This window comes from Exiguobacterium sp. BMC-KP (genome assembly GCF_001275385.1).
Classification (GTDB): domain Bacteria; phylum Bacillota; class Bacilli; order Exiguobacteriales; family Exiguobacteriaceae; genus Exiguobacterium_A.
Map to the genome: position 1 here is coordinate 1 of NZ_LGIW01000013.1, position 57,671 is coordinate 57,671.

General features: G+C 45.8%; 55 protein-coding genes and 1 pseudogene (1 of these 56 running past the window's edge). 29 read left to right on the forward strand and 27 right to left on the reverse strand.

Annotated features, from left to right (window positions below; translation table 11 throughout):
• Positions 1–284: 284 nt before the first annotated feature.
• Positions 285–1,154, reverse strand: coding sequence for a nucleotidyltransferase-like protein (locus ADM98_RS02865; RefSeq protein WP_053452177.1), 870 nt, complete (start codon positions 1,152–1,154; stop codon positions 285–287).
• Between the two features lie 114 nt (positions 1,155–1,268).
• Here ADM98_RS02865 and ADM98_RS02870 point away from each other — a divergent pair, with 114 nt between their 5' ends.
• Positions 1,269–1,631: a DUF2614 family zinc ribbon-containing protein gene (locus tag ADM98_RS02870; RefSeq protein ID WP_029340912.1), complete on the forward strand. Its 363-nt coding sequence runs from the start codon at positions 1,269–1,271 to the stop codon at positions 1,629–1,631.
• 14 nt (positions 1,632–1,645) lie between these two features.
• Here the strand turns inward: ADM98_RS02870 and perR are convergent, their stop codons facing one another.
• Positions 1,646–2,068 carry a peroxide-responsive transcriptional repressor PerR gene (perR, locus tag ADM98_RS02875; RefSeq protein ID WP_369792039.1) on the reverse strand — a complete coding sequence of 141 codons (423 nt, stop codon included), beginning with the start codon at positions 2,066–2,068 and terminating at the stop codon, positions 1,646–1,648.
• 175 nt (positions 2,069–2,243) lie between these two features.
• Here perR and ADM98_RS02880 point away from each other — a divergent pair, with 175 nt between their 5' ends.
• On the forward strand, positions 2,244–3,542 hold the full coding sequence (locus ADM98_RS02880) for a glutamate-1-semialdehyde 2,1-aminomutase (RefSeq protein WP_053452178.1): 1,299 nt from the start codon (positions 2,244–2,246) through the stop codon (positions 3,540–3,542).
• A 47-nt stretch (positions 3,543–3,589) separates the two neighbouring features.
• Here the strand turns inward: ADM98_RS02880 and ADM98_RS02885 are convergent, their stop codons facing one another.
• From ADM98_RS02885 to mutY, 4 genes are all read right to left on the reverse strand, one after another.
• Complete coding sequence (locus tag ADM98_RS02885; protein WP_053452349.1) at positions 3,590–5,323, reverse strand: ABC transporter ATP-binding protein; 1,734 nt, start codon at positions 5,321–5,323, stop codon at positions 3,590–3,592.
• 90 nt (positions 5,324–5,413) lie between these two features.
• Entirely contained in the window at positions 5,414–5,956 is a 543-nt protein-coding gene (gene ntdP / locus ADM98_RS02890; RefSeq protein WP_023467311.1) for a nucleoside tri-diphosphate phosphatase, read from the reverse strand.
• Positions 5,957–6,072: 116 nt separating this feature from the next.
• Positions 6,073–6,498: a hypothetical protein gene (locus tag ADM98_RS02895; RefSeq protein WP_053452179.1), complete on the reverse strand. Its 426-nt coding sequence runs from the start codon at positions 6,496–6,498 to the stop codon at positions 6,073–6,075.
• The gene (mutY, locus tag ADM98_RS02900) at positions 6,498–7,514 is read right to left on the reverse strand and encodes an A/G-specific adenine glycosylase (RefSeq protein ID WP_053452180.1); all 1,017 of its coding nucleotides are present in this window, start codon (positions 7,512–7,514) and stop codon (positions 6,498–6,500) included. The genes ADM98_RS02895 and mutY overlap by 1 nt, the downstream gene beginning before the upstream one ends.
• Before the next feature lie 103 nt (positions 7,515–7,617).
• Here mutY and ADM98_RS02905 point away from each other — a divergent pair, with 103 nt between their 5' ends.
• Positions 7,618–8,601, forward strand: coding sequence for a metal-dependent hydrolase (locus tag ADM98_RS02905; RefSeq protein WP_053452181.1), 984 nt, complete (start codon positions 7,618–7,620; stop codon positions 8,599–8,601).
• Between the two features lie 45 nt (positions 8,602–8,646).
• On the opposite strand, the gene ADM98_RS02910 is transcribed toward ADM98_RS02905, so the two are convergent.
• From ADM98_RS02910 to ADM98_RS02930, 5 genes are all read right to left on the reverse strand, one after another.
• Positions 8,647–8,919 (reverse strand): YfhJ family protein, encoded by a 273-nt coding sequence (locus ADM98_RS02910; RefSeq protein WP_053452182.1) that lies wholly within the window; start codon positions 8,917–8,919, stop codon positions 8,647–8,649.
• Positions 8,916–9,236, reverse strand: a complete 321-nt coding sequence (locus tag ADM98_RS02915; protein ID WP_053452183.1) for a DUF1811 family protein — start codon at positions 9,234–9,236, stop codon at positions 8,916–8,918. Before ADM98_RS02915 ends, ADM98_RS02910 begins: the two co-directional genes overlap by 4 nt.
• Before the next feature lie 60 nt (positions 9,237–9,296).
• Entirely contained in the window at positions 9,297–11,357 is a 2,061-nt protein-coding gene (locus tag ADM98_RS02920) for an ABC transporter ATP-binding protein (protein ID WP_053452184.1), read from the reverse strand.
• Between the two features lie 14 nt (positions 11,358–11,371).
• Positions 11,372–13,099, reverse strand: coding sequence for an ABC transporter ATP-binding protein (locus ADM98_RS02925; RefSeq protein WP_053452185.1), 1,728 nt, complete (start codon positions 13,097–13,099; stop codon positions 11,372–11,374).
• A gap of 321 nt (positions 13,100–13,420) precedes the next feature.
• Positions 13,421–14,236, reverse strand: coding sequence for a RecX family transcriptional regulator (locus ADM98_RS02930; protein ID WP_053452186.1), 816 nt, complete (start codon positions 14,234–14,236; stop codon positions 13,421–13,423).
• 134 nt (positions 14,237–14,370) lie between these two features.
• Here ADM98_RS02930 and ADM98_RS02935 point away from each other — a divergent pair, with 134 nt between their 5' ends.
• The 7 genes from ADM98_RS02935 (at position 14,371) to ADM98_RS02965 (ending at position 20,903) form a co-directional block, all read left to right on the forward strand.
• Complete coding sequence (locus ADM98_RS02935; protein WP_053452187.1) at positions 14,371–15,279, forward strand: TIGR01777 family oxidoreductase; 909 nt, start codon at positions 14,371–14,373, stop codon at positions 15,277–15,279.
• Positions 15,280–15,297: 18 nt separating this feature from the next.
• Positions 15,298–16,437: an amidohydrolase gene (locus ADM98_RS02940; RefSeq protein WP_053452188.1), complete on the forward strand. Its 1,140-nt coding sequence runs from the start codon at positions 15,298–15,300 to the stop codon at positions 16,435–16,437.
• Between the two features lie 231 nt (positions 16,438–16,668).
• A complete protein-coding gene (locus ADM98_RS02945) occupies positions 16,669–17,229 on the forward strand; it encodes a GNAT family N-acetyltransferase (RefSeq protein WP_053452189.1) in 561 nt (186 codons plus the stop codon).
• Between the two features lie 127 nt (positions 17,230–17,356).
• The gene (locus ADM98_RS02950) at positions 17,357–18,040 is read left to right on the forward strand and encodes a response regulator transcription factor (protein WP_023467299.1); all 684 of its coding nucleotides are present in this window, start codon (positions 17,357–17,359) and stop codon (positions 18,038–18,040) included.
• Positions 18,037–19,431: a sensor histidine kinase gene (locus tag ADM98_RS02955; RefSeq protein WP_053452190.1), complete on the forward strand. Its 1,395-nt coding sequence runs from the start codon at positions 18,037–18,039 to the stop codon at positions 19,429–19,431. Before ADM98_RS02950 ends, ADM98_RS02955 begins: the two co-directional genes overlap by 4 nt.
• Positions 19,428–19,994: a TVP38/TMEM64 family protein gene (locus ADM98_RS02960; RefSeq protein WP_053452191.1), complete on the forward strand. Its 567-nt coding sequence runs from the start codon at positions 19,428–19,430 to the stop codon at positions 19,992–19,994. Before ADM98_RS02955 ends, ADM98_RS02960 begins: the two co-directional genes overlap by 4 nt.
• A gap of 30 nt (positions 19,995–20,024) precedes the next feature.
• Complete coding sequence (locus ADM98_RS02965; RefSeq protein WP_053452192.1) at positions 20,025–20,903, forward strand: aldo/keto reductase; 879 nt, start codon at positions 20,025–20,027, stop codon at positions 20,901–20,903.
• A 70-nt stretch (positions 20,904–20,973) separates the two neighbouring features.
• Here the strand turns inward: ADM98_RS02965 and rlmD are convergent, their stop codons facing one another.
• Together rlmD and ADM98_RS02975 are read right to left on the reverse strand one after the other, a co-directional pair.
• Positions 20,974–22,359: a 23S rRNA (uracil(1939)-C(5))-methyltransferase RlmD gene (rlmD, locus tag ADM98_RS02970; protein WP_053452193.1), complete on the reverse strand. Its 1,386-nt coding sequence runs from the start codon at positions 22,357–22,359 to the stop codon at positions 20,974–20,976.
• Between the two features lie 40 nt (positions 22,360–22,399).
• Positions 22,400–22,612, reverse strand: a complete 213-nt coding sequence (locus ADM98_RS02975; RefSeq protein ID WP_023467294.1) for an SE1561 family protein — start codon at positions 22,610–22,612, stop codon at positions 22,400–22,402.
• Between the two features lie 84 nt (positions 22,613–22,696).
• On the opposite strand from ADM98_RS02975, the gene yfkAB reads away from it, so the two are divergent.
• The 3 genes and pseudogenes from yfkAB to ADM98_RS02990 all read left to right on the forward strand — a co-directional run.
• Positions 22,697–23,809 carry a radical SAM/CxCxxxxC motif protein YfkAB gene (gene yfkAB / locus ADM98_RS02980; protein ID WP_053452194.1) on the forward strand — a complete coding sequence of 371 codons (1,113 nt, stop codon included), beginning with the start codon at positions 22,697–22,699 and terminating at the stop codon, positions 23,807–23,809.
• An 87-nt stretch (positions 23,810–23,896) separates the two neighbouring features.
• Positions 23,897–24,079 carry a hypothetical protein gene (locus ADM98_RS02985; protein ID WP_023467292.1) on the forward strand — a complete coding sequence of 61 codons (183 nt, stop codon included), beginning with the start codon at positions 23,897–23,899 and terminating at the stop codon, positions 24,077–24,079.
• A 71-nt stretch (positions 24,080–24,150) separates the two neighbouring features.
• Positions 24,151–25,302, forward strand: a pseudogene (locus tag ADM98_RS02990) (MFS transporter); the annotation flags it as partial.
• 38 nt (positions 25,303–25,340) lie between these two features.
• On the opposite strand, the gene ADM98_RS02995 reads toward ADM98_RS02990, so the two are convergent.
• Together ADM98_RS02995 and ADM98_RS03000 are read right to left on the reverse strand one after the other, a co-directional pair.
• Positions 25,341–25,628: a hypothetical protein gene (locus ADM98_RS02995; protein WP_023467290.1), complete on the reverse strand. Its 288-nt coding sequence runs from the start codon at positions 25,626–25,628 to the stop codon at positions 25,341–25,343.
• 163 nt (positions 25,629–25,791) lie between these two features.
• Positions 25,792–26,721, reverse strand: a complete 930-nt coding sequence (locus tag ADM98_RS03000; protein ID WP_053452196.1) for a DMT family transporter — start codon at positions 26,719–26,721, stop codon at positions 25,792–25,794.
• A 185-nt stretch (positions 26,722–26,906) separates the two neighbouring features.
• Between ADM98_RS03000 and ADM98_RS03005 the strand changes: the two genes are divergently transcribed.
• Positions 26,907–28,856, forward strand: a complete 1,950-nt coding sequence (locus ADM98_RS03005) for a heavy metal translocating P-type ATPase (RefSeq protein ID WP_053452197.1) — start codon at positions 26,907–26,909, stop codon at positions 28,854–28,856.
• A gap of 49 nt (positions 28,857–28,905) precedes the next feature.
• On the opposite strand, the gene ADM98_RS03010 is transcribed toward ADM98_RS03005, so the two are convergent.
• From ADM98_RS03010 to ADM98_RS03025, 4 genes are all read right to left on the reverse strand, one after another.
• The gene (locus ADM98_RS03010; RefSeq protein WP_053452198.1) at positions 28,906–29,814 is read right to left on the reverse strand and encodes a YihY/virulence factor BrkB family protein; all 909 of its coding nucleotides are present in this window, start codon (positions 29,812–29,814) and stop codon (positions 28,906–28,908) included.
• Positions 29,815–29,900: 86 nt separating this feature from the next.
• The gene (locus ADM98_RS03015; protein WP_053452199.1) at positions 29,901–30,329 is read right to left on the reverse strand and encodes an NUDIX hydrolase; all 429 of its coding nucleotides are present in this window, start codon (positions 30,327–30,329) and stop codon (positions 29,901–29,903) included.
• A 26-nt stretch (positions 30,330–30,355) separates the two neighbouring features.
• A complete protein-coding gene (locus ADM98_RS03020; RefSeq protein ID WP_053452200.1) occupies positions 30,356–31,267 on the reverse strand; it encodes a PfkB family carbohydrate kinase in 912 nt (303 codons plus the stop codon).
• Positions 31,268–31,446: 179 nt separating this feature from the next.
• Positions 31,447–32,340, reverse strand: a complete 894-nt coding sequence (locus ADM98_RS03025) for a 1,4-dihydroxy-2-naphthoate polyprenyltransferase (protein WP_053452201.1) — start codon at positions 32,338–32,340, stop codon at positions 31,447–31,449.
• A gap of 159 nt (positions 32,341–32,499) precedes the next feature.
• Here ADM98_RS03025 and ADM98_RS03030 point away from each other — a divergent pair, with 159 nt between their 5' ends.
• The 6 genes from ADM98_RS03030 (at position 32,500) to menC (ending at position 39,646) form a co-directional block, all read left to right on the forward strand.
• The gene (locus tag ADM98_RS03030; protein WP_053452202.1) at positions 32,500–33,885 is read left to right on the forward strand and encodes an isochorismate synthase; all 1,386 of its coding nucleotides are present in this window, start codon (positions 32,500–32,502) and stop codon (positions 33,883–33,885) included.
• Positions 33,875–35,518, forward strand: a complete 1,644-nt coding sequence (gene menD, locus ADM98_RS03035; protein ID WP_053452203.1) for a 2-succinyl-5-enolpyruvyl-6-hydroxy-3-cyclohexene-1-carboxylic-acid synthase — start codon at positions 33,875–33,877, stop codon at positions 35,516–35,518. The genes ADM98_RS03030 and menD overlap by 11 nt, the downstream gene beginning before the upstream one ends.
• Positions 35,515–36,291: a 2-succinyl-6-hydroxy-2,4-cyclohexadiene-1-carboxylate synthase gene (gene menH, locus ADM98_RS03040; RefSeq protein ID WP_053452204.1), complete on the forward strand. Its 777-nt coding sequence runs from the start codon at positions 35,515–35,517 to the stop codon at positions 36,289–36,291. The genes menD and menH overlap by 4 nt, the downstream gene beginning before the upstream one ends.
• 18 nt (positions 36,292–36,309) lie before the next feature.
• The gene (menB, locus tag ADM98_RS03045) at positions 36,310–37,134 is read left to right on the forward strand and encodes a 1,4-dihydroxy-2-naphthoyl-CoA synthase (protein ID WP_053452205.1); all 825 of its coding nucleotides are present in this window, start codon (positions 36,310–36,312) and stop codon (positions 37,132–37,134) included.
• Positions 37,135–37,196: 62 nt separating this feature from the next.
• Complete coding sequence (gene menE, locus ADM98_RS03050; protein WP_235504820.1) at positions 37,197–38,579, forward strand: o-succinylbenzoate--CoA ligase; 1,383 nt, start codon at positions 37,197–37,199, stop codon at positions 38,577–38,579.
• The gene (gene menC, locus ADM98_RS03055) at positions 38,576–39,646 is read left to right on the forward strand and encodes an o-succinylbenzoate synthase (protein WP_053452207.1); all 1,071 of its coding nucleotides are present in this window, start codon (positions 38,576–38,578) and stop codon (positions 39,644–39,646) included. Before menE ends, menC begins: the two co-directional genes overlap by 4 nt.
• Positions 39,647–39,726: 80 nt before the next feature.
• Here menC and map read toward each other — a convergent pair whose 3' ends face one another.
• The 5 genes from map to ADM98_RS03080 all read right to left on the reverse strand — a co-directional run bounded on the left by map (position 39,727) and on the right by ADM98_RS03080 (position 44,894).
• Entirely contained in the window at positions 39,727–40,488 is a 762-nt protein-coding gene (map, locus tag ADM98_RS03060) for a type I methionyl aminopeptidase (protein WP_425293145.1), read from the reverse strand.
• Positions 40,489–40,501: 13 nt separating this feature from the next.
• Positions 40,502–41,692 carry an EAL-associated domain-containing protein gene (locus tag ADM98_RS03065; protein ID WP_053452209.1) on the reverse strand — a complete coding sequence of 397 codons (1,191 nt, stop codon included), beginning with the start codon at positions 41,690–41,692 and terminating at the stop codon, positions 40,502–40,504.
• A 72-nt stretch (positions 41,693–41,764) separates the two neighbouring features.
• Positions 41,765–42,031 carry a hypothetical protein gene (locus ADM98_RS03070; protein ID WP_023467277.1) on the reverse strand — a complete coding sequence of 89 codons (267 nt, stop codon included), beginning with the start codon at positions 42,029–42,031 and terminating at the stop codon, positions 41,765–41,767.
• A gap of 106 nt (positions 42,032–42,137) precedes the next feature.
• The gene (locus ADM98_RS03075) at positions 42,138–43,706 is read right to left on the reverse strand and encodes a DEAD/DEAH box helicase (protein ID WP_053452210.1); all 1,569 of its coding nucleotides are present in this window, start codon (positions 43,704–43,706) and stop codon (positions 42,138–42,140) included.
• 333 nt (positions 43,707–44,039) lie between these two features.
• Positions 44,040–44,894, reverse strand: coding sequence for a CvfB family protein (locus ADM98_RS03080; protein WP_053452211.1), 855 nt, complete (start codon positions 44,892–44,894; stop codon positions 44,040–44,042).
• Positions 44,895–45,127: 233 nt separating this feature from the next.
• Between ADM98_RS03080 and ADM98_RS17435 the strand changes: the two genes are divergently transcribed.
• From ADM98_RS17435 to ADM98_RS03110, 7 genes are all read left to right on the forward strand, one after another.
• Positions 45,128–45,295: a hypothetical protein gene (locus ADM98_RS17435; RefSeq protein WP_200904879.1), complete on the forward strand. Its 168-nt coding sequence runs from the start codon at positions 45,128–45,130 to the stop codon at positions 45,293–45,295.
• Between the two features lie 126 nt (positions 45,296–45,421).
• Entirely contained in the window at positions 45,422–45,727 is a 306-nt protein-coding gene (locus ADM98_RS03085) for a hypothetical protein (RefSeq protein WP_053452212.1), read from the forward strand.
• A gap of 38 nt (positions 45,728–45,765) precedes the next feature.
• The gene (locus ADM98_RS03090) at positions 45,766–46,023 is read left to right on the forward strand and encodes a hypothetical protein (RefSeq protein ID WP_023467272.1); all 258 of its coding nucleotides are present in this window, start codon (positions 45,766–45,768) and stop codon (positions 46,021–46,023) included.
• Positions 46,024–46,102: 79 nt separating this feature from the next.
• The gene (locus ADM98_RS03095; protein WP_053452213.1) at positions 46,103–46,801 is read left to right on the forward strand and encodes a lysophospholipid acyltransferase family protein; all 699 of its coding nucleotides are present in this window, start codon (positions 46,103–46,105) and stop codon (positions 46,799–46,801) included.
• 1 nt (position 46,802) lies between these two features.
• Positions 46,803–48,701 carry an ABC-F family ATP-binding cassette domain-containing protein gene (locus ADM98_RS03100; RefSeq protein WP_053452214.1) on the forward strand — a complete coding sequence of 633 codons (1,899 nt, stop codon included), beginning with the start codon at positions 46,803–46,805 and terminating at the stop codon, positions 48,699–48,701.
• A 179-nt stretch (positions 48,702–48,880) separates the two neighbouring features.
• Positions 48,881–50,713, forward strand: a complete 1,833-nt coding sequence (locus tag ADM98_RS03105; protein WP_235504827.1) for a GGDEF domain-containing protein — start codon at positions 48,881–48,883, stop codon at positions 50,711–50,713.
• Between the two features lie 10 nt (positions 50,714–50,723).
• Positions 50,724–52,511, forward strand: coding sequence for a GGDEF domain-containing protein (locus ADM98_RS03110; protein WP_053452216.1), 1,788 nt, complete (start codon positions 50,724–50,726; stop codon positions 52,509–52,511).
• Between the two features lie 56 nt (positions 52,512–52,567).
• Here ADM98_RS03110 and ADM98_RS03115 read toward each other — a convergent pair whose 3' ends face one another.
• Genes ADM98_RS03115 through ADM98_RS03125 form a run of 3 tightly spaced genes read right to left on the reverse strand, consistent with a single transcriptional unit; the run spans position 52,568 to position 54,838 of the window.
• The gene (locus tag ADM98_RS03115; protein WP_053452217.1) at positions 52,568–53,212 is read right to left on the reverse strand and encodes a hypothetical protein; all 645 of its coding nucleotides are present in this window, start codon (positions 53,210–53,212) and stop codon (positions 52,568–52,570) included.
• Positions 53,209–54,381, reverse strand: a complete 1,173-nt coding sequence (locus ADM98_RS03120; protein ID WP_035412637.1) for a DEAD/DEAH box helicase — start codon at positions 54,379–54,381, stop codon at positions 53,209–53,211. Before ADM98_RS03120 ends, ADM98_RS03115 begins: the two co-directional genes overlap by 4 nt.
• Before the next feature lie 28 nt (positions 54,382–54,409).
• Complete coding sequence (locus tag ADM98_RS03125; protein WP_053452218.1) at positions 54,410–54,838, reverse strand: hypothetical protein; 429 nt, start codon at positions 54,836–54,838, stop codon at positions 54,410–54,412.
• A 339-nt stretch (positions 54,839–55,177) separates the two neighbouring features.
• Between ADM98_RS03125 and pflB the strand changes: the two genes are divergently transcribed.
• Complete coding sequence (gene pflB, locus ADM98_RS03130; protein ID WP_053452219.1) at positions 55,178–57,427, forward strand: formate C-acetyltransferase; 2,250 nt, start codon at positions 55,178–55,180, stop codon at positions 57,425–57,427.
• A gap of 31 nt (positions 57,428–57,458) precedes the next feature.
• Positions 57,459–57,671 carry the 5' portion of a pyruvate formate-lyase-activating protein gene (pflA, locus tag ADM98_RS03135; protein ID WP_053452220.1) on the forward strand. Its footprint extends 507 nt past the window's final position, so the window shows 213 of its 720 coding nt (coding positions 1–213); the start codon lies at positions 57,459–57,461; its stop codon lies beyond the right edge, outside the window.

Sequence of the window (57,671 nt, forward strand, 5' to 3'; positions counted from 1 at the left end):
GTTTGTATTCCGTAGAATACGTTTTTTGCCTCATCGTTCAGTTTTCAAAGTTCGTCGTGTCGTTTTCAGCGACTTTAATAAGATATCACGGAATAACTTAAGCGTCAATCCCTTTTTGAAATCTTTTTTCTTTCTCGTCGCCGTCCAGCGCGTGTTGCCCTGTCGACATGTATTAATATACTATCTCGATATAATACCGTCAATAGTTTTACTAAAAAAACTTTAAAATTCTTTTTCCTTCTATATATAGCAAAACAATCAAATACATAAAATGAAGCCGATCGTCATAAGACCGGCTCATATGTCACGAGTTCGACGCCTGCTCCTTTAGTCGTTTGATACGAAATCCGGATCAAACCTTTTCGCATGAAGAAATCAATCAGGCTACTCAAATCTACCTTGACTTCTTGTAGTCGCTCTTCTTCCATCAATTCGTACATCGTCCAAGGCACGGTACGTTCCCGCATGATTTCGAATAAATAGCGACCTCCCGATAAGACTTTAGACTGTAGTAGATGTTCAAGCCCAATCAAAGCGAGGTGAATACGCTGATCTAACGTTTCTTCACTCATCAACAATTGTTCATATAATTTATAGACATCCGGATCATCCAGTCTCGCCTGTTCCCAAACTACTGTCTCAGGATGTTTTCCTTTTTCGAGAACAGATAATCGCGCAAGATGATGCAACGCATGATGGACATGTGTATAGGCATCATAGTGATGCCCGCGACTGAACAAGTTTCTTCCATCTTGGAAACGACGCAAGAGTTTAGCAAACGAAATCGTCATCTGTAGATGTCGCTCTTCATCTGGAAAGTTCAATAGTTGACGTTTTAAATCAACTAAGTAATCGTTTCGCTCGAAAACGATCGTTCCTTCTGCAATCCAGTGAATTGCACGTCGATTGGCATTCAACAAAATCCAGCGCGATAATACATCTTCGTGTACAAGATGTAAGGATACCCTTAGTGTGTTCAGTCGATAATGTTTGATCGTCCACTCGACTTCCGGATCTCTCGTAATGACGACAAGAAGTGTATCAAATTGATCCGTCAAGGAATCCCGCGGTTGTCGCTTCTCTACAGCAATAATCCCTTGTGTTTCACGGTAAGCCGCGTATTCTGAATAAATCGTTCGTGTTGCTTGTTCCATTTACTTCTCACCCTTCTATACGAACTCGTCGTTACCATTTTCGACAAAAAAACAAGCTTTCCTTCTTCAGACAGTCGTACTTCTTATGCTAGACTGACAACAGGGGGAATTCACTTGAAAAAACAACGTAAAAATAAAATAAACCGTGCGCGAAACCTTGCTATGTTTCTTGTATTCGGTGGTATGCTCGTCATGTACGGTGGTCTACTACTTAAACAATTCGAAATCATCATGGTCTTACTCATGCTTCTCGGCTTTGTCATGGTCCTCGCTAGTACGGCACTCTACTTCTTGATTGGTCTTACATCAACAAAAGCAGCTGTCGTTACTTGTCCGAACTGCGGAAAAGAAACAAAAGTACTCGGACGTGTCGACTTATGTATGCATTGTGATGAACCGCTCACGATGGATCCGTCTCTTGAAGGAAAAGAATTCGATGAAAAATATAATAAACACAATAAACGAGCTCCCCGCTAAGGCAGCTCGTTTTTTTATTGGACATTCGATTGACAGTCCGGACAAGTACCGTACACTTCTAATCGGTGACGATCGACTTTGAAGCCCGTTAAGTGAGCCGCAACCGTTTCGACATCATCGAGCACAGGATAGTTGAAATCAACGATCTTTCCGCAGTTTTCACAGATCATGTGGTAATGGCGCGTCGTAACGAAATCGAAGCGACTTGAAGCGTCTCCGTAATTCATTTCTTCAACGATTCCCTTTTCTCGAAAAACGCGTAAGTTATTATATACAGTCGCCACACTCATATTCGGAAATCGATGTTCAAGAGCACGATAAATCTCATCCGCTGTCGGATGCGTGTGTCCAGTCGTTAGATATTCCAAAATCGCGTGACGTTGTGGTGTCATTCGAACGCCTGATTCCCGAAGTGACTTCACGGCGTCATCCAGCATTTCGTTAGCCACGTCCATCCCCTCATTTCTATCTTTCATTGATTATCAGATTGTAATCTTTATAATTAGTCTACCTACAATTATCCATTCCGTCAACGGCTCTGCACCGGATTTGACGTCCATGATACAATCATATCGTGATATTTTTCACGAATCATCGATTGGAGGAATCCTCATGTCTACCCACACTACACGTCCTACTTCAGAGGCGTTATATGAAATCGCACAAGAGTGTATCGTTGGTGGCGTTAACAGCCCATCCCGTTCATTCAAAGCCGTCGGCGGCGGCGCACCTGTCTACATGGAACGCGGAGAAGGTGCTTATTTTTATGATGTCGATGGCAATCGCTATATCGATTACTTAGCAGCTTATGGTCCGATCATCACGGGACACGGTCACCCCCACATTACGGAAGCGATCACACATGCTGCCCAAAATGGTCTTCTCTACGGAACACCCCACCGTCTAGAAATCGACTTTGCACATAAACTACAAAAGGCGATTCCCTCGCTTGAAAAGGTTCGTTTCACGAACTCAGGAACAGAAGCCGTCATGACGACGATTCGTGTCGCTCGTGCTTATACAGGTCGGGAACTTGTTGTTAAATTCAGTGGTTGCTACCACGGTCATTCAGATCTGATGCTGATTGCAGCAGGCAGTGGACCAGCGACACTTGGTTCTCCTGATTCAGCCGGTGTCACGAAAGCGACAGCAAAAGAAGTCATTACGACACCTTTCAATGACATCGAGTCGTACCGTCAAATCATGGAACAATGGGGCGACCAAATCGCTTGTGTACTCGTTGAACCAATCGTCGGAAACTTCGGTATCGTCGAACCACAACCTGGTTTCCTCGCTGCAGTCAACGAAATCACACATGCTCACGGCGCACTCGTCATCTATGATGAAGTCATCACAGCATTCCGCTTCACATACGGTAGTGCACAAGAGTTACTCGACATCCGTCCCGATATGACAGCACTTGGTAAAATCATCGGCGGTGGTTTACCGATTGGTGCTTATGGTGGTCGTAAAGAAATCATGGAACATGTCGCGCCACTCGGTCCTGCTTATCAAGCGGGAACAATGGCGGGTAACCCGGCATCGATGGCTGCAGGGATCGCTTGTCTTGAATTACTTGAGCAGCCTGGCGTCTATGAACAACTCGATCATCTTGGCGCTTTACTCGAACAAGGTGTGCTTGAAGCAGCGAAGCGTCATGATGTCACGATTACGATCAACCGTCTAAAAGGTGCCATGACTGTCTACTTCACGGATGAAACAGTCATCGACTACGATGGTGCAGAACGTGCGGACAGTGAAATGTTTGGTCGCTTCTTTAAATTAATGCTTGAAGAAGGTATCAACCTCGCACCGTCGAAATATGAAGCGTGGTTCTTGACGACAGAACATACAGAAGCCGACATCACAGAAACGATTGCAGCAGTCGATCGTGCCTTTGCTCGACTATAATCAAATAAAAAGCAGCGATCCTCGTGTGAGGTTCGCTGCTTTTTTTGTTATTCGACAAGCTCCAAATTTTGAATCGCGTACAGTTCAAAATAAGCGCCCCGTTTTTGCATGAGGACTTCATGTGTCCCCATTTCCGTAATTTGACCATTTTCAATGACGACGATTTTATCGGCATCAGTGATCGTCGATAATCGGTGTGCGACAGTGAACGTCGTCCGTCCTTTCGCAAGACGAGCGAGCGAATCTTGAATCATCGCTTCGCTTTCTAAATCAAGCGCACTCGTTGCTTCATCCAAAATCAGAATCGGTGGATTCTTCAAGAAGACCCGTGCAATCGCAAGACGTTGCTTTTGCCCCCCCGACAACTTGACGCCGCGTTCTCCGACCGGCGTATGATAGCCGTTTGCCAATCGTTCGATGAATTCGTGGGCATTCGCTGCCTTAGCTGCCGCGATGACTTCTTCATCCGTCGCCTCTGGATTCCCCATCTTGATATTCATCTGAACCGATTCACTGAAGAGAATCGATTCCTGCATGACCATCCCAATCTGATCACGAAGACCACGTAACTTCAGGTCACGGATATCGACACCATCGAGCGTGATCCGTCCGGCAGAAACATCATAGAAGCGTGGAATCAAACTGACAAGCGTTGATTTCCCGCCACCTGACATCCCGACAAAAGCGATTCGCTCTCCTGCTTGGACGTCAAGCGTCAAACGATCAATCGCCAGCTCGCCGCCTTCTTCATAAGCAAAGCTGATGTTTTCGAACTGAACATTTCCGCGAACATCTTTTGGATCGCGTGCATTCGGTTTTTCCGTGATATCATACGGCTCATCTAAAAACTCGAACATTCGGTCCATCGAAGCAATTGATTGTGTCAATGTCGTCGAAGAGTTGACGAGACGACCGAGCGGTGCATACAGACGATCAATATAACCAATGAACGCGACCATCGTTCCGAGCGACACTTGATTGTTCAAGACGAAGAAGGCTGCTGTCCCGAAAATCAGAATCGGTGCGAAGTCCGTAATCGTTGAGACGACGACGTACGTCCGTGCATTCCAGTTCGTTTGGCGAAGTGCCGCTTTTAAGAAGCCATCATTTTGATGTTTGAACGCTTTGTTTTCATGTGGTTCGAGTGCAAAACTACGAATGACTGCCATTCCGTTGACGCGTTCCGTCAAATGACCTTGTAGTTCCGCAAGTGCTGCCGAGCGTTCCCGTGTCAAGCCACGTAAGCGACCGTAAAAGAATTTGACCGCAAGTGCATAGAACGGCAACGGAATGATCGCGACAAGCGTCAATTTCGGATCAATCGTCCACATGATCGCAATCGCAATGAAAATCGTGATCATATCAAGCCACAGATTCATTAATCCCGTGACGACGAAATCTTTCGTCTGCTCGACATCATTGATGATCCGCGAGATGACTTCACCGGTTTTCGTATTTGAATAAAAACGAAGTGATAATTTCTGAACATGATCAAACAATCGATTTCGAACATCAAATAGAATCTTCGACGCCGACCATTGCGCGAGGTATTGACGGACGTATTCAAGCGGTGGCTTGACGATCAAGAAGATGAAGACACCTGCTCCAATCAAATACGCCAACTGCTTACTTTTTTCCGCCATCGGCATCGTATTCCCAGTCAAGATGTTATCGATGATGTACTTATACAACAACGGAAGTCCGAGCGGGATCGAGAACTTGATGATCCCGACGAAGACCGTCAGGAGAATCTGTTTTTGATACGGCTTGACGAACGCCATGTAGCGGCGGATCGAGCCTTGTTTCTTACGTTTTGCTTGTGTTGCCACGTGTTTCACTTCCTTCAATTAAAAAAAGACGATGGCGAACCATCATCTCCGATATCTTGTTTCATATTCACGATACCACATATCCACGAAAGCCGGGTTAAACGGACCCTTCCGACTACGAATCCACTGAATCAGGATTTGGACATTGTCTTTCAAAATACGATCAATCGCCTTTGGATAATTCATCTCACGGCGATGTTTCTCATATTCGTCCTCATCGAGGATCATGTAAGACATGTCCGGATATACTTTGATATCTAAATCATAATCAATGTACTTGACTGCTCGATCTTTCTCATCGAACGTAGAAGGCGATCCGAGGTTGCAATAATAATAAATGCCGTCCTCCCGAATCATACAAATGACATTGAACCAGAGTTCTGTTGAAAAATAACAGATTGCAGGCTCTCGCGTTCGCCACTGACGACCATCCGATTCGCTGACCATGATGCGGTCATTGAACCCAATCAATTCTTCTTCCGTCGATTTCAGCACGAGCGTTTCTTCCCAAACTCTGTGTAAGCTCCCGTTATGTTTGAAACTTTGAATCTCAATCTTGCTACTTTCTTTTGGGAATCGACTCATGTGCTACTCCTTTCTAAAGCGTTTTTCTTCCATTCTGCTATACTCTCGTGCTTATTATACCCATTTTCAGAACGCATGAAAAACGAAAGGGTATTTTTTCAGAAAAATGACGGAATTCAGCCTTGAAAGTGATTCAAAATCGCATTTTTTCGTTGTTTGAACATCGGTTTTAAGATGAACGCTTCAATGGAGAGGGCAGGAAGGAATGATGCATAGGTCACTTCATCCACGAAATAGACTCCAGATTCACGTTCTTCAACCCGGTGCACGTGGCACCACGCTCGAAACGGATACGGGACTTTCGTACCAACATCAACGAAGACATATTCTTCTACGAAAGGAATCCAAGACGTCCAGGAGACAAACAGTGGCGAAACTCCGACGCGCAGACGAATTGTATTTCCTGCTCGCGTTCGTGTATCTCCCGACGTTTTCACTTGCGGAAATACGGTCAATCGACTCAATGCCTTGGCATCACTTAAGAATTCCCACGCTTGCTCTTTTGATGTATCGACACGTGTCTCAAAACGAAAAGTATGCATTAGATCTCCCCCTTTAATAGTCGATCAATCTTCATTTGCGCGACAGAAATCGGATGCGTCATATATGTTTCCTGATCGACTAGCACTGTCTGGTCCGGCTGTTCCGTCACGCGATAGACAGCAATTTCCCAAATCCGGTGCGAAAAGATATGCCGGACGTGTCCAACAAGCGTTCCGTTTCGATCTTCTTCCGCTTCCCGTAGTGGATATTGCCACATGCCAGCGAGTAAACCTGTCTCAGCTCGTTGTTCGATTGCGATTTTTCCATCTGTTTCATAGACAAGAGCATCATAAGGAATAATTTGCGTCTTCCCTTTCTTCGTCTTCACAGGCAATTCTTCCTGTGCGTTTCGATCATATGCGAAACAAACGTCTTGAACAGGACAAAGTCCACACATCGGTGACTTTGGGGTACAGACCATTGCCCCGAGTTCCATCAGCCCTTGATTAAAACTCGATGGATCAGCCGGATCAATCAATTGGTAAACTGCTGCTTCAAATAACTTCCGCGTCTTCGGAGCTGCGATATCCTCATAAATTCCAAGAACACGCGAAAGGACGCGCATCACGTTCCCATCTACTGCAGGTTCCGCTTGTCCATAAGCAATCGACAGAACCGCTCCTGTCGTGTACGGACCGACTCCCTTCAATTGACTGAATAATTCTTTCTCATCCGGGACAATTCCATCATATTTTTCAACAACTTCCTGAACTGCGATTTGAAGATTCTTTACACGGGAATAGTACCCTAAGCCTTCCCAATGCTTCAGGACCTCACTTTGTTCCGCTTGCGCTAAATCATGCGGTGTCGGAAAACGTTTCGTGAAGCGCTCGTAATACGGAATCACGGTATCGACGCGTGTTTGCTGAAGCATGATTTCACTAATCCAAATATGATACGGATTTTTTGTTCTCCGCCAAGGCAAATCTCGCTGTTCACGTAAGAACCAAGCAATCAGTTCTGTGGTAAATTGTGTTTTATTAAAGTTTGTGAAATATTCTTGAACGACAGTCAAAAGGTTACCTCTTTTCTCTTAGATACGATATATTAATTAAAAATTACACGAAAGAACCTCGATGGATCTACCATCACGATTTTATAGAAGGAGCGAATTCGCATTGGATACTGGGACGCATATCGGCATGGGACTTTGTCTCGCCGCCATCTCAACGCTACACCCTGACGTCGCAGCGAGCACGACGATGTTTGCTGCCGTGACGACGACAGCGCTCGTCGGCTCACATGCACCGGACTTCGACACCGTCTTCAAATTTAAAGGAAATAGCGCCTACTTGCGCCAACATCGCGGAAAGTCGCATGGCTTGATTGCCTTGATTGCTTGGCCCTTGCTACTATCAATTGTTATCGGTACGTTATTCGGTATACCTCCGACTTCATTATGGCTGATGGCACAGATTGCTGTCGCCCTTCATGTCTTCGTCGATCTGTTTAACGCGTACGGAACACAAGCCTTACACCCATTCAAACAATCCTGGATCGGTTGGGGTGTCATTAACACATTTGATCCGTATCTGTTCACGATGTATTATGCTGCGTTCGGGATTTGGTTGTTGACGAAAGCAACAATTGTCATCTTCCCAATATTGATCGCTATCGTCATTATCTACTACGCCGTTCAGTTTAAATTGCGGAATGATGCCTTAGCAACTGCAGCCCGTTATTATCGCGGGGCGCATAAGCTCTTCATCTCGCCAGGCATGAAATGGGACGAGTGGCATGTCGCGGCACGTTTACGTGACGAGTACTCTGTCGTTAAGATCAATAGTGGAAATGTCGTTGAGTGTGGAAATTTCCGCATCAAGGACGAACCGCATGGGGACGATTTATATGAAATCGTTAAACAAAATGCTGACTTGCAAGCGTTTCTTGAATTCTCGAAGATCCATACGTATACGGTCTCACGTAAGGACGGTATTGTCGAATACCGCTTTACGAACCTACGTTACTTCACGAAGGAAGTCTATCCGTTCGTTGCCGTCGTCAGAATCGACGCAGCGACAAAGGAAATCGTCAGTTCGTACACCGGCTGGGTGTTCAGCGAACGGACCTTGCAAAAAAAGTTGTTCATCCCTGCATTATAAAGAAAAAGCTCCGCGCAACGGTAATCCCGATGTGCGGAGCTTTTTTCATTCGACGTTTCGACCTGTCATCAAATGCTTGAACTTTTCATTCGTCGTGTTAAACCGGTGTAACATCGCCCCGTGCTGTTTAATCTGTTGTTCGACGAAATGAACAGCAACGGCTTCACCTTGATATTTTTCACCAGCACGCGCGAGTGTCGCTTCGAAATCTTCCCATAGGACTTCGACCCATGTTAATGCCTCGTCGGGCGTCAGTACGTCGTTTACTTGTAATAACTCTTCGGCTAGTTGCTGGAGTGCTTGTTCTCGATTTGTCATGCCTGTTCTCCCTCTCCTGTAAATAGTGCGAGTGGAATCGCGACTTCTTGAGCTGTTCCTTCAAAATGTCCCCAACCCATGACCCCATTGACGAAGTGTAATTCAAATCGTGCCTCTTCTCCTTCAATCCGGTAATAGGCACCCCGTTCAAATCGTTCCGGGTCGACTAAATAACTTTTCGCAATGGCGATTTTTCGCGTCACGACTTCTACTTCGCTGACGTTACCATGTTGCTCAGCTTTTCGTTTCTGTTCACTTAATTTCGTGATCAGCATTTCAAGCTCATATTTTGATAATTGACTCATCCGTGTCTCCATTAAAAAAATTCCCCCTCTTCGTTTTTCAGTATAAACGAAAAGGAGGAGAAACTGGATGGATTAGCTTGATTTCAATTCAAGATTACGCTTGCTTTGCAACGCGTACATTTTCGCATAAATACCGGACGCTGAAAGAAGCACATCATGTGGTCCCCGCTCTACGATCCGACCATGATCAAGAACAAGAATCTCGTCCGCATCCTTGATCGTCGACAAGCGGTGCGCAATGATGAACGTCGTCCGTCCTTTTGTTAACGTCAGCAAAGCCTCTTGAATGACTGCTTCGGTTTCTGAGTCGACACTTGCTGTTGCTTCATCAAGAACAAGGATTGCTGGATCGAATGCCAGCGCACGAGCAAAGCTTATTAATTGGCGCTCCCCAGCGGATAACGTAGCACCTTTTTCAATGACCGGTTCATCGAGTCCATTCGGGAGACGGTCGATGAATCGATCGGCTCCGACGGCTTCAATCGCCTGGCGAACGCGAGCTTCCGTTATATCAGGATTGCCGAGCGTGATGTTCGACCGGATCGTTCCCGTGAAGAGGAACGGATCCTGTAAGACGATCCCCATATGCTCACGGACTGCTTGTTTCGGTAAGTTTGTCACGTCTTGTCCGTCAATCAACAATTGCCCTTTTGACGGATCATAGAACCGCATCAGCAAGTTCATGATTGAGCTTTTCCCACTGCCGGTATGACCAACGAGAGCAATCGTTGCGCCTGGTGCTGCGTCGATTTGAATTTCACGCAATACAGAATTACCTGCCTCGTAACTGAATTCGACGTCTTTGAAGGAAACTGCTCCTTTAAAGCGCGGAACACGACCTTGTTCGACCGGCTCGCCTTTTTCGTCGAGCAACTGGAACATCCGGTCCGCTGAGACGAGCGCTTGTTGCAGTGGTGATAGCTGATTCATAATTTGAGTGACCGGTTCGAACAAACGGGACACATAATCGATATAGGCATATAAAATACCGAGCGATAAAAACGATCCGTTTGTCAGGCTTTTTCCACCGACGACCCAAATCAATAGGGCAAGCGTCAGGTTTTTCAAAAAGTAGGATAAGTTGTGTGACATCAAGGCATCGAGTCGTAACAACTTTGCCCGTGTCTGATAGTTCTCTTCATTTTTTTCTTCGAATTCGGCAAGGACTTCCTTCTCGCGCGCATAGGCTTGAATGATCGGCATCGTCTGAATGTTTTCATTCAATTGTCCATTCATGTCAGCAACGAGCGAACGAACCTTGAAGTTATTTTTCGTCGCAAGTTTCTGGAACAGTTGAATCCAGAAATAGACGATCGGAATGATGATCAGCGAGACAAGTCCTAGTCGGTAATCAAGGAAGAACATCGCGACAAGAATTCCTGCCATCGTGATGATTCCTGAAAAGACCCGTGCGAGCACACCGAGATAGAGATCACGAATCGTCTCCGTATCATTCGTGACCCGACTGACGATTTTCCCGATTGGCGTCTGATCGAAATAACGGACCGGTAACCGTTGCAGGTGCGTAAAGACATCAAGTCGCATCCGTTTGATGATTTTATGGGCCGACCGCTGGAGTAAAATTTGCTGTACCCAGTTCAATCCAGCTGCTACTAGTAACAAGATGACGTAGATCAATGATAGCCAGCCGATCGCTTTTAAGTCGTTTGAATAAAAATCATAGACCTGTCCTTGTGTCAGTTTTTGAATATCGTTATACGTGTATACGTCGTTCCCACGCGTAACGGTCATCGTATTTCCACTGATGTTCCGTTCCCCACCACTAACGACTTGTTTGGGTACGAAATAGTAGCCGTTTTCTGTTTGAACGATCGAGACGGATCGAACGATTTCATCTTTAGAGACATCTTGTGCTTTGGCGAATTGACGACCGTCATACGTGACCGCGCCATCCGTTTTAACTTCAACCCAGTCCTTTTCAATCGCTACGATATGTTCATCGATGATGACTTTAGCGATATAGGGACCCGTCAGTTCTGCTCCGACTGCTAGTACGAGTAGAAACAGCCCTAAAAAGATCGCTTGTTTTTCGTGCATCGCATAGCGGATCAACGAACGGATCGTCGTCTTCCGACGTGCCGGATCGAGTTGATATAATTCCAATTCATTCATGTAGAGGCACCTCCTTACATCTCTTCACTTTGTCGCTCGAATTGTTGAGCGTACCAGCCATTTTGTGCCATCAGGCTATCGTGTGTTCCTCGTTCTGAAATCACCCCGTCTTGTAAGACGATGATTTCGTCCGCATGCGCCACTGCCGATAAGCGATGGGCAACGATCAATGTCGTTGATTGATGACGATTCGAGCGAATCGAATCGATAATATGTGATTCCGTTTTCGCATCTACTGCCGACAGTGAATCATCCAGCAGTAGCAATTCTGGTTTTTTCAACATTGCACGTGCGATCGACAGACGTTGCTTTTGTCCGCCTGATAATGTGACGCCTCGTTCGCCGACCATCGTCTCAAGTCCTTGTTCGAGCGTCTCGATGTCTTTTTCAAAGGATGCGAGACGAATCGCTTCCTGTAATTCTTCTTCCGTCGCTTCACCTGCACCGAACAAGATATTGTCCCGGACGGATTTCGAGAACAGTAAATGTTCTTGTGATACGTAACCTGTCCATCCACGCACTGTTTCAAGCGCGATATCTTCATACGGCACACCGTTGACCGTCAGCATGTCTCGACCAATCGGATACTCACGCAGGAATTGACGCAAGAACGTCGTTTTCCCGGACCCGGTTGGTCCAACGATTCCAATCGTTGCTCCTTGATCGATCGTCATGTTCAAATCTTGTAATACCGGATGCGCCGTTTCTGGGTACGTAAATGTCAAATTCGTCATCTCAATCCGCTCCGGACGCTCGACGTGCTCCCGCGGCGTCGAGGCAATCAACGGTTTCACACGCATCGTCGCTTCTAAGCGGTCAAGACTCGCTGTTCCCCGCTGGATGACGTTGATCAATTCACCAAATGCATACATCGGCCAGATCAGCATTCCGAGATAGATGTTAAAGGCGACCAATTGTCCAAGCGTGATATCGTTCGTAAAGACGAGATATGTCCCGAACGACAAGCCGATCAAATAACTGAATCCGACGAGTAGTTTAATGATCGGTTCAAACAAGACATCGATTTTTGCGACGTGCATGTTTTTCTCAAAGACATCCGTCGTCACATCGTCGAACCGTTTGACATCAACTGGTTCTTGGACAAACGAACGGATGACACGCAGTCCAGAAATCGACTCGACGACCTGATCGTTCATCGTTCCGAACGAGTCCTGGGCAGTAATGAAACGACCATGAATTTGACTCCCGAGCTTATTCATCGCATAGGCGAGAAGTGGCATCGGTAATAATGCAGCGAGCGTCAACTTCCAGTCGATCGCGACACCCATAACGACAAGTGTGATGGCTGTCATATTCAGCGAATCAACGAGCGTCAAGACACCAAACCCAGCTGTCCGTTCAACGGCTTTTAAGTCGTTTGTTGCGAGTGCCATCAAATCACCTGTCCGATTCTTTTGATAGAACGTTGGTGTCAATTTCAATAAGTGCGTAAAGAACCTACTCCGCAATGTCCGCTCTAGTAAAAATGCCGTTCCGAATAACTTAGCTAACCACTGATACGTCAAAATGAAGGAGATGATGGAAATGACCGTTAATCCACCGACATACTGTAAGAGTGTCGTTCGATCCATCGAACCTGAGCGTAAACCGTCGATCACTTTTCCGATCAACCACGGCGGTGTCAAATCGATGAAGCCCGTGATGATCAGTAAGACGACTGCTACGAGGTAAGATGATTTGTGTTCTTTTAGAAACCAACTCAATTGCCGAAATAAACGCATGAGGGTCCCCCCTTTACTGTGAAATGAAGTGTTTTTTCCGAGCACGCAAAAAGGCATACGGATTTCCGGATGCAGTCCGAGAATCCGTATGCCTTGAAATAGACATACTGTTTTCTTGTTCGTCTGCGCGCTCGGGAGACGAATCCCCTTGCTCGCACATGAAATGAATTACTTATACGTGCTCAAGAGTCTCCGTCGTATTCAGCTGTTGGATGTGTGTGAAACCAATTGGCTTTTTCATAGGACGGTTCCTCCTTTTCTTAGTCTGTGCGTAGAATAACACAATTGTCGGATAATTGTCAATTTTTCGTCTTGCTTTCGTTATTCTGTCTCTTCTTCTTTAACTTGTTCAAGAACTTGAGCCGCTAGTCCATACGGAAATCCCTTTCGGACAAGTGCCTGTTTTACCTTTTGCTCGCGTTCGAACGGTTCGAGTTGCCGGTACTTCGGATAATACTTGCGTGCTTGATAGAGTGCTGCTTGTTCTTCTTCGTCACCTTCTTCAGCTAAGAATACCTCTTCGATGCCCGCTTTGATCAAATCGGTCGAAAACCCGCGTTGCATAAGTGTCATCTGTAGCTTTTGCGTCAATTCGCGTACGGAGCGTCGTTGCAATTCCTTTTGCTTTTGTCGTAAAAACTTAAGTATTTTTTTGTATGCTTCTTCATCCGTAAACGTCATGATTGCCTCATCGATTGCTGTCTTCGGTATCTTCAACGCCTCAAGATCGCGGCGAATCTTTCCCGGTCCTTGTGGTGTAGTTGCTTTTTTCGTCGCTGTATACGCAAGTGCGAACTGGTGATCATCGAGATAGCGTTGCTCTGTCAATCGCTCGATCGCATGTTTGATCGCATGTTCCGGTGTCTCTTTTTCCGTCAGATACGTGACGACCTCACTTGTTGCCCGCATCCGATACGATAAGTGATTCAATGAGAGACGATATGCTTTCTGCTGTTCTTCAGCCGTCAGTACTTCCTTAACGAAGTCGTCATCGAGCTCTTTATCGCGCTGTAGATTGTATTTGATTAAGATATCGACGTCTACGGCAAATGCATATTCTTCTTTACCATCACGTTCGACATAGATATTGAATCGTTCGCTGTTCTTTTTCTGGGTCGAGATCCGCTTGATCTTCATTTCGTTCCCTCCTCTAACCTGATTCGATAGTTCTACGATAGCATGAACAGGCAGGTCTATGTTTGACTGAAACTAAGGAACGGGAACAAATGGTAAGAACCTTATTTTGATGGATTTCAGGGAGGATGGATTATATGAAGATTGCAATCACGGGTGGAACTGGAATGATTGGTCAAGCCTTGACGAAGCGTTTACTTGAGCAAGGACATCATATTTTTATTTTAACGCGTCATCCGAAAGCGGATGATGCGCACGTCACATATATCAAGTGGATGACAGAAGATGCAAAACCGGAACAACATTTAGAAGGAGTCGATGCTTTTATTCATCTCGCCGGCGCTTCAATCAATGATGGTCGTTGGACGGATGAACGAAAACGCGTCATTCTCGATAGTCGTGTCAGTACGACAAAAGAACTGGTACGAATCGTCGAAGCACTCGATCAAAAACCAAACGTCGTCTTATCTGCTTCGGCAGTCGGAATTTACGGACAAGATCGGCATCAGACGTTCTCAGAAGACCAACCACTCCCCCCGACTGCTGACTTTTTGAGTCATGTCTGTGTCGCATGGGAAGATCTCGCCCGTCCGATTGCTGACGCTGGCATTCGACTCGTTCATCCACGAATCGGTGTCGTCTTGACGAAAGCCGGCGGTGCTTATCCATTAATGCGCTTACCGTACGTCTTGTTTGGTGGCGGTACGATGGGTGACGGAAAACAATGGGTGTCTTGGGTCCATATCGATGATTTAGTCGATTTATTCATCTTCGCCCTTGAGACCCCGACAGTCGAGGGGCCGCTGAACATTACTGCTCCTCACCCAGAGACGATGCGTCGCTTTGGTCAGACGATTGGGAAAGTCTTGCACCGTCCACACTGGCTCCCTGCTCCACGCTTCGCGTTAGAACTCGCACTGGGTGAAAAGAGTACGATCGTACTCGAAGGAGCGCGTGTCGTTCCAAAAAAAGCGCTCGAAAACGGATACAAGTTTCGGTATGCTGAACTAAAGGATGCGTTACGAGCAATCGAGCATTCAAACTAGTACAGGGGTGGACGATACTTGGATATCTTAATTCGAAATGCACATATCTATCCGATTACTTCGGACAGTTTTTACGGAGACATCCGAATCCGTGATGGGAAAATCATTGAAATGGGTGAACTGCTTGATCATTTAGAAAATGATCAAGTCGTTGAAGCTGAAGGTCACTTTTTATTGCCCGGTTTCATCGATGCCCACACGCACCTTGGATTATATGACGAAGGAACCGGAACGGTCGGAAACGATGCCAATGAGACGATCTTTGCGATGACACCACATCTCCGTGCCATTGATGGCGTGTACCCGCTTGATGAAGGATTCAAGGAGGCTGTTCAACATGGTATCACGACCGTTCAAGTCATGCCCGGTAGCATGAACATCATCGGTGGTGTCACAAGTGTCATCAAAACACATGGTCGATTCATCGATGATATGATCCTTCGCAAGTACGCGGGTCTGAAGGTGGCGCTTGGTGAAAACCCTAAACGCGTCCATAGTGCTGGTCGCGCCGGTGAACTGACACGGATGGGCATCATGGGAATGTTACGCGAAGCTTTTCTTGAAGTTCGGACACAACACGTTTCTGAAACCTTCGCTCACCAAATGATCAAACGTGTTCTTGACCATAAAATGCCTCTACGTGTACATGCGCACCGAGCAGATGATATCCTGTCCGCCATTCGTTTTGCGGAAGAGTTCGATCTTGATTTACGTATCGAGCATTGTACGGAAGGTCATCTCGTCGCGAAAGAGATGGAGCAGTTGCCGATTGAAAAAGTGACTGTCGGACCGACATTTACACGTAAGTCTAAAATCGAACTGAAGAACAAAACGTGGGAAACTTACCGGATACTACACGAACACGGTCTTGAGATTTCGATTACGACCGATCATCCGTACACCCCTGTCCAGTATTTGAACCTCTGTGCTGGTCTCGCTGCACGAGAAGGTTTACCGGTCGACATCGCCTTACGGGCAATTACGATTCATCCCGCCCGTTCGCTTGGTGTAGAGGATCATGTCGGATCGATCGAGACCGGAAAAGATGCCGATCTCGTCCTCTGGAGTCACTTCCCACTCGACTATTTAGCAAAGCCGCTCATGACGATGATCGACGGAAAAATCATTTTTGAACACGCTCAATTGAACTTGTCTTAACCCCGCTCCCGTAAGGTGTTTGTAACGCCTTTCGGGGGTTTTGAGCGCTTCCGAAAAACATCTTGTTTTTGTATCTTTTTTCACAAAAATTATTTTCTTGCAATTTTAAAAAAAGAAGGTAATATTATCTTATCCGACAACTGAAGAAGGCATACCATGCGCGGTTCAAACGAGTCAGACAGGTAGCTTTCGACAATCATTCTTGCGGTCCTAAAAAGGAGGAATGGAAGTATGCTCAAGCAACGGGAGCTGAGCGACTGCGCTGATTTGTTCGAACTGATGCAGCATCAAGACGTATATCCGTACGTCCGCCAAAAAACACGGTACTTTGATGAATTTCTGTTTACTACAAAGCAGGCAATCGAAGAGGAAGAACGTGGTGAAATCGTATCACGTACCATCCTAGATGAGTTCGATCAACCGATTGGTACGATTAGTTTACTCGATATCGAAGGACAATATGGGTTTCTCGGTACATGGTTAGGTAAACCGTATCATGGTAAAGGATACAATCATTTAGCGAAAGAAGCCTTCTTCTCTGAGCTGTTCTTCGAGCTCGAATACGAGAGTGTCTTCATGAAAATTCGCAAAAGTAACATCCGTTCACAAAAAGCAGCTGAAAAATTGCCATACGCGTTCTGTGCTGATGAGTTGCGCCCAGCGCTCCTTGAACAATTGAATGCCGGTGAGACACAATTCACGCTGTATGAAGTCTCAAAGTCTAGTTTCCACATGTACATTCATGGTCGGGAGCTCGAAACACTATATGATCACCAACAACTCGAAGCATGAGAGCCTTGTCTCTCGTGCTTTTTTGCGTCCACGCATGCGTTTCTAAAGTTTGAAATGGTATGATAAATAAGAAAACTTATCTTTATGGAAGAAACTCTTTCTTCTACAGGAAATGGAGCGAAGACTTATGCCAGAATCGTTTAACATTCTCGTAGTAGATGATGAAGCACAAATGCGTGACCTTCTCGTCTCGAATCTCGAAAAAGAACATTACACGACGATGACAGCTTCTAATGGACAAGAAGCAATCCATCTCATTCAACAAAATACATTCCACCTCGTCCTACTCGATGTCATGATGCCGGAAATGGATGGTTTGACAGCCTGTATGCGGATTCGTGAATTCTCAAACGTTCCGATCATCATGCTGACGGCACGTTCGGACGAACTCGACCGGATCCACGGTCTAAAAATCGGAGCTGACGACTATATTACAAAACCATTCAGCCCACGAGAGCTGCTCGCTCGGATCGAAGCGACACTTCGTCGTTCTCATCGATTCACGGTCGATCAATCGGCTACTTTGACGCTTGGTATGCTCGAACTTGATACCGAAAGTCGGAGTGTCCACGTTAACGGTAAACCGGTCAGTCTGACACGTAAGGAATTTGATTTGTTGCATTTGTTCGCCCAAAACAATGATAAGGTCTTTTCTCGCGAACAGTTACTCGATCAAATCTGGGGTGCAGATTATATCGGTAACTTGCGGACAGTCGATACACATATCAAAACACTTCGCTTAAAGCTCGGGGAAGCTGGTGGCTCGATTCAAACAGTCTGGGGCATCGGTTATAAATTCGAGGAAGTATGATTAAGCGCTATACGATCCGGCGTCGGATTTGGATCACGATTTGGTTCACAAGCGTTTTTTCTGCCATTTTGTTCGTCCTGTTGACGTTTTATCTCTACGACCGGTTCTATCTTCAGACGCAGGAAGATATCTTATTAAACCGAGGCGAAAAGCTGATCAACATCTATGAATCTGAAGGATTATCCGGTGCTTTTTATGATGGAATGACTTATACGAATGAGTTAACAGAATCAAAAGTCTTCTTCATTGATTTTCTGAAGAAAAATCCAGCCGGACTTCGTTTTTTGACGAATGCAGATATTGAACAACTGCGAAACGGGGAAACTGTTGTCTCGAGTCGGACCCATCCGATTGAAGGAACAGACATTTTAATGACCGGATTTCCAATCATTGAAAACAATCGACTCGTCGGTACGCTGATCTTGTATTTGGAACTCGGTCAAATCAGTGAACCGTTCCGTCCACTCCGGCTGATGATCTTCTTTATGATCGGACTGATCGTCTTGAATCTTGTCATCTTTGGACGCCAGATCATTGATACGATCATTCGCCCGTTAATCGATATGAAGCGCGCCTCAACCGTCTATGCGCAAGGTGACTTTGATTACCGGATTCCAATTCAGTCAGATGATGAAATCGGTGAACTAGCAGAGACGTTGAACAAGATGGCAGAATCACTCGGTGAGGTCGATGAGCAACGTAAAGAGTTCCTCGCAAACGTTAGTCACGAACTCCGTACACCACTCTCTTATATCCGTGGTTATACGGAGATGATGCAGGACGATTCACTCGAGGAAGAAAAACGTGCTCAGTACTATCAAATCATCGAACGGGAAACCGAACGTTTGCAACGTCTCGTCAATGACTTACTCGATCTCGCTCAACTCGAGCGCGATTCTTACCCGATGTCGAAACAACCACTCGTCTTCAGTCAAGTACTTGAAGATGTGATCTACCGGATGGAACCGATCGCTCAATCAAAAGGGGTCACATTCGTCATGAATCTCGACCCGGATCAAATCGTCTTAGGCGATACGGACCGTCTCGAGCAAGTCTTTGGTAATTTACTCGATAATGCATTGCGGTACACACCACCCGGCAAACAGATTTTCTTGTCGACTGAAACGATCGGTGACCGGACGCATTGTCTAATTCGAGACGAAGGAGAAGGCATTCCGGAAGAACATCTCGATCGACTGACGAAACGCTTTTACCGTGTCGATAAATCACGGACGCGCAAAGATGGCGGAACTGGTCTTGGTCTTGCGATCACAAAACACATCATTGATCGGCATGATGGGACGATTCGGTTCAACTCCATTCTCGGACAAGGCACAACCGTCCACATCGAGTTACCGCTTCTTCCGGATGAAGAGGATGGTTTCGAATGATGGAACAGCATGTCGTACAGACTTTTGAACTCTTCGGTTCGTTTGCACCGATCGTTAGTTTGTTAATTGGTATCGTCGTCAGCGTTCTTGGTGTTTTACCGAGTACGTTCGTCACCGCTGCGAACCTCGTCTACTTCGGACTATGGTACGGCACACTGCTCTCGTTCATCGGTGAGGTCTTCGGTGCAGGGTGTGCCTTCCTGCTCTACCGGAAAGGATTACGATATGCCCTTCGTCGTCCACTTCCGGATCGATTCGCTCGCCTGCAGCAAAAGCTACAAGCACAACAAGGACGCGAAGCCTTTTTGACGATCATCTTATTGCGACTATTACCATTCGTCCCGTCTGGCATTGTCAATATCGTTAGTGCGGCTAGTGGTGTTTCCATCTTGCTTTTCCTATCTGCAAGTACGCTCGGAAAAATTCCAGCTATGTTACTCGAAGTACTCGCCGTCCATCAATTCATGCAATCCTCGACGATGATGCAATGGTCGATTGCAGGCATCGCACTCGTCAGTTATTTGATCTATCGCGTATATCAAAAACGAATATCATCGATTTAATTACAAGCTAGCTGAAAGGAATTGTCGTTCATGGAGTTAAGACGTTTTGGAACATCCGATTTACTTGTTTCTCCGCTTGGTTTTGGAGCCGGTCATATTGGTGCAGAACAGATGACGGATCGCGAAGCCGTCTATTTACTGGAACAAGCACGGGATCTTGGTATTAATCTGATCGATACAGCACGCGGCTATGGCTTATCCGAGCAACGTGTTGGGCAATTCCTAAAGAATCGTCGTCACGACATCATTCTCTCGACGAAGGTCGGCTATGATGTAGCGGGTGCACAGGATTGGACCTTTGAAGCGGTCAGTGGCGGCATCGATCAAGCCTTACGGACGATGCAAACGGATTATCTTGATATCGTACACTTACATTCCTGCAGCCGAGAGATTCTTGCTCAAAGTGACGTCATCGAGGCGCTGGAACGAGCAAAACAAGCTGGGAAAGTCCGGGTCATCGCTTATTCTGGTGATCGGGAAGATTTGCAGTATGCCATCGAAACGAAACGCTTCGATAGTTTTCAGACATCCTTCAATCTGTTCGACCAACGCGTCGATCAAGTCTTGCCTACACTTTTGAATCACGGGGTCATCGCCAAACGTCCAATCGGTAATGCACCGTGGCGCTTTACGGATCGTCCGGTCGGACAATATGTTGAACCCTACTGGGAACGGGCGCAACAACTCGCTTATCCACTCGAAGAATCAAGCTGGCTTGAGACCGCACTTCGTTTTACAATTTTTGAACCAGGCATTACGACGGCCATCATCGGAACGTCTCGACCAGAACACCTCGCTGTGAACCAGCAGCTGATTGAACGTGGTCCACTCCCAGCTGACCGCGTCACTCAATTGAAAGAACGTTTTTCCGAATGTGACGCCACGTTCGATTATGTTTCACAAACGTAAGTGATCAGTCGCAGAAAAAAAGCCCGTATGCACTCCTCTTAACGAGTGTGCATACGGGCTTGTTTCATACTTAGAACTTTTTCTTTTTCTTCTTTTCGAGCACGACGATCGCTTCGACGTGTGCCGTTTGTGGGAACATATCATACGGTTGAATGTACGATACCTTATATCCCGCTTTCATTAAGTGATCGCAATCACGTGCAAGCGTCTGCGGGTTACACGAGACATAGATGATTTTTTTCGCCTTAGACGAAATCATTGCGTTCAATAACTGCGTATCGCAACCTGAACGGGGTGGATCGACGATGAAGACATCTGGAATCCAGCCTTCCTTCACCCAACGTGGAATCCATGCTTCTGCCTTACCGACGACGTAATGCGCATGATCAAAGCCATATTGCTTCATGTGCGCGTTCGCATCTTCAACTGCTTCTTCAATGATTTCCATCCCGCGGACTTCTTTCGCACCCTTAGCAATCCAGAGTCCGATTGAACCGACACCTGCGTATGCATCAACGACACGTTCTTCGCCTGTTAAAGCAGCAGCACGGGCAATCTCTTCATACATTCGTTCTGCCTGTTCTGGGTTCAACTGGAAGAAAGCGCGTGGCGACAATTGATACGTGAACTCGCCCATCTCTTCTTCGATCCGTTCCATACCACGCAACACTTCCGTCTCTTCTCCGAAGACACGTGACGTCAACTTGTCATTGATGTTCAGTGCGACCGAGACGACACCTGGAATATCCATGATATCGCGGGACAGCCCTTCTAGATCACGGAAGCCATCTTTAAAGGCAACGAGCACAACTTGAATTTCGCCTGTTTTGATTCCTGTCCGAACGACGATATGTCGCATGACACCGTCTTGTTTTGATGCATGGTAAACGGGCACTTTATAGTTATTGAGTAATTTCGTGACAGCTTGGTTGACGCGAAGCGTATCCTTATTTTGGACGACACAATCGTCGATTGCGACAAGACGATTGGAATTCGCAGAATAGAGACCACTGACGATTTCATTGTTTTGTTTCCCGACGACGAATTGTGACTTGTTGCGGTATCCCCACTCCTTCGAGCCAATCGTCGGACGGATATCAGCCTTCTCAACATTCAACTTCGTTGATTTCAAGAAGGCATTGCGAAGCATCTCTTCCTTATAACGTAATTGTCCATCGTAACTCATATGCTGTAATTGACAGCCACCACAGACACTATAGACTGGGCAAAGTGGTGTCACACGGTCTGGTGAACGATCGTCACGCTTTAAGATTTTTGCATTCGCATAGTTCGCATGGATTTCTGTGATCTCGATTTGTGCCGTCTCCCCTACAAGTAACCCTGGGATAAAGACGATCTGTCGCTCAAGCGTTGCGATCCCTTCACCGTTGATTCCCATTCGTAGACAAGTGACCGAACGGACCTCACCCGTCTGTAATTTGATTTTTGTTGCCATTGATTTCATCCTTCCTCTTTACGCAAATGAAAAAGCGGTCTCAATCTACCGCTTTTTTCGTTTCTTCTTGTTCTTTCATATCCTTCGCATATCGAACGACCTTCGCCTTCAATTGATCCAGTGATACGATCAGTCGTTCCAAATCTTCGATATCTGATGATTCATCGAGTGAATCGATTGTATGACAGAGAAGCTGCATTCTTGATTTTAGCACATTCATTTGACCAAGTTTATCAGTTCTTGCTTTTCCCATTATTCAGACTTCCTTTCTTCCGCTGGATTCCGACGTTATTTTAGCATACGATACGAGGTGGAGCACTAAAAAGGAGGAGTAAATATGCCACATTCATCACCCATTACGATCGCGAATGATCCGTGGGAAGCTTATCGTGACATTGAACAATACGGCACGGTCCGTTTGACGAACATTGAAGTCACGACAACAAAACTGTGTAACATGCGCTGCGAACATTGCGCCGTCGGTTACATGTTATCCAGTAGCGAATCACCTGAAATTCCAGTCGAACTACTCATTCAACGCCTGGATGAAATCGAACATCTGCGTGCGTTTTCCATCACAGGTGGAGAACCGATGCTCTCAATGAAGTCCGTCAAGGAATATGTGGTCCCTTTACTTAAGTATGCCCACGAACGTGGCGCTAAAACCCAAATCAACTCAAATTTAACACTTCCGTTATCTCGCTATGAATTAATCATTCCTTATTTAGATGTCTTGCACATCTCACATAACTGGGGAACAGCCGATGATTTCATCGATGGTGGCTTTGCGATGATGGAACGAAAACCGTCACGCGAAGCACGGACGAAGCTATTTGAGACGATGAAAGAGAATGCCCGTATCCTGAATGCACGAGGTGTCATCGTTTCTGCTGAGACGATGATCAATAAACGGACCTTACCACATCTTGAAGCGATTCATAAGGAAATCGTCGATATGGGCTGTGTTCGTCACGAAGTGCATCCGATGTACCCCGCTGACTTCGCGTCGATGATCGAAGCGGCTAGCTTGCCCGAAATCCGCGATGGGATTCATCGTTTGCTCGATGTTCGGGATCCGAACGTCTGGATGTTATTTGGAACACTCCCCTTCTATGCTTGCTCGATGGAAGAGGCGGATTTAGAACTTCATCGACGATTGCGTCAAGAGAAAAACGTATCTGTCCGCAATGACCCTGATGGTCGCTCTCGGCTCAACGTCAACATCTTTGATGGCGAGATCATCGTAACGGATTTCGGTGATGAACTTGCTTCGCTCGGTACGATTCATGAGACATCCTTCAATGATGCGTATGCCGAGTGGCAAGAAACGGAACTGAATAAAAGCTTGTCGTGTCACTGTCCTGCAGTGCAATGCCTCGGACCAAACGCCCTTGTGAAGAATGCATATTACCCTCAGATTGATTTCACAAAACAATCGAGTCGGCTTTAAATCTAAAAAAGAGGTTTTGAACAATTCTTTCCCGGGAAAAATGTCACAAAGTAGACACAATCTGTTTTTCTAAAAGGGGTGACCGGGATGGAATGGCTCGTAGGTATTGTTGCAATCATCGGTACGTTCAGCATGGTCTTGTTCGTCATGATGGTTGGTATTCGCGCTTCACATAGCATCGAACATGATGAAGTATTCGATCAAACGGACTGGGACGAACATCTTCTGCATATGCCGCGTCCAACACGGTTCGAACAAGAAAATAAATGAAGCACGCCCCGGTCTCCCTTTTCAGAGTCCGGGGCGTGTTATGCTAAAAAGAAAAAGAAAGGTCGTCGTTACTTGTGTCACGTCGTTTTGCACTTATCTTATCGATTGTCTTCATTTCCGGATTCACGCAAGGTCTGTTGATTCCACTGTTATCCATTTTACTTGAACGTCAAGGAACACCAGCCTTCATTAACGGTCTTAGCGCTGCCGTTCTTTATATTGGTGTCATCGTCGCTGCTCCTTTAATGGAAGGACCACTGCGACGACGCGGCTATATTCCAGTCATTTCATTCGGTCTTGCTCTAGTTGCTGTCGCTGTATTTTTATTCCCGCTCCTTCCGAGCATCATTGCTTGGATGATTCTACGCTTTCTCGTTGGATTCGGTGATCAAACGTTACACTACGGATCACAAGTTTGGGTCACGTCCATTACACCGAACGAACGATTGGGAAGAACGATGTCATTGTACGGTATGGCATTTGGTCTTGGTTTTGCCCTCGGACCTCTTGCTGCGCCACTCGTTGATATCATTGACTGGTTGCCTTTCGTGTTAACAGGAACTTTGACTGTCATCGTTCTGATTTTGTTATCACGTATGCCGAATGAAAAGCCATCGACCGTCATGCCGGAGGAATTACAAAGCGCTGCCTCCCGCTATCGACTTGTCTTAGCGACTGCTTGGTTCACGCTACTACCTGGCTTTACATACGGTTTTCTTGAAGCCACACTGAATGCCAGTTTCCCTGTGTTTGCGACGCGTAATGGGTATGGGTTATCAGAAACAAGTACTTTGATCACGACGTTTGTCGTTAGCTCATTGATTATGCAACTACCACTTGGACGGCTCGCAGATCACTTCGGGAAACGTCGGACGTTAGTGACGGTACTCTCGATTGGATCCGTTGCTTTTCTCATTGCCTGCTTCGCCTTCGAGCAATATGGTTGGCTGTTCGCAATCTTTGCAATTAGTGGGATGGCTCTCGGCTCAACGTATTCGCTTGGCGTCGCCTATATGACGGAACAATTACCACGTCATCTCCTACCAACCGGTAATTTACTTGCCGGAATCGCCTTTAGTCTCGGTTCGATTCTCGGACCGATTGCCGGCAGTCTGTTCGTGCAGCTTCCAGCTACGCTATATTTTAGTTTATTCGTTCTTGTCCTTGCGACACTTGCCTTTCTCTTACGATATGCAAAACGTCACGAGACACCTCGAATCTAAAAAAGGATCTTGCGCCACTGATGCGCAAGATCCTTTTTTTATTTCACGATTCCTTCTTGCCGAAAACTCCGCCAGAGCTTATCGTCGATTGCATACGGTTGTTCCTTTGCGCGCTTTAACTCTTCTGTCTCGAGCAATACGACGACCTCTCGACCGTTGATTGACCACACTGAATCGTAACCTCTCTCCGCCTCAATGATCTCTACATCCACATCTCCATGGGTTTCCTTCAATTGCTGACTGACGCACGTCACGACGAACCGGGCAAACTCATCACGTGGACGACGAGTGGCAATGATCTTTCGAACGATCTCATTCCGTTCCATCCGTTTTCATCTCCTTTCGTTTAATAGTCGCACTAGCCTTTCAGACAAGGCCGAATCGGTCTTTAGATGACCGTACAGAAAAAAGCCGAACGGGTCGGCTTGAGCAACGAACGATTGGGAGTTACTTTAATTGAAACTATTTTTGCACGATTCTGAATCTTCGTCAACCTCGCTTTTGAAACCAGACAGGCAAGTACGTGGAAACTAAAATACCACCCACAACGAACAAGAGACCTAACAACGCTTGCGGCGGAATCGCCTCGCCAAGAATCAAGGCAGATAAACTGACTCCATAGATCGGTACGAAGAACATAAATAACGACACCTTACTGACAGGATTATATTTCATCAGTAAATTCCATAGTGTAAATCCAGTCGCCGATAAAAAGGCGAGATACACGAGCATCCAAGCACTAGTCGTTGAAAAGCTGAACGGCGCGACGTGACCATCAAGTATGACACCCGCAATGAAGAGACCGATTGACCCAATGACCATCGCCCATCCTGTCATCGGCGCAACCGGATAACGTGCCGAGTATTCTTTTGCGATCAAATTACCGAATGCTCCGGAAACCATTGCCGCAATCAACAATCCTTCCCCTACTCCAAACGAGACACCTTGTCCACCTTGCGGCCAGTTCGCCAAGATGACGCCTGTAAATCCAAGGAACAAGGCGAGTCCTTTAAATCGATTCAGTCGATCGTCCTCGTACCGGAAATGAGCCAATAACATCTGAAAGAACGAAGTCGATCCGGCAATGATTGATCCTTGTACGCCGGTTGATAAAGATAAACCGATATAAAAGAAGACGTACTGCAAGAAGGTCAAAAAGAAGCCGAGTCGGCTATAGGCATAGGTCCGCTCCTTTAGCGTAATTGTCTGTTTGAAGACGAAGACACTGACGACAAGTAACAACACACCTGCTAAAAAGAAACGATAGCTCGCAAACAGTAGTTGCTCTCCGTATTCGGAAGACGTGATTTGTAATAATTCATAACTTTTCTTAATGAAGGGAAACGCACTTCCCCACAAAAAAGTCGTCAGTAACGCAAAGACGACGAGTCCAATCCGATGGGTTAAAATTTTTTGCATCTTTCTGGTTCCTTTCCTGTTCCTTTTCACTGAAGCATGGTATAGTAATCCTACAGATAATAATAATTATAATCTAGAGACAATGAAACTCATTATCAATCAGTTAAACGCATTGATATATCACATTCTCATTCTCTTTCTATAATGATTTCATTTCTCATTTACATTTTGAAAGGAGTTTTAATATGACGACTTCCACTACTACCGATGTTCAACAGCGTTCCGTATTCCGTCATGCTTGGGATGAGCATCACGAATTGATTCTAGCATTGTTTAGCGGAATATTGATTTTAGTTGCTTACGGACTTGAAAAATTCAATGCGGCGTCTGCCGTTTATGTCACATTGTACTTATCTGCATATGTGATCGGAGGATATGCGAAAGCAAAGGAAGGCTTGACGGAGACGTATCAAGAAAAGACGTTGAATGTTGAACTGCTGATGATTTTAGCAGCGATCGGTGCTGCTGCTATCGGATACTGGATGGAAGGTGCAATTCTTATCTTCATCTTCGCATTATCCGGTGCCCTTGAAACATATACGATGAATAAAAACGAACGCGCTCTACAAAGTTTGATGTCTTTACAGCCAGAAGAAGCAACACGCCTGAACGCAAACGGACAACTCGAAGTCGTTGGAATCGAACAATTAGCGATCGGTAACCTCGTCTATGTTCGTCCGGGTGAACGAATTCCGGTTGATGGTGTCATCATTCGTGGTCAAGCGGCGATTGAAGAAGCGTCGATTACTGGCGAATCAATCCCCGTTGAAAAACAGACCGGTGATACTGTCTATAATTCGACTGTCAACATGAACGGTGTCTTAACGATTGAGATGACGAAAGCTGCAGATGAATCATTGTTCCAAAAAATCATTCATATGGTTCAAAATGCACAAAGCGAGCAATCCCCATCTGCTCAGTTTATCGAACGGTTTGAAAGCCGTTATGTCAAAATCGTATTGCTTGTCGTCGCACTCATGATGGTCCTTCCTCATTACATCGTCGGTTGGACGTTCGAGACAAGTATTTACCGCGCGATGATTTTACTCGTCGTCGCCTCCCCTTGTGCGCTTGTGGCGTCGATTACACCTGCTGCCTTGTCTGCAATTGCCGCATCTGCGAAAAATGGTGTTCTTTTTAAAGGAGGCGCACACATTGAAACACTCGGACAAGTCGACACGATCGTCTTCGACAAAACGGGTACGCTGACGACAGGTAAACCAGTCGTTACAGAAAGTCGTTACGCCGAAGGCTTGGATGTTCAAGCTGTTCAACAAGCCGTCGCTTCTATTGAAGCACAGTCGAATCATCCGCTCGCACAAGCGATCGTTGACCACTTAAAAGCCGATGTTCGTGAGCCGTCAATGTTCAAAGATGTAACAGGATACGGAATTGAGGCAACCGTCGATAGTGTCACGTATCGCATTGGTAAACGGGCATTCCACGATGGTTTAGACGATCCATTCGTCGCGATTGAACAATCGCTTAAAGAACAGGGACATACAATCGTTTATGTCAGTAATGGATCGCAAATCGTAGCACTTTATGCGCTACGTGACACGATTCGTCCTGAAGCCAAAACAGCGATTGCTGCTTTAAATGATCTCGGAATCGCAACAATCATGTTGACAGGTGATAATCCGGTGACGGCAGCTGCTATTTCGCGCGAAGCAGGATTAACGGATTTCGTCGCTGAATGTCTACCGGAGGATAAAGTCCGGTATATCAAGCAATATCAAACAGAAGGTCGGACCGTTGCGATGGTCGGTGACGGCATTAACGATGCTCCAGCACTTGCACTGGCGCATGTCGGAATCGCCATGGGCGAAGGAACAGACGCTGCGCTTGAAACGGCTGACGTCGTCTTGATGAAAAATGATTTAGGTCGCCTTGCCTATGCTGTGCATAAAGCACGGAAGATGAACCGAATCGTCAAACAAAACATCATGCTGGCGATCGGTGTCATTCTTCTATTGATCGCATCTAACTTGTCACAGTTCTTGATCATGCCGTTCGCTGTCGTCGGACACGAAGGATCGACGATTCTTGTCATCTTGAATGGTTTACGTCTTCTCCAACAGGACGCTTTACCACGTCTTACACCACGTCCTTCTGAAAAGCAATTAGCTGCTTAATCATCAAAAAAGCCTGACCGCCACATGGCAGTCAGGCTTTTTTGTACCTTCATCCGAATGTATTCGTTGGAATCGAATCGAGTTCTGCTTGTTCCTTCAAGCGTTTCTCTTCCATCTTTTTCGGATCTGCTTTTTTCATGAACCGTTCCCACGAGGCGTTCAATTCAGAACCGAGTAAAATGATCAAACCTGTGAAATAGAGCCATAGCAACAAGATGACGACACTACCGAGCGAACCATACGTTTGATTGTAATTGGAGAAGTTCGAGACGTAGAAACCAAATCCAACCGATAACAATTGCCAGACGATGACACCGAAAACAGCTCCTGGGATCGCTTCTTTAAACGTAATCGGACGCTTTGGTGCAACGCGGTAGAAAATTGACAAAATACCAATCAATAGAATCGTCGACACGACGTACCGTAAGACGGTCAGTAAGATTTTTTGTCCCATATCGATCGGGAGGACGAAATTCGCAAGGTAAGTAATAATCGGACCACCGAGGACATTCAAGACGATCAGCAACAACATCCCGATTCCAAGTACGATCGTGAGTAATAAGGCGATTCCTCGTGCTGCGACAAAACCACGGGGTGAGAAGTCGCCATACGCATGGTTCGCCGTCGTAATCAAACGATCGACCCCTTTTGAAGCCGACCAGACGGCAAGAATCGCACCGATTGATAACAGACCACCTTGTGGTTCCTTAATGGCTTGGAAAATCGTATCCGTAAACGTGTTGACGGCTCCGCCTGGCGCTAGATCTCGAATTTGCGACTCGAGCGTCTGCCGATCAATATCAAAGAAAGATAAGACGGAAATGACGAAAATGATACCTGGGAAAATGGATAAAAACCAGTAATAAGCGAGCGTCCCTGCATAATCCGTGATGTTATGATCGGACATTCGCTGCTTTAAGTTAAGGGCAAGCCCTTTTGGATCGCGTGAATGCGCCATCGTCATCTCTCCTTCATGAAAAAGAGGCAGTCAAAGACCACCTCATTGTTTTAATATACTTTTCCCATTTTATTTCAACTAAAACCTCATTCGTTCTCAGAAAGAATTAATTCATAGAACGGTTCTGTCATTTCTGCCAACTGTTTGGCGAGTGACGGCGGACGAATCGGCAACGAAGGTAACTCTGAACGTTTGATCCAAACTGGCGTATAACCCGATCCTTCCTCTTCGAATTCTTCACCTGTTCCCGTCCCAAAACGACCACCTATTGTTTTTGCCCAAAAATAAGGGTTATCGAATCCATTAAATCGGACGATAGCAGCTATACCGGTCAACTCCACGTCGACACCAAGTTCTTCATGTGCTTCGCGAATCGCTGTCTCTTCTAGCGATTCTCCGTCATCTTTTCCACCGCCTGGAAAGACATAATACGTTTCGTTCGGTTTATCCCGACGAATTAACGCAATTTCATCCTGTTCGTTTCGTAAAATGATCGCACTTCGTTGAATCGGCATGACGCCACCCCCTTTTCAAATTCTACTTATTGAATAGCATCCAGCATTTCAGGAACGAGCCCGTTCTCTGTCGAAGCGATGACTTCTGCTGCGACTTTCATGCCAAGCTTCAATGCTTCTTCTGCAGTTTTTTCTTGTGTCAGTTCAGACAAGACAGCGGAGAAGAAAGAATCGCCTGCTCCAGTCGAATCGACGACCTTTACTTTTTTCGTTCCGACGTGACCGGATGTCGCCGTACGACGATCGACATAGACCGCACCGAGTTCGCTCATTGTCACGACCGTGAATGGCGCTCCTTTTTTCGCTAATTCGTTTGCTACATGAATCGCATCTTCCACTGTCACGATCGATAGATCAGACAGAATTTCTGCTTCTTCTCGACTACAAATAAATCCAGTGAATCCTTGTAGCAGATGACGATTTCGTTCAATGACGCTCAAGTGACCACAAACACCAAACAATGGTAACTCCATTTTGCGGCATAAATGAATCAAACGTTCGAGCACAGTAACAGACAAATCAAGATCGATCGCTACGGCATCGACTCCATCAAGTGCATAGATCGATTGACGTAAAATCGCTTCTTCGAGCAACTTGGCATCCGGTTGTTTTGAGATCGATGTTTGCAAGTCACCTTCGTTGTCCATAACAGCTAGCCACATACCCATTCCATGATCTTCTAACATTTCGACATGATCCACATTCGCACCGTAAGATTTCAGCTCATCGAGCACTCCTACGCCAATCTGGTCATTCGTAACCGTCGAGATAAAGCGAACTTCATTCCCGAGGACGGCTAGGTTTTGTGCTACGTTGCGTCCTGTTCCTCCATTCGAAAACGTGATGTCTCCTACGTTTTTCGCATCCTTGTGCAAGGGAGCGAACGAAGTTCCTTTTATGTCGACGAATACTTTTCCGATTACCGCGATTTTATTCATTCTAGTTCCACCTCTAACCATATTTCCTGATTTCCGACCTTGAATTGGTCTTTCAGGCACATTGCTTCAATTATAGTAAAATTTTAAATCAGTGACAACCGAAGTACTTTTTTTATAACTGTTCTCTCTCTTCATACGAAAAAAGCAGCAAGCGAATCGCCTGCTGCTTTGACTTAACATCAGATATTTGCAATGACAAGACTGATTGCGAGTAAAAGACCAAAAATCGTGTTCACCTTACCAGTCTGTGCCATTCCAGGCATCAGTTTTTCTGGTGGTAGGTCTTCCCAGAAGAGACGCACCGCTTTGATCATCAGTGGAATACTTAACAATGCAAGTAGCGCAAACCACGAGACCTCGAATGCGAGTACAGCAATGATAAGAGAGAGGACAGCGGCTGCAAAAAATCCAACTAAGACATATACAGCACGGCGATGTCCAACGAGACACGCAATCGTTTTTCGCCCGTTGACCTTATCATTATCCAAATCACGAATATTATTCGCAAGTAGGATCGAACCAATTAAAATGGCGACTGGTATAGAAATCGCAACGGCTTCTGTCGGAACGTAACCGATTTGCAAGTACGCAGAGATTGCGATGATGATATACCCCATAAAAAAGCCGGCAACGACTTCCCCGAACGGCGTATAGGCAATCGGGAGCGGTCCACCCGTGTAGATATATCCGACGAACATCGAAATGAGTCCTACGACAAGCAACCACCACGATGTCTCGATACACAGATACACACCGAGTAATGCCGAGATCCCGTACAATATAAGCGCGAACGCTAGAATCGTACCCGGCTTGAACCCGTCACGAACGATCGATCCACCAATTCCGACCGACTCCTCCGTATCTAAACCACGTTTGTAATCGTAGTATTCATTGAACAGATTCGTTGCGATTTGAATCAGCATCGATGCGATCAACATCGCCACGAACAAATCCAAGCGTATCGACTCCACACGTGGTGCGACAACTGCCGTACCGACGACGACCGGAACAAAACTTGCTGTTAAGGTATGTGGTCGTGTCATTCGCCAATAGACAGCGATTGATTTATTCATATAATAACCCCTTTCCTGTCTAAGTGTATCGGGTTTCGTTTTTTGCTGTCAATGTTCAATCCCAGATAGCTTATTCCTTCTTTTTTGTCCGTAAAAAGTTTACACTTAGATTAAGTGAAACATATCACAGTATCTACAGACTAGGGGGCAATGAGCGGTATGGCTTACGCTCAACAAGAGCTAAAACAGTGTATCGAACAGGCCGTCAGTCAGGCAAACGCCTCACAACGACCTATACTCGCTTCGTATTCATGGGAAATCGAAGCAACTGACATGCGTTCCCTCGAACAGGGTATCGAGGAACGATTTTATTTCGCGACACCTGATCGCTCGATGCGGGCCATCGGGTTTGGCATCGTACAACAACTTCAGGCTTCAGGAACGGATCGTTTTTTACGAATTCAATCACAATGGGCAAACTTAAATCGCGATCACGTCGGTCATGATTTGTTTGCGTTCAGTGGTTTTTCTTTCGCTGAACTCAAACAACCAGACTATCGCTGGTCTTCATTCGGTGATGCCTCGATGACGATTCCGAAGTTTTTATTTTTAGAGCAAGACGGACAGACACGCGTGACGATTTTTGCTCGTGTCGAACCGATGGATCAAGTCGATTCAATCTTAAATCAACTCGCACTCGATTTCGCCAAAGTCAATCAACCGCAAGCATCGACTTTGTCAGGCGTCACGCGTCTACGGCTATCGCGGGATGGAAATGAGGCGTTTGAAGCGTCGTTCCAACAAGCGATGCATTACTTGGAGACAACACTTGAAAAAATCGTCCTTGCACGGGAGGTCGTTTATGAACTGGATCGCCCGCTCGACGTGGCAGCTGTCGTTGCTGAACTAGAAGACACACAGCCTGGTAGTTACGTCTTCTGTTTCCAACCGAATCCAGAAGAAGCCTTCATCGGCGCCACACCGGAACGACTCGTTCAAAAACGTGGGCGTCGCCTTGAGACGGCAGCAGTTGCTGGTTCCGCACCACGTCACGAGACCGATGAGATGGACGAAGCACTTGGTCAATCACTCTTACAAGACCAAAAGAATCGGATGGAGCACGGTATCGTTGCAGATTCGATAGAACGGACGTTATCTGTATTTTCGGAGGAACTGGATTGTCCGGACACACCGATTCTCTTGAAGAATCGCCATATCCAACATCTTTATACTCCAATCACAGCACGTCTAAAAGCAGACGTGACATTGTTTCAATTGATTGAAAAACTGCACCCCACACCTGCGCTTGGTGGTGAACCCAAACAGTTGGCGGTCGATGCCATCCAAGAAATCGAGACGTTCGAACGGGGTTGGTACGGTTCACCCGTCGGTTGGATGAATGGACAGGATGATGGGGAATTCATCGTTGCCATCCGCTCCGGACTGTTTACGGAACGGGCGGTCATTCTTTATGCTGGTTGTGGTCTTGTCGAAGGCTCTCATCTCGATAGTGAGCTGGCAGAGACGGAAACTAAACTATCACCGATGTTACAAGCACTGTCACATGTCGGTTCGATTGAAAAGGATGATATTTATGTTGACTAAGTGGATGCATACGTTAATCGATACGCTCGTCGCTTCTGGTGTCCGGGACTTCGTCATCAGTCCCGGTTCTCGGTCGACACCACTGGCTATTGCTGCATTTCTGCATCCGTCTAGCCGTACCCACGTCCTTGTTGACGAACGGTCGGCTAGTTTTTTTGCATTAGGTTTGACGCGGACGGAAGATCACGTTCGTCCTGTTGCCTTAATTTGTACAAGCGGTACCGCTGCGACGAACTATTATTCGGCAGTGACCGAAGCCAATATTTTCGAACTTCCACTAATCGTCTTGACGGCCGATCGCCCACATGAGTTACGTAATGTCGGTGCCCCACAAGCGATTGATCAAGTCGGATTGTACGGAAAACAAGTCCGACATGCGTTTGATCTACCTTTAGCGGAGGAAGCGAGTCTTCCTTACGTTGCTCATGTCGCACAACGGGCAGCCTTACTCTCGCTGACGGAACCAGCAGGACCGGTTCAAATCAACGTCCCGTTACGAGAACCACTTGTCCCGGAACTCGATCTCTTACGAACAGGATGTCCTGTCGGCGAATTATCTGCCCCGACATCGGAAGTAAATAACGCCTTAACGGTTGCGCTTCAAGAAGAGCGTCTTCTTTTTGTGCTTGGACCTCAACTCACTGCGACGGACAGTCAGGTTGTCATTTCATATGCGAAAAAAGCGGGTATTCCAGTCTTAGCAGATCCACTTAGTCAAGGGCGGCAATCGCAGGAAGATCATGTTTTTGCCTATTACGATACATGGCTAAAACATCCTGCTACTGCTCAGCACGTTCGACCGGATCGCATCATTCGTTTTGGTGCCATGCCAACGTCAAAACCTTATCTGCTCTGGTCTCGGGACATCTCGACGACGGTCGTCGGTCATCCAGGTAACTGGCGTGACCCGCAACTCCATTCGGATTTCGTGATTGGTCACGCGCGACAACTCGAGCATCAGGAACTCATTTTGCATGATCCTACGTATCTCGCACTATTACAACAGGCGGAGCGACTCGTCGCGAATGCCTTTACGACGATTAATCAAGAAGAGATGACGGAATATAATGTCGTTCGCGCCTTGACGACATTACAGGAAGGAAGTCTCTTCGTTTCAAACAGTATGCCGATTCGAGACGTTGATACGTTCCTGCCGACAGGCACACCCCTTCGTCTGCTCGCGAACCGTGGCGCAAATGGAATTGATGGTATTCTTTCGAGTGCTCTTGGAGCAACGTTTGATGCCAAACACCGCTATTTACTCGTTGGTGACTTGGCATTCATTCATGATATCAACGGGCTAATGACAGCGCGCACGCTTCCGTTAACGATTATCCTCGTCAACAATGCGGGTGGTGGTATCTTTAGCTTTTTACCACAACAACAACTCGAGCAAGAAGTGTTCGAGCCACTATTTGGTACACCACAACATCTTGACTTCGCTTCCCTCGCTTCTGGGTATGGCGTGACCTATCAGGCGATCGATTCGATTGCTGCGTTACGTCAATCACTTGCGGAAGAGACAAACGTCACTCGGATTCTCGAAGTCAAGACGACACGAATCGAAAACGTACAGATGCATCGTTCGATTTGGGACGTGACGAATCAAGCGTTAGACGAGGTGTTCCGATGATTTTACGCGGTCATCCCTATCACGTGAAAATCGAAGGATCTGGTCCTCCACTCCTGTTGCTCCATGGTTTTACAGGATCCCTCTCAACGTGGGACATGCTAAGTGAGCATTTATCTCCTCACTTCACTGTCTATCGTCTTGATTTGATGGGACATGGAAAGACGGTACCAGCGCCCGATCAACGGATGCGTTTGACGCAACAGGTCAAGGATCTCGAGACGCTACTCTCTACTCGATCTGAGCAATGGGTCGTCCTCGGTTATTCGATGGGTGGACGAATTGCTTTAATGCTGAGTGTCGTCTCGGAGCGAGTTGCTCGAACGATCGCTGTCAGCACGACACCAGGCATTAAAACGGCAACGGATCGAAAAGCACGTCGTGCATCCGATCGAATATTAGCTGATCGACTTGAAAAAGACGGACTTGAGACGTTCATTAATTACTGGGAGACACTTGGACTGTTTAAATCGCAAGCCCTTCTCCCTGAACCTCAACGTCAGCTTCTGCGTCAGGAACGTCTATCACAAACCGTTGAAGGGCTAAGTGCCTCGCTTCGTTCGCAGGGTACAGGAAGCATGCCTTCACTTTGGTCACGCCTTCCACAAGAGATTGATTGGATTGTCGGGGAAGAGGATGAAAAATTCCGAACGATTGCTTTGCAGGCTGCATCATTTGAAAAAATTCACGTGATTTCGCATGCTTCGCACGCCCCACATATCGACCAACCGCAAAAGTTTGTTACAATGGTAAAGAATCTACTTATTCATCACTAACATATTGGGGGAATTCACATGAAATACGCTCCGGAATGGGTATCAGCCCGTAGCTATGAAGACATCAAATATGAACAATGGAACGGTATCGCGAAAATCACGATCAACCGTCCAGAAGTTCGCAACGCGTTCCGACCACACACGGTCCACGAACTCATTGACGCATTTTCACGTGCACGTGACGATCAAAACGTCGGCGTCATCATCTTAACAGGTGAAGGTGATCTCGCATTCTGTTCTGGCGGAGACCAAAAGGTACGCGGACATGGTGGATATGTCGGTGAAGACGAAATTCCACGCTTGAACGTCCTTGATCTTCAACGTTTGATTCGTGTCATCCCGAAACCAGTCATCGCAATGGTCGCAGGCTATGCAATCGGTGGCGGACACGTCCTTCACCTCGTGTGTGACTTGACAATCGCTGCAGACAACGCCCGCTTCGGACAAACAGGTCCTAAAGTCGGCTCATTCGATGCTGGTTATGGTTCTGGTTACCTTGCACGCGTTGTTGGACACAAGAAAGCGCGCGAAATCTGGTACCTCTGCCGTCAATATGATGCGCAACAAGCACTCGATATGGGACTCGTCAACACGGTCGTTCCACTTGCAGATCTCGAACAAGAAACGATTCAATGGTGTGCTGAAATTCTTCAACATTCACCAACTGCTCTTCGTTTCCTCAAAGCGGCATTCAATGCCGATTCAGACGGTCTTGCAGGTATCCAGCAACTTGCAGGAGATGCGACATTGTTGTACTACACAACAGACGAAGCAAAAGAAGGACGCGATGCGTTCAAAGAAAAACGCAATCCTGACTTCGGACAGTTCCCGCGTTTCCCATAATGAAAAGAAGGTTCAATCGTCTTATGACGTTGAACCTTTTTCGTATATTCATCACAAAGGAAGTGACTATTTTGTATCCTTGGATTTATACACGGGCAAAAGAACAGCCGAATGATATGGCGCTCATTACGGAGACAGAGCGCTGGTCGTGGTCCGAACTCTATACACATGCCCACCGCTTAGCAAGTACTTGGGCGACAATCGTGTCACGTGGAGACCGGATCGCCCTTTACGGTCCATCGAGTGCACGTTACATCGTCGCACTTCACGCAGCTCAATTACTCGAATTGACCGTCGTCCCGATCAATACGCGTTTGACGCAAACGGAAGTATTACGTCAATTCAAACAGGCAGATGTACGACTCGTCGTGACGGACCGGGCACTCGATACAGCGATTCCGTGTCGCTCTTTTTCCTATGAAAAAGAAGCCCCTGACCTGTTAATACGCCATATGCCCAAGCAATATATCCAATCCATGCTCTTTACGAGTGGTACGACCGGACATCCGAAAGCTGTCGAACAAACGATGTTGAATCATTTCTCGAGTGCTACGAATGCTGCGCGTCACATTGGATCACTTCCGGAAGATCGTTTTTTGATCGTCACACCACTGTTCCATATGAGTGGGTTAGCTGTCGTCTACCGGGCAGTCATCTACGGCGTACCAATCGTTCTTGAGCCACATTTTTCACCAGAACGTGCCTTGCACTGGATCACGACGGAACGAATCACACATGTCTCACTCGTTTCTGTCATGCTCGACCGACTGCTCGAAGCTGGACTTCGTCGGCATTCGCTCCGCGTCGTATTAACCGGAGGTGGACCCGTCCCTTTACCGATTCTGACGCGAGCTCTTGATCGAAATATCCCTGTCATGCAGACATATGGTATGACAGAAACAGCTTCCCAAATCGCAACTCTCTTGCCTGAGGATGCTTTACGAAAGCTCGGATCGGCTGGACAAGCGATTCATCCGACACAAATTCGCATCACGCGTCATCAAGAAATCGAAGTCAAAGGACCGACAATCATGAAAGGTTATTTTCATGACGAGGAGAAAACGGTAAACGCCTTTACCGCAGATGGTTTTTTTAAGACCGGTGATCTAGGTCGTCTCGACGCAGATGGCTATCTTTATGTGCTCGATCGCCGAAGTGATCTTATCATCTCTGGTGGTGAGAATATCTATCCAGCTGAGGTCGAATCAGCGCTTTTATCGATCAATGGTATTCAAGAAGCGGGTGTCGTCGGACGTTTTGACGCAACATGGGGGCAGGTTCCGGTTGCCTTCATCGTCAGTAATCTTGACGAAACAACCATCCGAACAGAGATCAGCCAATTACTCGCGAAATATAAATGTCCAGTTGATTACATTTATCATAGCGTGTTGCCACGCAATGCGAACGGTAAGTTGCTTCGTAAGCAACTGAAAGAGTCGTTATGAGTATCACGTTACGTTCCGCCGAATTGTTCGATGTTCCACTCGTCTTTCGTCGTCCGATGCAAACCGCCCTCTCAACGTTGACGGTTCGCCGCACGACGATTCTACGCGTAACCGATTCAGAAGGACGAATCGGTTACGGAGAAGGTGTTGCGTTTGATACACCGTGGTATACGTCCGAAACACAACACTCCCTCCAAGGGATCGCTCCGCTGCTTTATCGGTTACTTGAACCACCACTCCATCGTCCTGCTGACGTCAAAGATCGCTTCCGCATCGTGCAAGGCAATCCGATGGCAAAGGCGATGTTTGAAGGGGCCATCTATGAATTATTTGCAGCAGCATCCGGACAATCGCTTGCTACCTATCTCGGAGGTGACGAGTCGTGCCTCGTCCCTTGTGGGAAAGCACTCGGACGAGCATCAGCAGAACAAACAATCGAGGCAGTCGGTCAAGCTATTGCCTCCGGATATGGACGGATCAAGCTGAAGCTTGCTCCGACAGACACAGCAGTGCTCGAACAAGTACGGTCAGCTTTTCCTGATGCGCCTTTAATGTTTGATGCAAACGGTAGTTTCACTGAAACGGATTTCCCTCTATTACAACATTGGGATTCATTCGGTCTCGTTATGATGGAACAACCACTCGCAACATCTGATTGGTCTGGATATCAACGTCTTGCTGCACTTCTGAAGACACCGATTTGTCTTGATGAATCCATCGTCGCTCCAGCAGATGCCGATTTGATGAAGATGACACGTGCCGGTCAGATTTTGAACATCAAGCCTGCACGCGTCGGTGGATTAACGAATGCTTTATTGCTTCGAACGAAAGCCCCGTACTGGCTCGGCGGCATGTTCGAGAGTGGCATCGGACGTCGCCAAACACTTGCCTTCGCGACACTTCCCGGTCTCGCTTATCCGATCGACATGGCAAGTACTGCTGATTATTTTGAAGAAGATTTGCTCGAGACCCCGTATTACGTTGAACAAGGACACATTCGCTATACAGCCTCGGCTGTATCCGAAACACAGTTAACTAAACTAGCAACGTCCCGGATTTTTTTATGACTTACTTGAACTCCGACGACAAAGAAGAGGCAATGGATCGATGTCCATTGCCTCTTCTCGTATTTTACTAAGAGTTTCTCTTAGAAAGATTCTTTTCCTTCAACCTTCGTCAAAATCTCATACCCGTCTTTTAAGACGACGACAGTATGCTCAAATTGTGAAACGAGACTCCGGTTCGGCGTGTACAACGTCCAACCATCCCGCTCATCTTCGATACAGAACTCGTCTCCTGTTGAAATGAACGTCTCGACAGCAATGACTTGTCCTTCCTTCAACAAATCGTTCTCTTCACGGTTGAAGTAGTTCGAGATGGATTCCGGCTCACCATGAAGTGTCTTCCCAAGACCGTGTCCCGCTAAGTTACGGATGACGGTAAAACCGCTCTTACGCGTTTCAGCATAAATCGCTTTTCCGATCTGGTTGACCTTTGTTCCTGCTTTGACTTTCTCAAGTCCTTTTTCAAGCGCCGTCAACGATACTTCAACGAGTCGGACATCTTCCGGACGTTTTGCTTCTCCCGCAATGACCGTCTTTCCTGTATCCGAGTAATAGCCATTTTTCACAGCTGAGACATCAACGTTGACGATATCCCCCTCTTGAATAACGTATTTACCAGGAATACCGTGTGCCGCGATGTCATTGACACTGATGCATGTCGCTCCTGGGAAATCATACATGACGATCGGAGCAGACTCGGCTCCCTGTTCTTTCAGGATACGTGCACCGATTTCGTCGAGTTCTTTTGTCGTGATTCCTGGTTTGACAGCGTCCGCCATCTCATCGCGCGCCATAGCGACGATTCTTCCAATTTCTCGTAATGCTTCATAATCATAATCTAACACTTTCATTTCCTCCTCATTCACTCAATCGTTCTTGATATAGATAATCTGCGGATATATCCGCAAATAAGAACATGCCATTACTGAGCGGCATACTAAATGTCCGTGTCTGTTCACTCGAACTGAAGTCGACATATCGTTCCGATAAATAACCACTGTGTCGTCGCTCCATCGCAACAGTCGTCCGAATGAAGTACGGACGGAAACTCCAATTGTACCCTTTGTAGAAAGCATACAGTTTCCATTCTCCACTCTTTTTACTGACGTTCGAAGATTGCTGGAATCCATTCGCATCCGTAATGTAGAATCGAATGAACTCTGGTTCCATCTTCCGCGCAAGCATCATCAACCATTCATCGAGATCCTGTTCCGATTTCAATGATTGACAGTATTCGTTAAACCGAACCGTCCAGTCTTGCTCCAGTTGAAACAATCGATTCATCTGTTCCCGATCATATTTATAGAACATCGGAACTTCATGAATCAAAATCTCCATTCCTGGACAAGTCATGACCCATTCAGGTGATGCTTCTCCCAGTAAATTCCCCATATAGTAACGTCCTCCGTGTTGCCACGCATACCGTAGTTGTCCTAAATGACTGATATTCTTATACAAAAGTGGCGCTCCAAGCTGATCACACAAGTGCTCCATCGTTTGTAAGAGATGCGGATACGTCGCTGAGACGGTTTTTTTCTCTATCATCGAGGATAGATCGACGATCAACATATCCGGTGACATCGAAAAGACACGTTCGAGACTCGTTGCTTCCGCACGGTCTAGCGCTACCTTCAGTCCAGAGTTCTGGTAGTACGCGACGATCCGACCAAGACGGTCAAAGTCATCAACTTGAACGTCCGTCAATGTGACATACATTCGTTCTTTTGGAAACGACGAATCGACCGTCCGTAAGACATGCAAGAAGTCTTCCCCACCGTTTTCAAACAGCCAAGCTGGGCGACAACGGATCAGGATAAACGCTTGTGCATCGGAGGGTACTTTTTGGAATGCTTGACGGACGACATGCCCCATGACTTCGAGTTGATACTCGATTGGAACATCATCTTCCTGAAAAAATGGTTTTAACGGTTCTCCACGAAAATGGGACTGGATTTCATACCCTTCCACCTTAAAAGGGGCAGCGCCTACAATCGGTTGAAACCACGCCTCTATCTCTTCGGGATGAACGATGACATCTAATGCATCCATTCTATTCCCCCCTTGTACTCTTGTTCTATCTTAACAAAAAAAGAGCCTCTCTGTAACGAGAGAGCCCCTGTTTTACGATAACGTCGTATCTTTTCGTAAGGCGATATACAAGTACACACCAAATGTCGCCGTCAAATAGATGATACTCAGAACACCATATTGAATTCCGACGGCTCCTCCCTTACCGATGGCGAGCACAAGAAAAATAATGCCACCAAATAATAAGGTCGCTAACGGAATATAACGAAAATGTCCTTTTGTCGTCCGCTCACAAATCTTTTTCGTCGCGACGATCAGTGCAACGAGACAGACGGATGCTGCTACATAAATGGTATACACGAATGATTCAGCCCTCTCCCTATCGTTCATGGCTCATTTTATCATGACCGATTAGAAAAATCATAAAAAAGAACCGACTTGTCTGTGACAAATCGGTTCGAATCGTTTACTTTTCAAAACGTGGTTTACGTCCACCACGGTTACGATCGCTTTCGCTACGGTTGCTACGTCCTGCATAACCGCCTTCACGACGATCCGATGAAGAAGATGAAGATGAACGACCACCTTCACGACGTTCGCCACCGCTACGTGGGCTGTTTCCACGGTATCCGCCACTGCGGTTGCCGCTGCCACTTCCACCTTTGTTTCCGTAAGGACGACGGTTGCCACCACCGTTACTACCGAAACGTTTCACGCGGATTGGTTCGATTGAAGAGATTTGGACTGGTGTTGCATCCGGCTCTTTCGTCAATCCTTTAAGTGCTGCTGAAAGAAGTTCCACTGCTTCGTACTCTTCTAAGAGTTCTTGTGCAAGTGTTGTATATTCTTGTGAATTTTTTGCTTCAACGCGTTTGATGAGTTCTTGTGCAGCGAGCTTCAAGTTGCCTTCTAAGATTTCGTCAAGTGTTGGCGCATGACGACGTGACATTTTTTTGTTCGTGACACGTTCGATTGTTTTGATTTGACCGAATTCACGTGGTGTAACGAACGTGACAGCCGATCCTGTTTTACCAGCGCGTCCCGTACGACCGATCCGGTGAACGTAGCTTTCTGGATCTTGTGGTACGTCGAAGTTGTAGACGTGTGTGACACCAGAAATGTCAAGACCACGTGCTGCAACGTCTGTTGCGACGAGGATATCGATCGTTCCTTTTTTGAAACGACGGATGACTTGGTCACGTTTTGCTTGTGTTAAGTCACCGTGTAAACCGTCAGCCGTGTATCCACGTTGGATCAAGCCTTCAGTCATCTCATCAACACGTTTTTTCGTACGACCGAAGATGATTGAGAGTTCCGGAGAATCCGTGTCGATCAAACGGCAAAGAACGTCGAATTTTTGGCTTTCTTTTAATTCGATGAAAGACTGGTCGATATTTTCAACTGTCATTTCTTTTGCTTTGACTTTGATGTGTGTCGGAGTCGTCATGAAACGATCTGCAATTTTACGAATTTGTGGTGGCATTGTTGCTGAGAACAAGAGTGTTTGACGAGTTTCAGGAAGTGCACCGAGGATTTTCTCGATATCTTCGACGAACCCCATGTTCAACATCTCATCTGCTTCATCAAGGATGACCGTTTGAACGTGATCAAGGTTCAACGTCTTACGGTTCATGTGGTCCATCAAACGTCCTGGTGTTGCAACGACGATTTGTGGATTTTTACGAAGCGCACGGATTTGGCGATCGATTTGCTGACCACCGTAGACAGGAAGGGCATGAACACGTTTTACGTCACCGATACGGTTCAATTCTTCCGCTACCTGGATTGCAAGTTCACGTGTTGGAGCAAGAATCAACGCTTGGATGTGGCGTGATTTTGCGTCAAGACGCTCGATTGTTGGGATACCGAATGCTGCTGTTTTCCCTGTACCTGTTTGTGCTTGACCGATTAAGTCGACGCCGCTGAGTCCGACAGGAATTGTTTCTGCTTGGATTGGTGTTGCTTCTTCAAAGCCCATTTTTAGGACACCTTTGATAAGTGCCTCACTAAGATTTAATTCACGAAATGTTGTCAATGCTAAATACTCTCCTTTGTCATATGAAAAGCGTCTGCCACTAAACAGACGCTACCGTAACGAATACAATCGACTACCTATTATAACAGAATCTATCACATAAAGATAGAGTGGTTTCTCTTATAATAATAATGTTTAGGGAAGTCACCATCATAATCGTTGCCATAAGGGCGAGGGAAAGGCGAAGTGCCCGGACCGTGCGATGAAACGTCATCGCGTGCCCCCACTAGTGATGGGGTATATTCAGTAAATGGTCGCCGGTAATACCAGCCGCAACCACCAAAATGATGAATTCCTTACTATCTATTCGAAACGCAGGCTTATTCAGTTCGATTATTTCGTTAACTGAATACCCGTTTCATTTTTTTCTATTTTTTTATCCTTCAACAGGCGACCGAGCGCTCGTTTGAATGCTGCCTTACTGAGACCGAATACTTCGTCGATCGTTTCGGGAGCTGTCTTATCACCATACGGCATCTGACCATCATGTTCAAGTAGATGGTTCAAAATCAACTCCGCATCTGTATCGATGGCTTCAAAGGCACGTGGTCGTGCTGAAAGTAATACTGTACCATCTGGTTTTACATTTGTCACTCGTAATTTCAACACTTCTCCAAGACGCGGCCAGCGTTCCATCTCGCGTTCGTGCAAGAATCCAATCGACTGATCGTTAACCCAAACATTGACGCCTGGCTCGCGTTGTGAAAAGACGAGACCTTCTACGTCCATGTTATTCCACTCTTCTGGTGCCGGCTTTGCACGCAAGTTGAAGTAAGCATATGGTGCAGGGTCTCCGAGTAAACGAAGCTTCTGGTCATGTTTAAGACGAATGAAGAGTTGATCGCCTTCTTCTGGCCAAAACATGCGTCGTTGCGGTAAATCGTCAAGTGAGACGAGTACGTCTTTTTGAATACCGATATTTGCAAATACTCCTGTGTTATAACGTGTTCCATTGATTGTCGTTTTGACGTAATCTTCAAATGATGCTTCTGGAATCGTCATCGATGATGCTAGACGCCCTTCATTATCTTGATACAAGAAGACTTCGACCTCTTCATCGATGCCTACTTTCTGTGTTTGTTCATTGTTATGCAACAACACATCTTCGTTTCCATCTGTTAGAAACACTCCGAACTCTGCTTCGCGTTCTACTTTTAATGTGACAACCTGTCCTGCGCGTAATCCCATTTCGGGTCATCTCCTCTCTATATTTGAATCAATTCAAGTCTTCTCGAATCGTTCTGCTGTTCTTTCCCTACCATACTATACTCTTTTTTCATTCATCTCTGATATCGACCACATAGTGCTAGATGTGACATATTTGTGAACGGAACACATTTGCGTGATTTTTTAAAAAAAAAGATATATGATTAAACAATAGGAAAAAGAAGGTTTAGTTTAGGTAAATATGGGGGATAAAAATGTTTCATAACATTCAATCGCGTTCGTTCGCACGACGCTTCACGAAAACATTGGTTTTTGCATTTTTCGCTTTCCTTGCTACGATCGGAATCGTTTTCGCAGAAGGATCGAACAATACAGATATGACACCGAAGACACCAGCGCTTCAACAAATCGATCGCCCTTAAAATCTACACCTTTCGTGTGGATTTTTTTGTTTTTTCCGGACATTTACAGGACGATAAAGGAAAATCATATTTGACCTCGAATTAAATGAATATGCCATCATCTTAATTTCTGAGGAGGAAACGAACGTGCTCTTCTATTTATTCACGACGATCGCGGGTCTCATCACTACATATTTAAGCTTTGTCACTGGCTTTTACACCGGTTCAATCGGTGTATTCGTCTTTACATTAGCAATTTGCCTGTCGCTATCCTCAATTCGTCAGTTGATTCGCACTTCCTATCTTACTTATATTGAATATATCCAACATCGTCGTGTCCAAAAACAATATGAACGTATGAAAAAACGAGAACAATCTTATCAGATTGCTTATCCTGATCGCGATTCGAGTACACCACTTGCATTCTCCGCGACAGACCAGCATGATAAGTAAGGAACACGATTTCATCATCTAGGAGGAACAGATTCATTATGAACGAAATCCCTTTATCAAACGGTTGGACACTTCGCTACTCACCTGTCATCGATTTATGGTTGAAGGAAGATGGCGTACTGCTCGTAGATCACGAAGATAAGGTCCGCTTGACTCTCATTTTGGATGAGGAGACGATGGAGATCAAACAGATCGACAATACGAACGCTACGTTCTCTGTTGATCCAACAACACGTCGCCTTACCTTCGAACTAGGAGAAAGCGAAGAGGAATCTGAGCCTCGTTACTGGGAATAATCACGTAGACTGGGTGCGACACCCGGTCTTTTTTTGTACAATAACATCAGCAATGAAAAAAAGGAGCTGTTACTTCACCATGATACGTACTGTCATTTGGTTCATTTATTTTGGACTTGTCTTACCCTGTACCTTACCTTTTTTACCTAGTGCAAAACGTCGAACTCACCTCGCACGCTATGCATTCGTCCAGCGCGTAGCAAGCGCATGGGCAAACTCTCTCCTTCGACTCGCTGGTGTTCGTGTAAACGTGACGGGACAAGAACACATCCCGGCAAATGAGCCTGTCGTTTTCATTTCGAATCACCAAGGGAACTTTGACGTCCCGATTCTACTTGGAAAAATCGACAAACCGAAAGCATTCATCTCAAAAATCGAAGTGAATAAAATTCCGATCGTCAATGTTTGGATGAATTTGATGGGGTGTGTCATGATTGACCGAAAAGACCGACGTCAATCTCTAAAAGCAATTCGCTCTGGTGTCGACACGATCAAAGACGGACAATCGATGATCATTTTCCCTGAAGGAACACGTTCAAAAGGTGGACCGATGGCGGAATTCAAAGCGGGAAGCTTTACGCTTGCGACTTCAAGCGGCGCTCGTGTCGTACCAGTCGCGATTTCCGGTAGTTATCGTGTTATGGAAGAGACGGGTAAGATTCGCCCGGCTACAGTCGAAGTTACGATTTTACCGTCGATTGATCCAAGTACAATGACACAGAAAGAACTTGTCCATATGGTCGAACATCAAATCAAACAGATTGTAGAAGGTGTCTAATATGTTAATGAAAGCAGAAAATCTCAAAAAAGAATTCGCTGATAAAATCGTCTTCGAGGATGTCACATTTTCCGTCTCGCCTGGTGACCGAATCGGCATCATTGGTGTCAACGGTACTGGTAAATCGACTCTCCTGCATATTTTAGCAAATAAAGAGACAGCAGACGCCGGTACAATCCACCATCCAAATGATTATCGTATCCGTTTGCTGTCGCAAACGACGGATTATCCCGAAGATCAAACCGTCATGGAAGTCTTGCTGTCTGGTGATACACCGACAATCAACGCATTACGACACTATGAAACGGCGCGTCTAGCACTCGAACAGGATCCCACGAGCGAGACGTTGCTGAACCGCTTCATCGTCGCTCAGACCGAAGTCGATGCTGCGCAAGCGTGGGATACGGAATCGCGCTTAAAAATGATCTTAAACAAACTCGGTATTCTCGACTTGAATGCGTTGATTGGTTCTCTTTCCGGAGGACAACGAAAACGTGTCGGACTCGCGGAAGCGTTACTCGACGAAGCCGATCTCCTGTTACTCGATGAACCGACGAACGAACTCGATGCTGAGACAATCAGCTGGCTTGAGACTCAAATCAAGGAATACCGTGGTGCTATCTTACTGATCACTCACGATCGCTATTTCTTGAATCGTGTCACGAATCATATGATGGAGATTGCGAACGGAACGGCTTACTTCTATGTCGGAAACTATGAATCGTTTCTCGAAAAACGTGCCGAACGTCGCGAACGAACTGCTTCTATGGAAGAAAAGCGTCAGAACATTCTACGTCGTGAACTTGCTTGGTTACGCCGCGGTGCTAAAGCACGGACGACGAAACAAAAAGCTCGGATTCAGCGCGTTGATGCCTTGCAAGATCTCTCATACGAAGAAGAAGAGTCGACGCTCGAAGTCCAGGTTGGTTCGACGCGTCTTGGCAAAAAAGTCATCGAAGCACATGACGTCTCGCATCGATTTGGTGATAGAACACTGTTTGAGTCGTTCAACGCCCTGATTGGACGGAAAGAACGATATGGAATCGTCGGACGAAATGGTAGTGGGAAATCAACGCTTCTTTCAATCCTTGCGAAACGTTTAGAGCCGACAACCGGTGAAATCATTCACGGCGAAACAGTGAAGATCGGCTTTTATGGTCAATTTGCTGAATTCACGCATCCAGAACGACGCGTCATCGATGAAGTCGAACGGATTGCAAAAGTCATTACGACTCTCGCTGGTGAGGAGATTACGGCAAGTCAGATGCTCGAACAATTTCTCTTTAAACCAGAAGCACAATACAAACAAATCGGTAAGCTATCCGGTGGTGAAAAACGTCGTCTGAAATTGTTGACGATTTTAATGGAAGAACCAAACGTCCTCTTCCTCGATGAGCCGACGAATGATTTAGATACCGAGACGTTATCGGTACTCGAAGACTATTTAGAATCATTCCCTGGCACCGTCATCACTGTTAGTCATGATCGCTATTTCCTTGATCGGGTCGTTGATCGTCTGATTGCTTTTGAAGACGCGACTATTGTTTTTTATTACGGACAATATACGGACTATCTTGAGCAAATCACAACACCTACTCCTTCAGTAGTCGTTGAAAAAATCGCTTCAGTTGCTCCACTAAAAGCAGAGGCACCGAAGAAGTTGAGCTATCAAGAACAACAGGATTGGGATGTCATTGAACAACAAATCGAAGAGAGCGAAGCCGAGCTAGAACAATTAGAAGCTGAACTTGCTTCGGCAGGAAGTGATCTCGGGAAGGTCAATGAATTGTATCAATCCATTGAAAAAACGAAAGCAACGCTTGATGAACGGATGGAATATTGGACGTATCTATCTGAAAAAATCGAAGCATTTGAGTCGTACCGTCAATCCAATCAGTGATATGAATAAGCGGAAGTTCTTCATTAAGAAGAACCCCGCTTTTTTCATTAAATGGGAATAGACTCTTAATTTCAATTTAAATATGAAAATAAATGTGAATTCATACTAGATATCGGGTAATGATATAGCATATTTCGTTTTAAGCAGGTGTTGCGAAAGGAGGAGTTTCCGTGACACGGATGATCCAAAATCTCTACCTTACCGTCTCCATTTACTTAGTTGTCACTTATACCTTGCTATCGCTATTACCACTAGATCGTTCACTACAACTTTCAGCAATCATCAGTTTAACCGGATCATTTGTTATTTTCGTACTTAGTCTATTGGGTTCTCTCCAGCATCCTTCTTTCATGTATAGATGGTTATCCATTGCTTTCTTTGCTTATTTCTTTGGAGATTTGCTGAATATGATGGGACGTCTCTTGCAATGGGACGATGTTAATTTGAACGTTTTGTTAGATGTTCCTTATACGATTCATTTAACGATGATGGTTATTTTCTTTTTTCAGCAATTGGATTTAAGGCTATTTCAAAAACAAAAGTTATTGATTCTCGACTCTTTGACATTGTTCACTGTCTCTATGATTGCTGGATATATTGCGATTTTTCGCTTTATCCCCTCTTATACACGAACGATGCTCGAGCAAATCAGTTGGACCTTCTATGCCTTCTTGACGATTTTATTGACGTTGTTCTTTTTCTTACTTTACGCTTCCGGGTTAAAACGGAATGTTTCAAGATTAAGCTTCATCTATCTAGTACTCGGGACATTCATTCTCGGTATGACAAACTTTATTTTTTATACAACATTATTGAACGGTGAACCACAAATAGCAGGTCAGTTGCTTCCGTTATATCCACTCAGCAGTCTGTTTCTCATCGCTTTTATGAATACTCGTACCCTTCCGATTATTCGTGAACAGCAAGTTACTCTTATTCGCGTCGAAACAATCATGCGTTCCTTAATGGCTTATATCTTATTATCTGCGCTAATTCTCTATATTACATTCTTTCCTGTCTCCCGAATCTTTTTCTTGCTGTCTGTCGGCATTACGTTTTTATTGTTTTTAACGCGTCAGCTTTTTTCATATCGGGAAAATCTACGACTATTACAGGAAACAACCGCACTACAAACGAATTTAGAAGATATTGTCCATCAAAAAACGGCATTGTTACAATTGCGAGAACAAGAACTAACGTCCTTATTTTTATCCTATCCAGAAATCGTTCTTGAAATCGATGACATGTATCACATTCGATCGGTTAACCCAGCGGCGGCAGCTACAGGATGGAACGATTTTCCACTTGGACCGAGTCAACGTTGGCAATTAAATCAACTCATCCCTCTGCTAAAACAGGAACAACTGAGCTTTCCGTTTCATCTATTGCATATACCTGCTACAGAGGAACATCCAGAATATTTTTTGAATACGACCGTGATCGATGTCCCAGATCAGAAGCGCTATTTTGTCATCTTAGCGGACGTTACGGAAGACCACCAACAGGAAGTATGGCTCGAACGGATGGGATATCACGATTCGCTTACGCGTTTACCAAATCGACGTTACTTTGAAGAGCAGCTTTATCTCATGCTCCCGACTCTAGATTACGGCTCCTTGTTATTCATTGATTTGGACGGCTTCAAACAAATCAATGATACCTACGGACATGATATCGGTGATTTACTGTTACAAGAAACAGCAATACGCCTGCAGTCCATGGCGATGACAACGGATCTCGTTGCACGTCTTGGGGGAGATGAGTTCTTGATTTTCATTCAGGCATCAGCTTCGGAAACACGACAATTTGCTGAACATGTTCTCGAAGTCCTGAATCATCCGTTCTTTATCGACCCACATACGCTTCATATCACACCTTCCATCGGGATTTCCTTATATCCTGAAGATGGTAAAAGTTCAGAACAGTTATTGATTCGGGCAGATGAAGCCATGTATCACATCAAGAATACCGAAAAAAATAACTTTTTATTCGCAACTCAAATCAAACGTTAGGAGGAATTGCATGGTTAAATCAAACTATTTCACGCGTTGGTTCCCTGCCATGCTGTTGATTTCCTTTGCCTTAATGATCCTTGCTACATGGACACCCTCCATCTCTAATCGAATCGTGGAACAAGGGCTTCAATATGTATCACTTTGCTTGATTGCATATTTTATTTTGACTGCCTATCGCAAGGAACAAACATTGGTCGTACCCCGACGTAAATTTTGGCTGATTGCTTTAGGATCGCTAGTTTTATCCTGTATTGGGTCCATTCTTGAAACTTTGCGCTTCTTTGATTTAGATGGTTCAGTTCCCGCCGTGTACAGTCTGATTTTGTTTTCGTTATCCCATTACGTCTTTTTATACGCTATCTTTTATCGAATCATCACAAAACGGACACTCGGACAACACGTGCTCGCATTCGTAGATGCCGCCATCATTGTTGTTTTCATCGGACTTGTCGCGTTTCACGTTCTCAATGAACTGACGAATCCAGGGCTTCAAACTGTTCCCTATGCCATTATCGTCATTACGAACACGTCGCTTGGTTTGTTTGTTTTCTTCTATTTCACGTTCATCCAAGAAACACACTGGGTATCCCGGATGGCGTTATTTTTATTATTCTTGTCCATTTTCATTCGCGGTATCTTTGAAATCTCAAGTGTCTATTTTCCAGATTTCTCAGCGAATTATCTGCTATTCTTCCCGATATTGATTCGCTTAGCGCAAAGTGCAGCGATTTTATGGCATGTTGATCATATTGAAGAAGGAACTGCTCGAACGAAGGTCATTCCCCGTTCGTGGCTTCCTTTACTAGCCGTTCCTTTATTCATCCACTATATGGTGGAACAAGAAGGTGGAAAACTTGATATCTTTATCATCTTATTTTTGTTAATCGTTCGACAAATCTTGATTGCTCGGCAGCATGGATTGATCGTCGCTCAATTGCATGAACGAAACGAACAACTCGCTTCACGCATCGAGCATCGAAAACAACAAATCCAAGAGAGCGAACAGCAAGTGATTCCACTTTTTCTCGGTCATCCTGATCCGATGATTCGACTTGATCAATTCGGAACTGCTCTATACGCAAATTTAGCTGCACAACGTTTGTTTCATTTGCCCGATATGACAATTGAACAGGTTCCACGTACGATGCGTCACTTGTTAGAGACACTTGAAACAGATATTGATGAGTATGAAGATGAACAGCAAAAACAGTATGAAGTCATTGATATTCCAATTCAAATCGCTTCGACTTCAATGGGACGATTTACGATTTTACATGATATTACTGAACGAAAAATTCGACAGAAGCAGATTGAGTACCATGCTTACCATGACGCTTTAACAAGTATCGGTAACCGTCGTTCCTTAGAACGAGATTTTTCGGATCGTTTACCCGAGATGAATTATCTAGCAGTGGTCGATTTAGATGGTTTCAAGCAAGTCAATGATACGTATGGTCATGAGGCCGGCGATTATGTATTAATTGAAGTCGCAAAACGATTACATGATCATACGAATGCTTTAGAACAGGTGTATCGACTCGGTGGAGATGAATTTGCGGTTCTCTTGCAAGCTGATGACGAACTATCTTTACGTCGGAAATGTAAATCCTTCTTACAATATTTAAGACGTCCTTATGTATACAAGGGGCAATCTTTACTTGTTTCTGCAAGCATCGGTGTGACGGCACGTGATCAATCCGATCTTGAAACATGCTTAAAACAAGCCGACCTTGCGATGTACCGCGTGAAGCACCGGGATAAAAACGATGTCGCTTTGTATCGCGCCGATTCATGAAAAAAACCTAGCATGAGTTGCCTGCGATTGGGGTCAACTCATGCTAGGTTTTCGTTTTATTCTTCTGGTCTTGGTGCAATGTTACCTTCTTCGATATCAAGTAGCAAATCGATTAACTCTGCACAAAATTCGGGATACTGACGAAGTAACGCGTCTTCTCCCACTTCATCTACGAAATCGGTTAGCAAGGCAAGGACTTCAGGTACTAATGCGCGCGCTACCTTCATGTAGGCAATCGCAAAACGCCATTTCCCCGAAATGTAGAGTAGTTTCCCAACTAATAAATCACCCACTTCGACTTCAATCTCAGTCAAATCGGTCTGATACGTTTGTTTTGACATTAAATCAACGACGCCATCCGCCTCGACCTGAAATAATGAGGGCATCGGGTCTGCTAATCCACGTAAGGCACGATAGAGACTAGGAGACAACTCTTCTTTTACTTGCTCGAGAAAACGACCGTGAGGCGTTTTCCCTTGATCATCCGTTTCATAGAAGATTGCCCAGTCAACGAATAGGTCCCGGAACAGTTCAGCATCTTTTAAATACCAACGTCCTTCTGTCGCGATCTCTTCAATGAAAGCGACCCAATCCGTACTACGTGCTGTTGCCGCCTCTTGATACATTTTCTTCAAGGCTGCATTCATTTCCGCTTCAGAAACCGTCGTCGGAAATGGAATTACTTTTCGATCGTTCTTCATTTCGATCGCCCTTTCCGGTGAGGAGTAGCCGGTCGCTTAATTGTCTGAGGAGCTGTGAATTCACGTTTTGGAATCACTTCACCACGGTAAATTTCCATTGGTTCCATCTCAACACCCATTTGCTTCGCAAGTGTTTTTAAGTGCTTTAAGTCTTGATCCGTTACAAGAGCGAGTACCATCCCATTTGCATTTCCACGTCCTGTCCGTCCTGAACGGTGAACGAAATCGTCAAGCGACTCCGGCAAATCGTAATGAACGACGTGCGTGACCGCCTCGATATCAAGTCCACGTGCTGCAAGACCTGTCGTGACGAGTAAGGGGAACTCCCCTTTTTTATAAGAACGTAATGTCTCCATCCGCTCACGTTTCCCTTTTTCAGCGTCTAGAATCCGATACTTTAATGAGAATTTACTCAATTCGCCATTCAACGGACCGAGGAAAGAACGATTGTTGATGAATGTGAGTACTTTTGATCCTTGCATGTTCGCAAGACGACGTAACAATTCTGGTTTTTGACGACGTGATGTCTCTAGATAACCAAATGTTACTTGAGTGCTGACGGCACGTTCGACACGAATCGTTTCAGGATCGTTCGCAAGCGTCCGTCCCCATTCTGCTGTCCGTTCTGGTAACGTCGCTGATACGAATGCCAGTTGACGATCGCGTAATGCACTGTTTGCGATCCGCGTCGCCGAGTCACTCATACCACTCTCATAGATTTGATCCGCTTCATCTAAAACAATCAGTTTCACTTTATGCATCTTCAGCTTCTTTGAATCAATCAACTCGACGAGACGTCCAGGTGTACCAACAATGATTTGTGGTTTTTTCTTCAATCGCTCATACTGTCGCTTCAATTCAACGCCGCCAATGAATGCACCGGATTTAATACCACTTCCTTGAGCAAATAATTGGATGACTTGATGAATTTGCATGACGAGTTCTCGAGTTGGTGCTGTGATGACGACTTGTACGTGAGGCTCTTCTACTTCAATCTTTTCTAAAGCTGGAATGACATAGGCAAGCGTCTTCCCTGTTCCTGTTGGGGCTTCAGCAAGAACATCTTTTCCTTCGCGCAACAATGGAATCGCTTGTTCTTGAACAGGCATCAACTCCGTAAAACGTGCTCGCTCCCATGCTTCCTGTAAAAATGGTTTTGTAAAATTCATAACGATTTCTCCTACTCTCTTAATTCCATCATGCCGTTACGTATTCGACATGATCTCCTGATCCATCACGGTAACCCCGTAACGTTTGTGTATATTCATTCCCTGCATCGAGCAATCGAATGTGGAACCGGATTTCTGTTTCATCAGCTTCTTCTTCTAGAATCTCAAACCCTTGGATGACACGATCCTGTAACTCAGCAGCGAGTGCCGGATACTCTGCAAGACTTGCATACGTCGCTTTTACATCCACTGGACGACGAACAAGCGCAATCCAATACGATTCATCATAGCCGATAAAGTCTTCATAATCAAAATCATCTTCAAATCGAATCCAGAATCCATCGCTTTCGAATTCCGTGATCATACCAGTTCGTGTTGAACCGTCCGAACCGATTTTTAGCGAGACCCAGTCTCCTGACTGATAGTCTCCTTGTTGTGTTAATGACACATACTCCATTTGGCACACCTCCACGTTCTATATTCCCTTTTTCATTGTCAACGATACGTCCTAAAAACACAAGATACCGTCGCGTGACATTCCTCACAGTTTCAACTGTTCTAATAACTCTTTTTCAATTCCACTCATACAGTTTCTAGAAAACCTTGAATTAGCAACACCAAACTGTTTTTTCTGAACTATTCTCATATGAACACAGAAATAAAGAAAGCGCGTCATATCAACGTTTCTTCACTTGTTAGAACATTCACATGAACGTAAAGGGAATACATCCCTCCTTTTGTTACACTATTCACATAAGGAACTGATGAGTAACTCAATTCTAAAGGAGTGGTATCTATGTTATTAGAGAAAACGAGTGGCTGGGCGACCTTTACGTCTGGTGAATGGGTAAACGCAATCGATGTCGCAAACTTCATCCGGCTCAATCGCACGGAATATACAGGAGATGATCACTTTTTAGTTGGTCCAACGCAAGCAACGGAACAACTCTGGCAACAAATTCTACAGCTGACGAATGAAGAACGACAACGTGGTGGAGTTTACGCCGTCGATGCCAAAACACCTTCAACAATTCTATCGCACGATGCGGGTTACCTCGATCGATCACTTGAAAAAGTCGTCGGCTTGCAGACGGACGAACCGTTCAAACGTTCGATTCATCCGAATGGCGGAATTCGCATGGTAAACGACGCTTTAGCTGCTTACGGATTTGAAGCAGATGAGACCGTGACGAAAGTTTTTAGTGAATACCGGAAGACACATAACCAAGGCGTTTTCGATGCCTATACGCCAGAAATGCGCGCCGCACGTAAAGCTGGCATCATTACAGGACTACCAGACGCCTACGGACGCGGTCGAATCATCGGCGACTATCGTCGCGTCGCTTTGTACGGTACAGCACGTTTGATTGAAGATCGCAAACGGGACTTGAAAGTGCGCGGCGGATTCCTCTCTGAATCAATGATTCGTGATCGCGAAGAGATGAATGAGCAATTACGTGCCCTGACGGAACTGACTGAACTCGGAACACGCTATGGTTTTGATCTCTCTCGTCCAGCGGAAACAGCACAAGAAGCGTTCCAGTGGGTCTACCTTGCTTATCTCGCTGCGATCAAGGAGCAAAATGGTGCCGCCATGTCACTCGGTCGGGTTTCGACGTTCTTCGACATCTATATCGAACGTGATCTTGCGACGGGTCGACTAACGGAAGAAACAGCACAAGAACTCGTCGATCATTTCGTTATGAAGCTTCGAATCGTCAAGTTCTTACGGACACCAGACTATAACGATCTCTTCTCGGGTGATCCGACGTGGGTTACGGAATCGATTGGTGGGATGAGCGAAGATGGTCGATCAAACGTAACGAAAAGTTCATTCCGCTTCCTGCATACGCTCTCGACGCTTGGTCCGGCACCGGAACCGAACCTAACTGTTCTTTGGTCCACTCAGCTTCCACGTGGATTTAAGGAGTTTTGTGCGAAAATGTCGATCGTATCGAGCTCGATTCAATATGAGAACGATGATCTGATGTTACCAGTCTACGGTGACGATTATGGCATCGCTTGTTGTGTCTCCGCGATGCGGATCGGTAAACAGATGCAATTCTTCGGTGCACGGGCGAACCTTGCGAAAGCATTACTCTATACGATCAATGGCGGAATCGATGAGAAGCTCAAAATCCAAGTCGCCCCAGCAACACCATTGATGCTTGATGAAGTACTAGATTACGAAACCGTCATGGCGGCTTACGATCGTCAACTCGATTGGTTAGCAGAACTATATGTCAACACTCTCAATGTCATTCACTACATGCACGATAAATATAGTTACGAACGGATTGAAATGGCCTTACATGACCCAGAAATTTTACGGACGATGGCATGTGGTATCGCTGGATTATCGGTCGTCGCTGATAGTCTATCTGCCATCCGTTACGCGACAGTCCGTCCGATCCGGGATGCAGACGGTATTGCAGTTGATTTCAAGATTGAAGGCGAATTTCCGAAGTTCGGGAATAACGATGAACGGGTCGATCAAATGGCTGTCGATCTCGTGACACTATTCATGGAAAAAATCCGTAAACATCCCACGTACCGGAGTGCACTCCCAACACAGTCTGTTCTGACGATCACTTCAAATGTCGTCTACGGTAAAAAGACAGGGAATACACCAGATGGTCGTCGCGCTGGCGAACCATTCGCACCGGGGGCTAATCCGATGCATGGACGTGATACGCGTGGTGCTGTCGCTGCTCTGACATCTGTCGGGAAACTACCTTATGAACATGCACTCGATGGTATCTCGTACACGTTCTCAATCGTTCCAAAAGCACTTGGTAAGGATGACGCAACACGTATTCGCAATACGGTCGGTTTACTTGACGGATATATGGGTGGTACAACTTCAAAAGGTCATCACTTGAATGTCAACGTCTTTGACCGTGAGACTTTACTCGATGCCATGGAGCATCCGGAGCAGTATCCACAATTGACGATTCGAGTATCCGGCTATGCCGTCAACTTCATTAAATTGACGCGTGAACAACAAATTGATGTCATCAATCGAACATTCCACGGTTCTCTCTAAATAGTTTAGTATGTGAAAGGAAGTGAGCAGGATGACGCAAGGGATGATTCACTCTGTTGAATCATGTGGAACGGTCGATGGTCCAGGCATTCGATTCATCGTCTTTACGCAAGGGTGTCCACTACGATGTCAATATTGTCATAACGTCGATACCTGGGAATTTGGTTGCGGACGTCGTGTTTCAGCAGACGAAGTCATAAAAGAAGCGATCAGCTATCGCTCCTTCTTCGAGGCAACAGGTGGC

Bases quoted from the DNA above. Each gene is read 5' to 3' on its own strand.
- ADM98_RS02865 (WP_053452177.1), bottom strand. From the start codon at position 1,154: ATGGAACAAGCAACACGAACGATTTATTCAGAATACGCGGCTTACCGT.
- perR (WP_369792039.1), bottom strand. From the start codon at position 2,068: ATGCTGGATGACGCCGTGAAGTCACTTCGGGAATCAGGCGTTCGAATG.
- ADM98_RS02880 (WP_053452178.1), top strand. From the start codon at position 2,244: ATGTCTACCCACACTACACGTCCTACTTCAGAGGCGTTATATGAAATC.
- ADM98_RS02885 (WP_053452349.1), bottom strand. From the start codon at position 5,323: ATGGCGTTCGTCAAGCCGTATCAAAAACAGATTCTCCTGACGGTCTTC.
- ntdP (WP_023467311.1), bottom strand. From the start codon at position 5,956: ATGAGTCGATTCCCAAAAGAAAGTAGCAAGATTGAGATTCAAAGTTTC.
- ADM98_RS02895 (WP_053452179.1), bottom strand. From the start codon at position 6,498: ATGCATACTTTTCGTTTTGAGACACGTGTCGATACATCAAAAGAGCAA.
- ADM98_RS02910 (WP_053452182.1), bottom strand. From the start codon at position 8,919: ATGACAAATCGAGAACAAGCACTCCAGCAACTAGCCGAAGAGTTATTA.
- ADM98_RS02915 (WP_053452183.1), bottom strand. From the start codon at position 9,236: ATGGAGACACGGATGAGTCAATTATCAAAATATGAGCTTGAAATGCTG.
- ADM98_RS02920 (WP_053452184.1), bottom strand. From the start codon at position 11,357: ATGAATGAATTGGAATTATATCAACTCGATCCGGCACGTCGGAAGACG.
- ADM98_RS02925 (WP_053452185.1), bottom strand. From the start codon at position 13,099: ATGCGTTTATTTCGGCAATTGAGTTGGTTTCTAAAAGAACACAAATCA.
- ADM98_RS02930 (WP_053452186.1), bottom strand. From the start codon at position 14,236: ATGAAGATCAAGCGGATCTCGACCCAGAAAAAGAACAGCGAACGATTC.
- ADM98_RS02935 (WP_053452187.1), top strand. From the start codon at position 14,371: ATGAAGATTGCAATCACGGGTGGAACTGGAATGATTGGTCAAGCCTTG.
- ADM98_RS02945 (WP_053452189.1), top strand. From the start codon at position 16,669: ATGCTCAAGCAACGGGAGCTGAGCGACTGCGCTGATTTGTTCGAACTG.
- ADM98_RS02950 (WP_023467299.1), top strand. From the start codon at position 17,357: ATGCCAGAATCGTTTAACATTCTCGTAGTAGATGATGAAGCACAAATG.
- ADM98_RS02955 (WP_053452190.1), top strand. From the start codon at position 18,037: ATGATTAAGCGCTATACGATCCGGCGTCGGATTTGGATCACGATTTGG.
- ADM98_RS02960 (WP_053452191.1), top strand. From the start codon at position 19,428: ATGATGGAACAGCATGTCGTACAGACTTTTGAACTCTTCGGTTCGTTT.
- ADM98_RS02965 (WP_053452192.1), top strand. From the start codon at position 20,025: ATGGAGTTAAGACGTTTTGGAACATCCGATTTACTTGTTTCTCCGCTT.
- rlmD (WP_053452193.1), bottom strand. From the start codon at position 22,359: ATGGCAACAAAAATCAAATTACAGACGGGTGAGGTCCGTTCGGTCACT.
- ADM98_RS02975 (WP_023467294.1), bottom strand. From the start codon at position 22,612: ATGGGAAAAGCAAGAACTGATAAACTTGGTCAAATGAATGTGCTAAAA.
- yfkAB (WP_053452194.1), top strand. From the start codon at position 22,697: ATGCCACATTCATCACCCATTACGATCGCGAATGATCCGTGGGAAGCT.
- ADM98_RS02985 (WP_023467292.1), top strand. From the start codon at position 23,897: ATGGAATGGCTCGTAGGTATTGTTGCAATCATCGGTACGTTCAGCATG.
- ADM98_RS02995 (WP_023467290.1), bottom strand. From the start codon at position 25,628: ATGGAACGGAATGAGATCGTTCGAAAGATCATTGCCACTCGTCGTCCA.
- ADM98_RS03000 (WP_053452196.1), bottom strand. From the start codon at position 26,721: ATGCAAAAAATTTTAACCCATCGGATTGGACTCGTCGTCTTTGCGTTA.
- ADM98_RS03005 (WP_053452197.1), top strand. From the start codon at position 26,907: ATGACGACTTCCACTACTACCGATGTTCAACAGCGTTCCGTATTCCGT.
- ADM98_RS03010 (WP_053452198.1), bottom strand. From the start codon at position 29,814: ATGGCGCATTCACGCGATCCAAAAGGGCTTGCCCTTAACTTAAAGCAG.
- ADM98_RS03015 (WP_053452199.1), bottom strand. From the start codon at position 30,329: ATGCCGATTCAACGAAGTGCGATCATTTTACGAAACGAACAGGATGAA.
- ADM98_RS03020 (WP_053452200.1), bottom strand. From the start codon at position 31,267: ATGAATAAAATCGCGGTAATCGGAAAAGTATTCGTCGACATAAAAGGA.
- ADM98_RS03025 (WP_053452201.1), bottom strand. From the start codon at position 32,340: ATGAATAAATCAATCGCTGTCTATTGGCGAATGACACGACCACATACC.
- ADM98_RS03030 (WP_053452202.1), top strand. From the start codon at position 32,500: ATGGCTTACGCTCAACAAGAGCTAAAACAGTGTATCGAACAGGCCGTC.
- menD (WP_053452203.1), top strand. From the start codon at position 33,875: ATGTTGACTAAGTGGATGCATACGTTAATCGATACGCTCGTCGCTTCT.
- menH (WP_053452204.1), top strand. From the start codon at position 35,515: ATGATTTTACGCGGTCATCCCTATCACGTGAAAATCGAAGGATCTGGT.
- menB (WP_053452205.1), top strand. From the start codon at position 36,310: ATGAAATACGCTCCGGAATGGGTATCAGCCCGTAGCTATGAAGACATC.
- menC (WP_053452207.1), top strand. From the start codon at position 38,576: ATGAGTATCACGTTACGTTCCGCCGAATTGTTCGATGTTCCACTCGTC.
- ADM98_RS03065 (WP_053452209.1), bottom strand. From the start codon at position 41,692: ATGGATGCATTAGATGTCATCGTTCATCCCGAAGAGATAGAGGCGTGG.
- ADM98_RS03080 (WP_053452211.1), bottom strand. From the start codon at position 44,894: ATGGGATTACGCGCAGGACAGGTTGTCACATTAAAAGTAGAACGCGAA.
- ADM98_RS17435 (WP_200904879.1), top strand. From the start codon at position 45,128: ATGTTTCATAACATTCAATCGCGTTCGTTCGCACGACGCTTCACGAAA.
- ADM98_RS03090 (WP_023467272.1), top strand. From the start codon at position 45,766: ATGAACGAAATCCCTTTATCAAACGGTTGGACACTTCGCTACTCACCT.
- ADM98_RS03095 (WP_053452213.1), top strand. From the start codon at position 46,103: ATGATACGTACTGTCATTTGGTTCATTTATTTTGGACTTGTCTTACCC.
- ADM98_RS03100 (WP_053452214.1), top strand. From the start codon at position 46,803: ATGTTAATGAAAGCAGAAAATCTCAAAAAAGAATTCGCTGATAAAATC.
- ADM98_RS03105 (WP_235504827.1), top strand. From the start codon at position 48,881: ATGATCCAAAATCTCTACCTTACCGTCTCCATTTACTTAGTTGTCACT.
- ADM98_RS03110 (WP_053452216.1), top strand. From the start codon at position 50,724: ATGGTTAAATCAAACTATTTCACGCGTTGGTTCCCTGCCATGCTGTTG.
- ADM98_RS03115 (WP_053452217.1), bottom strand. From the start codon at position 53,212: ATGAAGAACGATCGAAAAGTAATTCCATTTCCGACGACGGTTTCTGAA.
- ADM98_RS03120 (WP_035412637.1), bottom strand. From the start codon at position 54,381: ATGAATTTTACAAAACCATTTTTACAGGAAGCATGGGAGCGAGCACGT.
- ADM98_RS03125 (WP_053452218.1), bottom strand. From the start codon at position 54,838: ATGGAGTATGTGTCATTAACACAACAAGGAGACTATCAGTCAGGAGAC.
- pflB (WP_053452219.1), top strand. From the start codon at position 55,178: ATGTTATTAGAGAAAACGAGTGGCTGGGCGACCTTTACGTCTGGTGAA.